Raw genomic sequence first — 57,671 nt, forward strand, 5'->3', positions numbered from 1 at the left:
TGTGTAATGAGTTTGGACCATTTGTGGCCAATACACATACCGAAACAACAGTTTCCGGTACTGCAATGACCAAAGCGTATCACGAGGCCAAAAATATTATAAAAAGCCATGTGAATTGTAATGATGATGACGTTCTTATTGTTTCAGGTAATGGGATGACTGGAGTGGTAAACAAATTTCAACGTATTCTGGGATTAAAAGTACCTGAAAATTTAAGAAAATATACTTCCGTTCCAGATGAAATTCGACCAGTGGTTTTTGTTACTCATATGGAACATCACTCGAATCAAACGTCTTGGTTAGAAACGATTGCCAAAGTAGAGGTTATTCCTCCAGATGAACAGGGACTATTCTGTTTGAAAAACTTAGAAATACTGTTAGATAAGTATAAGGAATGCACGTTAAAGATTGCTTCTGTAATTGGCGGTTCTAATGTAACAGGCATACAAACGCCTTATCATGATATTGCCGAGTTAATGCATAAACATGGTGGCGTGTGTTTCGTAGATTTTGCATGTTCAGCACCTTATGTTGATATTGATATGCATCCCGAAAATGAACTTCGAAATTTAGATGCAATTTTCTTTTCACCTCACAAGTTTTTGGGAGGACCAGGAACATCAGGTGTTTTAATTTTCAATAAGAAATTATATAAAAATATGATTCCCGATTGCCCAGGAGGAGGTACAGTGAGTTGGACTAATCCTTGGGGAGAGCATAAGTATATTGACAATATTGAAGATCGCGAAGATGGTGGTACACCAGGTTTTTTGCAAACCATAAAAACGGCTTTGGCGATCAAGTTAAAAGAACAAATGGGTGTTGAAAATATTCTAGAACGCGAGCATGAATTAGTTAGTAAAGTGTTTAGTGAGTTATCTCCCGAAGAAAACTTACACATTCTTGCAGCGCAACATGAAGATCGCTTAGGAGTGATTTCATTTTATATAGATGACCTACATTATAATTTAGGCGTAAAACTCTTAAATGATCGTTTTGGAATTCAAACCAGAGGCGGATGCAGCTGTGCAGGAACCTATGGCCATTTTTTACTTCATGTAGATCAACAAACTAGTAACGAGTTGACTAACGAAATCTCTATTGGTGATTTAGTCCGTAAGCCGGGTTGGATTCGCATGTCTATTCACCCTACGACTACCAATGAAGAAATGAATTTTGTTTGCGAGAGTATTAAATCTTTAGCTAGACATCATAAAGATTGGTCAGAAGATTATGAATATCAAGGGCAAACCAATGAATTTATTCACAAGTCTGTCGCTTCTGAAAAATCTACAGATAACAACGTAATTAATGCTTGGTTTAAACTGTAGCCTTTTGTTTTAGCTATACACTTGTACAATTTGCTGTTAAAAAACCAAATAACACCTATACATTACCACAACATTCCTGGTTTTTTGATGACATCATCTTTTATATTGACACCTTTATTTGCATTTATGATATTCAAAAGGCTTGTTTTTTAGGGATTTCTTAAAATACTATGTTTTTTTTTGAATTGTATATTTTTTGTATAGGCTTATTTTGTTGAATTGTCAATTACCTCTTGTAAGTTTACGTCATAACAATCAATTATATGACAACAAAACTATTTTCCTTAGTATTTTTACTGTTCTCAGCTTTGGCATTTGGCCAAAATGTAACAGTAAAAGGTACAGTTGTAGATCAAGCAACCGGACAACCAATACCAGGAGTTAATATTCTGGTCAAAGACACTTCCAAAGGCGCATCAACAGATTTCGATGGGAATTTTACAATTCCAGATGTATCTATTAATGCTACCTTAGTATTTACCTATTTAGGATATAAGAATCAGGAAGTTGTTGTAGTTAATGCTAATCCCTTAGTTATTTCTTTAGTTGAAGATGCAGAATCATTAAATGAAGTTGTAGTTATAGGTTATGGGACACAGAAAAAGAAAGAAACAACAGGAGCTGTGTCTGTTGTTAGTGCAGAAACCATTGAAAAACTCAAACCAACAAGAGTAGAACAGGCCTTACAAGGACAAGTAGCCGGAGTGAATGTTTCATCAAACTCTGGATCACCTGGTGCGGCATCAACAATTAGTATAAGGGGTATTTCCACTAATGGAGATTCTAGACCATTAATATTAGTTGATGGTAATGTTATAGAAGATTTAAGCACAATCAACCCGAGTGATATTGAAAGCGTTAATGTTCTTAAGGATGCTACTGCTGGTATATATGGTGTTAGAGCCGCTAATGGTGTGATTCTTATTACCACGAAGACAGGAAGAAAGGAAATGCCATTAACCGTTGAATATAGTGCTTATGGTGGTGTACAAGAAACCACGCGAAGAATACCCGTATTAAACGCTACGGAATATGCACTTTTGGTTAATGAAGCATTTGTAGCTGGTGGTCAGGATCCTCAATTTACAGATATTTCTAATCTAGGAATTGGAACAGATTGGCAAGATGAAGTTTTTGAGAGTGCTCCTATATTTAATAATTCTATCACGATTAAAGGCGGAAAAGAAAAGTCGACTTATGCATTCGGGTCTTCATTTTTGTCTCAAGATGGTATTGTTGGTGGCGATAAATCAAACTTTACACGTTTTACGAAAAGAGGAAATTATAGTGTGGACTTTCTTGAGAATTTTAAGTTTAATGCAGGCTTGATATATACGCATACTAATAAAAGAAATTTAAGTGAATCAGCCCTTGGGTCAATATTGTTCAATGCATTGAATATGGATCCTACAAGGGGTGTAAGGGATGCTTCAGGAGCTTTTTCAATAGCTGAAGGATTAGGGAATGAGGTTATTAACCCTATAGCGCAATTGGACGGAACATATGATAGAACTCAAATTAATAAGTTGAGTGGTAATGCAAGTTTATCCTATAACTTTTTAGAGCATTTTACAGTTCAAACTAATATTCAAGCAAATTATGCAGAGGTCAAAGGAAAAGTATTTAGACCTATTGCAAACTTTGGTAGTGGTAAAGTATTTAATATTGATAGAAGTGAAGTCGTAGAAACCTCAAATATATTTAGGGACTATACTTTTGATGCGTTTCTAACTTATGAACGCAATTTTGACGATACGCACGACCTTAAAGTTCTATTGGGAACTTCAATCTTTCAGACTACAGGAATATTTACAGGAAATAGAGGTTTTGATATTCCAGGAAACAGTATTGAAAACGCAAATATATCACAGGCACAAGAAGTGCAAAGTATAAACCAAGAACTCGGGTTCGATCCAAGATTTGATTCTAGGTTGTTATCATATTTTGCAAGAGTACAATATGGTTATAAAGGTAAATATCTATTTTCAGGTGTTATTCGTCGAGATGGTTCGACAAAATTTGGACCAGAAAATAGATTTGGTTATTTCCCATCTGGATCTGTTGGGTGGATTATTTCAGATGAAGACTTTTTAAGTGATAGCAGTGTTATCGATTTTCTAAAATTAAGAGCATCGTATGGTATACTGGGTAACGATAGAATTGCAGATTTTGGTTTTGTATCGCTGTTGGATGGAGAAGGAACTTATGTTTTTAATGATGGTATTATTTCTGGAGCGGCTTTAGGACCAGTTGCAAACCCAGAAATTAGATGGGAAAAGCAAAAAACATTTGATATTGGTATTGATTTAAGATTTTTAGATAATAAATTCGATGTGACTGCAGATTACTTCAAGCGTAACACTGAAGATTTATTAGTTACTCCTCAGGTATCAGGAATTTTAGGTGTGGGTGCTCCCGGAGCTGCACCTCCAGTAGTTAATGGAGGAGAAGTAGAGAACTCAGGATTTGAATTAGCCATTGGCTATACCAATAGAGTCTCTGATGATTTCAAATTTAGTGTGAGATATAATGTGACAACCATTAATAATGAAGTACTTTCTGTAAATACAGAGGGAGGATTTATCGTAGGAGGTGTATTTGGAGTTGGTCAAGATCCACCATCTCGAATGGAAGCAGGTTTTCCTATCGGATATTTTCGAGGGTTTAAAACAGACGGAATATACCAGACACAAGCAGAAGTTGATGCATCAACAACAATCAATGATCAAGTTCGTCCAGGTGATTTAAGATTTGTAGATATCAATAACGATGGTGTTATTGATGATAATGATAAAACTTATATTGGTGACCCAATACCAGATGCAACGATGGGACTTAACGTATCGATAGATTTCAAAAGTTTCGATTTTTCCGCTTATGCTTTTGCTTCAATAGGAAATGAGATTGTAAGAAACTATGAGCGTAATCAACCTTTGACAAATAGAAGTGTAACGTTTTTGGATCGTTGGACAGGACCTGGAACAAGTAATACCGATCCTCGTGTAACTACTGGCCCAACATCTAATGGATTGTTTTCAGACTATTTTGTTGAAGACGGATCTTTTGTTCGCTTACAAAATGTACAGTTAGGTTATACGTTTGATAAACTACTTGAAAATTCAAAATTAGACAACCTACGCGTTTATGTTTCTGCAAGTAATCTGTTTACATTAACAGAGTATAGAGGTTATGACCCAACAGCTTCAACAGGAGCACCAATTGGAGGAGGAATAGATCAAGGATTTTATCCTAGCCCAAGAACATATTTACTAGGAGTTAACTTAAAATTTTAAAACACTATGAAACAGATAAAAATAAAAAGCATAGTAGTCTTAGCATTAATATTGTTCTCTTCTTGTGGAGATGACTTTATCGATGTTGATCCCCAAAATGCTAGTTCTGATACATTTTTCAATACAGAAGATGATTATCAATCGGCATTAATTGCAGCATATGACCCTTTACATTCAACTTATTTAAATGTAATGCTAGGAGAAATTGCTTCAGATAATACATTGGCTGGTGGCGAAAGTGCAACCGATGTACCAGGTATTCAAGAAATAGATGATATGATCCACACACCAACCAACCAGCAACTAAGAGATATTTGGAGTTGGATGTATGGTGGTATTAATAGAACGAACTTCATTATGGAATTTCAAGATAAAATTGATTTTCCGAATAAAAATTCAGTCCTAGCTCAAACTAGATTTTTAAGAGCGTATTACTATTTTGAATTGGTAAAATGGTTTGGTGATGTTCCTTTTGCTGTAGATGTAAGAATAAACTTTGGAGATCAATTTGGAATAGAGAGAACACCAAAAACTGAAATATATGCACAGATGGAGGCCGATTTAATTTTTGCTGCTGATAATTTAACATATACAGCTTCAGAAACTGGCAGAGTCACAAAAGGTGCGGCGCAGGCATTACTTGGAAAAGTATATCTGTACCAAGATAAATTTGCTGAAGCAGCAACGGTATTAGGCGACTTAATTGCCAGTGGACCTTATGATTTGCTAGCAGATTATTCAACAATGTTTGAAAATGATAATGAAAATAATATAGAATCTGTTTTTGAAGTACAATACTCAGATGCAGAAGGAGCAGGGTTTGGTTGCTTACAATGTAGCGAAGGAAATGTTGCTGTTGGATTTAATGGTATTCGAAACTATAACGGACCAGTATTTGAATCGGGATTCAGTTTTAATGTCCCAGTTCAAGAGGTTGTAGATGCCTTTGAAGATGGTGACCTTCGTAAGGATGTGGCTATTCTTGATATTGATGCCTGGGCTGCTGATACAGGAGCCACCTTTGCAACTGGTTTTGAACACACAGGATATTTTAATAGAAAGTATATATCACGTCAAGGCGATTTAAATACAGGTGATGCTAACCTTACTAATCCAAATAACTATAGAGCTATTAGGTTTGCTGATGTCTTATTGATGGCTGCAGAAGCCTTAAATCGTGGTGGTATTAATGATATGCAAGCACAACAGCATCTAAATAGAGTTCGTAATAGAGCTGGATTGGCCGATGTTGGATTTACAGGAACTAATTTAACAGATGCTATTTATAACGAACGTCGTGTAGAATTAGTTGGCGAAGGACATCGTTTCTTTGACTTGGTTAGAACTGGAAGGGCTGCTATGGAAATTGATGGATTTCAGGCAGGAAAACATGAATTATTTCCAATTCCTTTAATCGAAATACAACTTGCAGGTGATACATGGGATCAAAATCCTGGATACTAAAAAAAAATGATATTATGAAAACAATAAAATACATACTCGGTCTTTTTGTAGCGGTAGGTTTGTTCACTGGCTGCCAAAATGATGACGACAATTTAGATGCTCTGAATGATATAACAGCACCATCTGAGGTGTCTGCAGTATTTAATATATCTCAGGATAATACAGGAACAGTTATTATTACGCCTAATGCAGTTGGCGCCGTAAATTATAATATTACGCTTGGCGACGGGACAGCAGAGGCTGTATCTGTGGCTCAAGGAGAAAACACAACACATATTTATGAAGAAGGTACTTATACAGTAACGATTGAGGCGGTTAGTATTAACGGATTAACTACAGAAGCAACGCAACAATTGGTCGTATCCTTTCGCGCACCAGAAAATTTGGTCATAACTGCTGAAGTTGACGCTTCCAACCCATTTCAAGTAAATGTGTCTGCTGTAGCAGATTATGCTGCATCTTTTGAAGTTTATTTCGATACATCCAATGTAGACGAAGAAGCAACACCACTAGCTTTAGATGGTACAGTGAGCTTTGAATATGATTTAGTTGGTGATTACACAATTAGAGTGGTTGCACTTAGTGGAGGGGTTGAATCATCTGAAGATACAGTAATGGTAACAATAACAACTCCAACGGAATTACCAATAGATTTTGAAATTTTTGATTCTACAGTATTCTTCGGATTTGGAGGGGCTTCTGGTGAAGTTATTGATAATCCGGATACCAATGGAAATGAGTCGGCCAAAGTTGCTCAAATAATTAAAGGGGCTCCAGAGGTGTGGGCAGGTAACGTAATTGAATTGTCAGCTCCTATCGATTTTAGTACTAAGAAAGTTATGAAGTTTGATGTTTGGTCACCAAGACCAGGTGGAACATTTACTTTGAAATTAGAAAACCTTACAGATCCAAATATTTTTATTGAGGTTGGAGTTCCGTTAGTTGGAAATAGTCAATGGGAAGAAGTTTCAATTGATCTTAGTGAATTTGCCAATTTAGAAACAGATTCATTTCAAAAAATAGTTTGGTTCTTTGATCTCGGAACTGCTGGTGATGGTAGCGCAGATTGGACATTTTACTTAGACAATATTAGACAAGATTTTGCAGGTGTTGTTGTATCACAAATTGTGGAAGATTTTGAAGGTGTAGTTCCAACATTTACAGTATTTGGAAATATTGCTGATACACAAGTTGTTACAAACCCAGACATGTCTGGAATCAATACGAGTGCTAATGTTGCACAATTAACAAAAACAGCAGGCTCTGAAGTATGGGCAGGAACATTTTTTGAATTAGATGCGCCATTAGATTTGGCATCTTTCGGACAAATGAATGTGAAAACATGGTCTCCTACAGCTGGAATTACAGTGAAGTTTAAACTAGAAAATGCAGATGCCAGCATAACTTACGAAGGCGATGTTGTTACTACTGTTGCCAATGAATGGGAAAACCTGCTATATGATTTTACAGCAGCGCCTATGGCAGATTATATAAGGTTAGTCATATTCTTTGATTTTGGTAATCCTGGTGATGATTCGTTGTACTATTATGACGATATAGAACTGGTAGGAACGCAACAAGATTTTTCTTTCCAAGATTTTGAGGGAACGGCACCAACATTTACAGTATTCGGAAATATCGCAGATACACAGGTTGTAGCTAATCCAGATATGTCTGGAATCAATACCACTGCTAATGTTGCTCAATTAACAAAGACGGCTGGCTCTGAAGTATGGGCAGGTACATTTTTTGAAACCGATCCTTTAGATTTAAATACATATAATCAAATTAGTGTGAAGACCTGGTCTCCAACAAGTGGAATTACAATTAAATTGAAACTTGAAAATGCAGATGCGAGTATCACACATGAGAAAGATATTACAAACACTGTTGCTAATGGTTGGGAAGAATTAGTATATGATTTTTCAGATGCTCCTGCAGCAGATTATGTTAGAGTAGTCATATTCTTTGATTTCGGAAACAATGGAGATGATTCGGTGTACTATTTTGATGAATACACACTTACCAATTAATTTGAAACATAACTTTATTATGAAACATTTAAAATATTTAATAATCTTTTCTTTTGTATTGGGATCGTTTTATACGTGCCAAGATGAAGACCAAGAAATAGGTAACTTAATAGCACCATCAAACATTCAAATAGAAGTTGATAAAGTAGGTGCTGATGTTAACAATCCAAATGGAGATGGTAGCGGAACTGTTAATTTCACGGCAACGGCAGATAATGCAATTACATTTCATTATGTCATTCAAAACCAAACAAAACTAGCGGTAGGAGGAAGTGTGTCTCATGATTTTACATTACTTGGAGAGAACTCATATACTGTAACTGTAATTGCTTATGGCACAGGAGGCTTGTCTACAAGTAAGAGTATTTTAGTTGACGTGTTGTCTCTTTATGAACCGCCTGAAGATTTATTAGAAATGCTATATGGATCTGGATCTAGAGTATGGCGTATAAAATCTGATGCTCCTGGTCATTTTGGATTAGGTCCTGCAGGTGGCGATCCCTTTAGTTTCTTTGCAGCTCCTCCAGAATCTAAAGCTGGAGTAGGGATGTATGATGACCGCTATATTTTCAATGAAGATGGAACATTTACGCATATAACAGATGGTACAAATGATGATCCTGTAGAAGATACAAGCGGAACAGTGTTTGGACGCGAAGTACTAATTGATGAGTTAGGAGGAACTGGTGGTGAAGCTGATGGTGCCGATATTATAAATTTAGAATATAGCGATTATGCTGAACAATGGTCTTTATCTGCTCCAGGAGGCGTTGAAACGATAAGTTTATCGGGATTAGCTTTTATGGGATATTACATTGGAGGTGATCATAAATATATCATCTTAGATAGATCAGCAAATCAAATGACCATAAAGTCTACCGACGGAAATGGAGAGTTTGATTGGGGATTTATACTAACAGCTGAATAGAATTTTATTACAAATATTGTTTGATAGATTGGTTTAAAAAGACTAATAATCTTTGTGTTATTGGTCTTTTTATTTTGGGGCTATAAGCATGAGGTAATTTATCTAATCTTTGATTTTTGGCTTATAATCCTCAGGAGATTTGTCTTTGTGTTTCCAGCGTTTATGTGTCCACAAATAATATTGAGGAGCTTCATAGATCTGTTGCTCAACAAGTTTTAAAAATTGGTCTGTAATCTCATAATCTTTATAATCTCTAGGATGCTCAGCCAAAGTCTTAAATGTAGTCTCATAATGACCTCGTTTTAGACGTTTCACTTTAAAAAACACAACAGACATATCTAAGCGTTTAGCCAACATTTCGGCGCCAGTATGAACAGGAACTCTAATATTCATAAACTCAGTCCAATGAAATGCTTTTTGAGGTTTCGGACTTTGATCAGAAACGAACCCGTTAATTGTGCAAATACCATCGTTTTTTAATCTAAGAAGTTCTGGTATAATCTCTTTGGTCGTAATTAAATGACTGTTGTACTTCGCTCTAATACGCTTTACTAATCTGTCAAAATATTTATTCTGTATACGCTTGTAAACAGCGTTTCCTCTTGATTTAACATAGGTTTGAAGAATAAAAATCCATTCCCAGCTGCCATAATGCGCGCACATAAGAACAATGCTTCTATCTTGATTTTCTAAACCTTGCATCAACTCCACATTGGAGAAGGTGAATCGCTTTTTCATCTCTGCTTCTGAAATCGTTAAAGATTTGATAGCTTCAACAATCATATCACATAAATGATGATAGAATTTTTTTGTGATAGTATTGATTTCTTTTGCATCCTTTTCAGGAAAAACGAGCCTTAAATTATCCTGTACTGTTTTTTTTCTATATCCAAAAATACGATAGATAAAAAGGTATAACATATCAGAGAATGCGTATAACAATCTAAATGGAAGAATAGATATTAACCATAAAAATGGATAAACTAAAATGTAGATAATAAATTGCATTAATATATGTTAGATTTGCAGTGGCAAATATATGTAATAAAAGTCTATGGGTGATTTAAGTTTGTTTACAATTATCATTATTGCAGCAAATGTAATAATATCGTATAAGGGGTTCGAAGATTTTAGCTTTTTTGAACGCTATAAATTCAACGTTGGTAGCATAAGACGTGGTGAACAGTTTAGAATGTTTAGCTCTGGCTTTTTACATGGAGATACCACGCATTTGTTGTTTAATATGATGACCTTATATTTTTTCGCAGATACTGTTATTGGTGGGTTGGGTCAACTTGGGTTTTTAGTTGTATATATTGGAAGTTTAGGCTTAGGGAGTCTCATTTCTCTTTATTTTCATAAAGATGAATATCATTATAGTGCTATTGGTGCCAGTGGAGCGGTTATGGGTGTGTTATATGCGGCGATTTTATTAGATCCACATAGAGGTATTGGTATGTTTTTTATACCGTTTTATATTCCAGGCTATATCTTTGGAATTATATACCTCTTGTTTTCAATATATGGTATGAAAAAGCGTATTGGTAATATTGGTCATGATGCCCATTTTGGAGGTGCAGTAGGTGGTTATATACTAACACTTATCTTGCGACCTACATTGTTAGAAACAGATTTGCAAATGGTTGGTTTGTTAGCCATTCCTATTGTCATATTATTCGTGCTGCATAAGACGGGAAAGATCTAAATCAAAAAGCCTTCAATCTTTAAGATTAAAGGCTTAAATATAATTTAGAAAGTTTACTAATTAAGTAACTCTGCTATTTTCGCTTCTAAGGCTGGGCCTCTTAAGTTTTTGGCTACGATGGTTCCATTTTCATCTAAAATAAATGTCGCAGGAATCGATCTAATATTATATGCTCTTGCTACAGGATCGTTAAAATAGTTAAGACTAGATACATGATTCCAAGTTAATTTATCTTGCTCGATAGCTTCCAACCAAGCCTCTTTAGGATCTTTCTGCCTTGAAGTCCCATCAAGAGATACTCCAATAATTTCTAATCCTTTGTCATGGTATTTATTATAAACCTTAACAACGTTTGGGTTTTCACGTCGGCAAGGACCACACCAAGCCGCCCAAAAATCAATAATAGTTACTTTTCCCATAGCATCTTTTAACGCTAATTTACTGCCATCTGGTCTTGTAGATGAGAAATCTGGCGCAGGTTTTCCTATTTCAGTAGCACTTAAAAGCGCTCTTTGTTTTAGTAACTGATCTAATCTTGTTTTAATGCTTTCACCCAGTTTTGTGTTTTTAATAGTATCATCGAGTCCATTAAAAAGCGAAGAAATATTATCTAAATCAGGTTGTTTGGTTTTAAATAAGTTGTCTATAACAACTAAAGAGTAGAGGCTATTTTTATTGTCTTTAGCGTAGGCTATTGGCAATGCTTTCATTTCTCTTGTTAGTGCTGTGTATTCTTGGGCAAGCTCACTTTTTATCGTATTATCACTAGTTGCTCTAATTTGTTCATTTAATTTTGAAGCCTTTGTATTTAACACTTCAATGTTTTCATTTAAAGACATCAAATCGGCATTTGCTTTAGTCCCTGTAATTTTTGACTTTGATAGATTCGTATTATCCACAGCAATGCTAATTGCTTTGTTTTCTACAATTAGAGGTAGGTTTCCTTTAATGCTATTAATGTTTAAATTCCACATTTGAGGTGTATCAACTTTACCTTCAAATAGAAAACGCTCATTCATTACAATAGCAGTATCGACATTAATCTTTCTTCCACGTGGGTCTGTGGTTTGGAGATGTGCTCTAATGCCATTATAAACGCCTGGTGCTTCACCTGTAATCAAATACGTATCTCTTAGTACTTCTTCGGTTGAGCCAGAGCCTTCTGTTTTACATGCAAAGAGTAAAAGGCTTAGGCATAACAGTGTAACTATTTTTTTCATTGCTTAAAAATTTTGGTATTACAAATATAATAAGTTCAGTAAAAGAAAATCAACCATAACTACTAATAAAAACTTAAAGAACAGGATAAAATTATTCTATAAAAGTAAAATTGCAATACTTTTGTAAAAAACTATAGAATGACTCATCAAGATACAATTGTTGCATTAGCTACGGCCTCAGGAAGCGGAGCCATTGCTGTAATACGGCTTTCGGGGAGCGATGCCATTGACATTGTAGATGCCTGTTTTAAGTCGGTTATAAGTCATAAAACCTTAAAAAGGCAAGCGACGCATACCATTCATTTGGGTCATATAATAGAAGATAAACGCGTATTTGATGAGGTGCTAGTTTCTGTATTTAAAAACCCCAATTCGTACACAGGTGAAGATATTGTTGAAATATCATGTCATGGAAGTTTATACATTCAGCAAGAAATAATACAATTGTTTTTACGGAAAGGTTGCCGAATGGCAAATGCTGGGGAGTTTACATTACGCGCATTTCTAAACGGAAAATTAGATTTGTCGCAAGCTGAAGCTGTAGCCGATTTGATTGCTAGTGATAATGAGGCATCACATCAAGTGGCTATGCAACAAATGCGTGGTGGTTTTTCTTCGGAAATAGCTAAGCTCCGAGAAGAGCTGCTTAATTTTGCTTCTCTGATAGAGCTAGAACTAGATTTTGCGGAAGAAGATGTAGAGTTTGCCGATCGTTCTCAATTTAAGGAACTTATCGACAGAATTACTTTTGTTTTAAAACGTCTCATCGATTCGTTCGCCGTTGGAAATGTTATAAAAAATGGAATTCCAGTTACGATAGTAGGTGAGCCTAACGTTGGAAAATCTACGCTTCTAAATGCACTTTTAAATGAAGAGCGTGCTATTGTTTCTGAAATCGCTGGTACGACACGAGATACCATTGAGGATGAAATTTCTATTGGAGGTATTGGGTTTAGATTTATTGATACAGCAGGTATTAGAGATACCAAAGATGTAGTTGAAAGTATTGGTATTAAGAAAACCTTTGAAAAAATCGATCAGGCACAAGTAGTCATTTATTTGTTTGATAGCTCGAAGTCTATTGCCAATTTAAAAACGATTCAGGTAGAAATTGAAAAGATAAAAAATAAGTATCCACAAAAACCGCTGTTGATTATTGCTAATAAAATAGACCAATTAGACCATAATGAACGTGCTAATCTTAAAAGCGAGATTGAGCAAATACGATTACTTTCTGCTAAAACAGGAGATGGTGTAGAGGGGTTAACAGATGCACTTTTAGAGTTAATCAACACAGGAGCACTTCGTAATAATGAAACTATTGTTACCAATTCTAGACATTATGATGCCTTACTAAAGGCTTTTGAAGAGGTTCAAAAAGTAAAACATGGTTTAGAAACAGGGCTCTCAGGAGATTTACTAGCCATAGATATTCGCCAAGCGCTATTTCACTTTGGAGAAATTACAGGCGAAATTACCAATGATGACTTATTGGGTAATATTTTTGCTAATTTCTGTATTGGGAAGTAACAGTCTCTAGCTAAAGTTAATGTTTTCATTGTCAATCTTACTAGATTCAGAAAATGAAGATAGTTATTTTACTACATATTTATGTTGAATTATTTCCGCAACGGGCTTATTTTCAATCTTACTTTCTAACCAAGAAATAATGTCTAAATATAAAAAAGCTCTGCGCTCAAAAGGATGGTCTTCATAAATTTTGAGTCGCTCCAATAAATTTTTAAAGGCATTTTTTAAATCGTGAGGGTAAATATCTTGTAGATTTCTAATGAACTTAATCATTTCTTTTTGCACTTCGTGTAGATCGTTCATTTTTATTAAGAACTTATACGTGCTTCTTAAAAGTGTTTCTAAATGATAATCTATACCAGCTTCATAATGAGCAACAAGGTTTAAAACTCTAGAGAAACAAAGAAGATCCTCACGCATAGAGAGCGATTTGTTAGAAATTATTTTATCTAAATATGTAATACAAGCCTTATTGTTACCAGCTCCAAAATGTAAACTAGCAAACTTGTAATAAAAAATCATTTTATGATGAGGGTCAATTCTACTATCAAAAAGCACTAGTGATTTTTCGATTTTTGGAATCAATTTTAGTCCTTCTTCAAAACTGCCATCAATAAAATGTTGATTGATGCTATGAAAATTAGTGTACAAAAAAATTAAAGTAGAAACGTTTCCGTCTTTATTAAACTTCGGACTGTCTACAATGGTTTTAAAATGCTCTAATTTTTTTACGAATTTGGGTTTATTATTAATGAAATAAAGAGATTCTAATAAGTAGTTATTTCCTTTTAAATAGAATACAGGGTTAAGGTTAATCATACTAGGATTCTGATGAAATAGGTCAACCCATTTTGCAGCATACCTATAGCAATTTAAGAAATCTTGACGTAAAAAATTATACCATAAATGGGCCTTGTAATACCACAGTTTCTCTCTAAACCCTAGCTTATCCCAATTAATTTCTGGAAGCCTATCAGTAAAATACTGTGTCACTATTTTATATTCGTCTTCATTTTTAACATAGCCAGTTTTTAAGATAATGCTGTAAAGTTGTAATGATAAATTAGAGAGTTTACTGGTAATTACATTTTGCGCACTCAAATCGCGTGCTTGAATTGCCAGCTCATCTGCACGAGAACTGATACTTCTTGTAATGTATTGAGACTCTATTATTTTTTCGAGTTCAACGATTTCAAATGCCATATTTTTTTCTTCATTAGCTATGGCCAAATCTTTGACTTTGTTAAGAATTCTTAAACTTTGTTTGTATAAACCCTTATGATATAAAATGGAAGCGAAATCCAGTTGCTCTCTTATTTGTGAGCGTATATTTTGGTGTGCTGGGTTTAATTTAAGACTAATTAAAATCTGCTTATATAAATGCGCTTTTACATTAGCAAGTTGCTGTTTTTTTACAATGCCTGTTTTTATAATGGCTGCCTCATTATATGTTTTTGTTTTGTCTAATAGGTTAAATAAATTCAAAAACTTGGAATCAGAATTCACGCCAAGCCTTCCTACATAAAGTTTAAACTGTCGTTTCTCAGACTTTGTTAGAGACTTTACAAGTGAAAATAAATAATCTTTTTGATCTTTAGTTGTCAAAATAATAACAAGTTATATAATTGATAATCAAAATATTAACGCCAAAGTTTGATTTTGAACATCGTATAAACGAAGAAAGTCTTAAGTATTTAAATAAACCCAAAACTTAAATTCGTAAGACAATACTAAACTATATTTTGATAAATGTCAAATAACAATATTCAAATCTTCGATACAACACTTCGCGATGGAGAGCAAGTTCCGGGTTGCAAACTCAATACAGATCAGAAAAGTGTAATTGCCGAACAGTTAGATAGGCTTGGTGTAGATGTTATTGAGGCGGGTTTTCCTGTTTCTAGTCCAGGTGATTTTAAATCCGTTGAAGCGATTTCAAAAATTGTAAAAAATGCAACGGTTTGTGGCTTAACACGATCAGTGCAAAATGATATTAAAGTGGCTGCTGAAGCATTGAAATATGCAGTTAAACCAAGAATTCATACAGGAATCGGAACTTCAGAATCACATATCGTTCATAAGTTTAAAACGACTCAAGAAGATATTTTAAGGCGTGCTTTTGACGCTGTAAAATATGCCAAATCGTTTGTAGAAGATGTAGAATTTTATGCTGAAGATGCTGGTAGAACGGATAATGAGTATTTGGCAAAAGTATGCGAAGTAGCTATCAAGGCAGGTGCAACTGTTTTAAATATTCCAGATACAACCGGTTATTGTTTGCCAAGTGAATATGGGGCAAAGATTAAGTATTTAAAAGAAAATGTAAAGGGCATAGAAAAGGCAATCTTATCATGTCATTGTCATAATGATTTAGGATTAGCAACCGCAAATTCAATAGAAGGCGTTATAAATGGAGCGCGCCAAATTGAATGTACAATTAACGGTATTGGTGAGCGAGCAGGAAATACTGCTCTGGAAGAAGTAGTGATGGTGCTAAAACAACATCCTTACCTAAATTTAGATACAAACATTAATACGTCAATGCTTTATGGAATGAGTCAATTGGTGAGTGATAGTATGGGAATTTATACACAACCTAATAAAGCAATTGTTGGTGCAAATGCTTTTGCACATAGTTCAGGAATTCATCAAGATGGAGTGATTAAAAATCGTGAAACCTACGAAATTATTGACCCAAAAGATGTTGGTGTTACCAATTCGGCTATTATTTTAACTGCAAGAAGTGGTCGTGCAGCCTTAGCTTATAGAGCTAAAAATGTTGGCTATGAATTAACAAAGTTACAATTGGATGAAGTCTATGCTAACTTTTTAAAATTTGCAGATCGAAACAAAGAAATAAATGATAATGATATCCATCAAATCATAGAAACAAGTAAAGTATATCAAGAAATTCTTTCAGCATAATGAGTAAAAAAACATTATTCGATAAAGTCTGGGATGCTCATGTGGTTAGTAGTATAAAAAATGGCCCGCAGATATTATATATCGATAAACACTTAATCCATGAAGTTACAAGTCCGCAAGCTTTTAACGAATTAGAAGATCGTGGAATTCCTATTTTTAGACCAGACCAAATTGTGGCAACTGCAGATCATAATACGCCCACTATAAATCAAGATCAGCCAATTGAAGATGCGTTGTCTAGAAATCAATTAGCACAGCTGTCTGAAAATTGTAAAAAAAACAACATCACTTTATATGAACTAGGACATCAATATAATGGAATTGTTCATGTAATGGCTCCAGAGTTAGGAGTTACGCAACCAGGTTATACTATGGTCTGTGGTGACAGTCATACTTCAACTCATGGTGCTTTTGGATCTATTGCATTTGGTATAGGAACAAGTCAAGTGGCGCAAGTTTTTGCGAGCCAGTGTTTATTGCTTACTAAGCCTAAAAGTTTAAGGGTTACCGTTAATGGAAAATTAAAGAAAGGCGTGCTGCCAAAAGATGTCATTCTTTATATCATTTCAAAATTAGGAACCAATTCTGGTACAGGATATTTCTGTGAATACGCAGGAAATGTCTTTGAAGAGATGAGTATGGAAGGACGCATGACTGTTTGTAATATGAGTATTGAAATGGGAGCACGAGGTGGAATGATTGCACCAGATGAAACAACTTTTAATTATGTGAAAGGTCGGAAATTTGCACCTAAGGGTGAAGATTTTACTAAAAAAGTAGCCTATTGGAAGACCTTACCAACAGATGATGGAGCACAGTTTGACAAAGAATATCATTTTGAAGCTGAAGATATAGAACCCATGGTGACTTACGGAACTAATCCAGGAATGGGAATTAAAATTTCAGAAAAGATTCCTAAAGATGAAAATCCTTCATTTAAAAAATCATTGGCATATATGAATTTTGAGGCTGGTGAGAGTCTAATTAATAAACCAATCAATTATGTCTTTATAGGAAGTTGTACCAATTCTAGAATAGAAGATTTTAGAGTGGCGGCAGATTTTATAAAAGGAAAGAAAAAAGCTGATAATGTAACGGCTTGGTTAGTGCCTGGAAGTAAACAAGTTGAAGCTCAGATTATAGAAGAGGGTTTAAAAACTGTTTTTGATGAAGCAGGATTTGAATTACGCCAACCTGGATGCTCAGCGTGCTTAGCCATGAATGATGATAAAATTCCACAAGGTGAATATTGTGTGTCTACATCAAACCGAAATTTTGAAGGACGACAAGGCCAAGGATCTAGAACGATTTTAGCAAGTCCTCTCGTCGCAGCTGCTACAGCAGTTGAAGGGAAAATAATTGATATTACGAAACACTTAAATTAATGGAGAAGTTTACAACATTAAAGTCAACAGCTATTCCATTGAATATTGAGAATGTTGATACAGATCAAATTATACCAGCTCGCTTTTTAAAAGCAACGGATAAAAATGGGTTTGGAGATAATGTATTTAGGGATTGGAGGTATCATAAAGATGGTTCTGAAAACTCAGAATTTATATTAAATAATTCAAAATATTCTGGAAGTATATTAGTTGCAGGAGATAATTTTGGTTGCGGATCGAGTAGAGAACATGCTGCTTGGGCTATTGTAGGTTACGGTTTTAGAGTCGTAGTATCTAGTTTCTTTGCAGATATCTTTAAAGGTAATGCATTAAACAATGGCTTATTGCCAGTTCAAGTTTCCGAGTCGTTTCTAATCAATTTGCTAAATAGAATTGAGTCGAACCCAAATACAGAACTCGAAATTAATCTTCAGAACCAAACGATTTCAATAGTGGATTTAGACATTTCTGAGAATTTCGAAATAGACGCCTACAAGAAAACGTGTATGATAAATGGATATGATGATATCGATTACTTAATTAATAATAAAGAACAAATCGAAGCTTTTGAAGCTCATAAAATATACTAACATAATATGAAATTAAATATAGCCGTTTTGCCAGGTGATGGTATAGGACCAGAAGTTACAAACCAAGCAGTAAAAGCATTGAAAGCAATTGCGTTCGAATTTAATCATGATTTTAAGTTTGTAACCGGAGATGTTGGAGCTATGGCCATTGACAAATACAACGATCCTTTGCCAGAAAAAACTTTGGATTTATGTAAATCGTCTGATGCTATTTTGTTTGGAGCTATTGGGCATCCAAAATATGACAATGATCCAACTGCCAAAGTGCGTCCAGAACAAGGTTTACTCAAATTAAGAAAAGAACTAGGTCTCTATGCTAATATAAGGCCTGTAAAAGCGTATGAAACATTATTAGGTAAATCACCTTTAAAAAAGCATATTATTCAAGGTACTGATATTAGTATTTATAGAGAGTTAACAGGAGGGATTTATTTTGGCGAAAAGGACTTAAGCGAGGATGGTAATAGGGCTTCCGATTTGTGTTCATATTCTAGAGAAGAAATTGAGCGTATTGCACATTTAGCGTTTCAAGCTGCTCAAAACAGGAAAAATAAAGTAACTTTAGTGGATAAAGCTAATGTCTTAGAAAGCTCAAGACTTTGGAGAAAAGTTGTTGCCGAAATTGCTGTACAATATCAAGACGTTAAGCTAGATTATTTGTTTGTAGATAACGCTGCTATGCAAATGATATTAAACCCAAAACAGTTTGATGTTATTTTAACTGAAAACATGTTTGGTGATATTTTAAGTGATGAAGCAAGTGTTATTGGAGGCTCAATTGGATTGTTAGCTTCTGCTTCAATTGGAGATAAATATGCCATGTTTGAGCCTATTCATGGATCATTTCCACAGGCAGAAGGCAAAGGTATTGCTAATCCAATTGCGTCAATCTTATCAGCAGCAATGTTATTGGAGCATTTTGATTTATTTGCTGAATCTGAATTGATAAAACAAGCTGTAGAAAAATCTCTGAAACTAGATGTTTCTACACCAGACATTAATATGAAATACAATAATATAACTACGGGTAAAGTAGGAGAGTTTATAGAAGATTTCATCAATAATCCTAATGACAGTAATATGAACTTTACAAATATTCACTTAGGTCAGTCGACTATTATATAAATTAAATGCCTACACAGCCAAAACTTACGAGATTCAATCAAAATGTATTATCCAAATATCAGATATACAACAGTATATTTATGACCTTACCGTTTGATACGATTACAAAAACAGGAGTCTTATTGCCTTTGTTTCATGAGACCTGTAAAAAAGGATTTGCCAATCAAGAAGATCCAACAACAATTGTTGATACATTCTTTAAAAAATACCAAGCAAGAAGATCTCCTAAAAGTCAAATTAATTTATTATTTCGATTTATTCAGTATATAGAGCGCCAAGTCGTTTTGTTCGATGCTATTGAAGATGCAGCGTTTCCTGTTGTAAATAATATGGATGGTATTGGAACACTTCGAAGTTTGAAGGAATCGGTAACAAAAAATAATAAACTCGATACGCTCAGAAAATATTTAGAAGAGTTTAAGGTTCGTATTGTTTTAACTGCCCATCCAACACAGTTTTATCCTGGTTCGGTACTAGGGATCATTACAGATTTAACTGAAGCCATTCGAGAAAATGATTTGCTTAGAATTAATAACCTATTAGCTCAGCTAGGAAAGACGCCTTTTTTTAAGCATAAAAAGCCTACTCCTTATGATGAAGCCGTGAGTTTGATATGGTATTTAGAGAATGTGTTTTATAAGTCTTTTGGGACAATATATGATTATATTCAGCAGAATATATTTGAAGGCGAACAAATTGAAAACGATATTATAAATATCGGTTTTTGGCCTGGAGGTGACAGAGATGGAAATCCATTTGTGACTCCAGAAATAACCTTAAATGTTGCAAAAAGATTAAGAGATACAGTTATTAAAAACTATTACAGAGATGCACGTCGATTAAGACGAAAACTAACTTTTGCAGGTGTAGAAGAACGAATAGTAGTTTTAGAAACAGAATTGTATAAAATTATTACGAACAAAAATTCCAACCTAACAGCTCAGACGTTTGCAGAAGAGCTAAAAGAGATAAAAAATAGTATTGTAAGCGAGCATCAATCACTTTATGTGTCAGAGGTTAATAGTTTGCTTAATAAAATCCATTTGTTTGGGTTCCATTTCGCAAATTTAGATATAAGACAAGACAGTCGTAAGCATAATCAATTCTTTAATGATATGGTTAATGCCTTGATTGAAAGCGGAAGTGATATTTTTCCAAAGAATTATCACGATTTATCAGAAAAAGAACAGGTAACGTTTTTGTCTAAAGTTAAGGGAGAGGTTGATTTATCATTAATCAAAGATGAAGACACCTTGAAAGCCTTACGAACAATGAAAGCTATAAAGACGATTCAGGAGACTAATGGCGAGAAAGCTGCTAATCGTTATATTATTAGTAACAACCAGACCACGCTTAATGTTATGCAATTATTTGCAATGTTAAAATTGGTGGCATTTCAAGATGAATTGACAGTAGATATTGGACCGCTTTTTGAAACCATAACGGATTTACAGAATGCGCCAGAAGTCATGGAAGCCTTATATACAAATCCAGAATATGCAAAGCATTTAAAATCTAGAGGAAATAAGCAAAACATAATGCTAGGTTTTAGTGATGGTACTAAAGATGGTGGTTATTTAATGGCAAATTGGGCTATTTATAAAGCTAAAGAAAATTTAACAACAGTGTCTAGAAATTATGGTGTAACTGTTATTTTCTTTGATGGTCGTGGAGGACCACCAGCACGTGGTGGTGGAAAAACGCATAATTTTTATGCATCTCTTGGGCCAACTATTGAAGATAAAGAAGTACAGCTAACCATACAAGGACAAACAATTAGTTCTAATTTTGGAACTCTAGAATCGTCTCAGTATAATCTTGAACAATTAATTAGTTCAGGAATTCATAATAGTATCAGTGAGACAGATTTAAGTATGACTCATGAGAATAGAGAAGTAATGGCAGATTTGTCTAATCGAAGTTATAAAGCCTATTCAGATTTTAAAGCGCATCCAAAGTTTATTTCATATTTAGAACATATGAGTACGCTTAAGTATTATGCCAAGACAAATATTGGAAGTCGTCCATCAAAACGTGGTAAGTCTGAAGGTTTAGTCTTTGAAGATTTAAGAGCTATTCCTTTTGTGGGTTCTTGGAGCCAATTAAAACAAAATGTGCCAGGCTTTTTTGGAGTAGGTACAGCTTTAAAACATTATGAGGATTCTGGAGAGTTTGAAAAAGTGCAAACGCTATTTAAAACTTCAGATTTCTTTAAAACACTTATTGAGAACAGTATGATGTCATTGTCAAAGTCTTTCTTTGATTTAACACGATATATGGCTGATGATCCAGAGTATGGAGAATTTTGGAAAATCATTTATAATGAATATGAAACGTCAAAGCGTCTTATCCTTAAACTTACTGGATATAAAGAATTAATGCAAGAAGAACCAGCAGGTAGAGCATCTATTGCAGTTAGAGAGTCTATCGTTTTACCTTTATTAACGATTCAACAGTATGCGCTAAAGAAGATTCAAGAACTTGAAAAATCTGGTGTAAAACCTGATAATGAGGAAATGAAAGTGTATACTAGCATGGTAACTCGCTCATTATTTGGTAATATCAACGCAAGTCGAAATTCGGCTTAGTTACCCCATTTATGGGAGAATAAATTAACTGTATAACCATATAAAAACCCTCTAAGGAATTCTTTAGAGGGTTTTTTAGTTAATTACCAATAAATTTAAAATTTACTTTTTTAGTGTTCATTCATTCTAAAATCTGAATACGCACTCATACCATGTTCATGTTTGTCCAAACCTTGAAGCTCCTCTTGTTCAGAAACTCTAATACCTATAGTTTTCTTCATGATAAAGAGGATTAAAAAAGCCGATACAAAACTGAAAGCAGCATAAGATACGACTCCAATAAGTTGACTTAAAAACTGAGTTCCACCTGCTAGATTTCCAAAGACACCTACAGCTAGTGTTCCATAAATACCACATACTAAGTGTACTGCAATAGCACCAACTGGGTCATCTAGTTTTAAACGGTCAATTAAAGATACTGCAAATACAATTATTACTCCAGCAATGGCGCCTATGATAATAGCATCTGTAGGACTCATTTGGTCTGCTCCAGCTGTAATAGCAACAAGCCCACCTAAAATACCATTAAGAAACATGGTTAAGTCTAGATTTTTAAACTTAGCAACAGAAGCGATTGCAGCGCCAACACCTCCAGCGGCTGCTGCCAAGCATGTTGTAACTAAAGTTAGTGATGTTAATTCAGGGTTGGCAGATAGAACAGACCCTCCATTAAAACCAAACCAACCTAACCATAATATAATAACACCAGCTGTTGCTATTGGAATGTTGTGTCCTGGAATGGCTTGTAGTTTTCCATCTTTAAATTTACCAATTCTAGAACCTAGTAAACATACAGCGACTAAAGCGGCCCATCCACCAACCGAGTGTACTAATGTAGAACCAGCAAAATCGTAAAATGGAGTTTCTAGTGTTTGTAAAAATCCACCTCCCCATTTCCAAGATCCTGCAATCGGATAAATGAATCCAACATAGATTATGGTGAAAATCATAAACGGACCAATTTTCATGCGTTCTGCAACCGCACCAGAAACTATGGTTGCCGCTGTTGCTGCAAACATACCCTGAAATAAGAAATCTGTCCAATAGGTGTAGCCTTCATTGTAAGCTAAGTCTAAAGAGCCTGCTTCTGTTAAAGGAGAATCTAAACCAATACCAGCCGAACCTAGAATTCCCCAATCTCCAGATTCGAATCCAGGATACATAAGATTAAAACCTACTAAGCAATAAAGTAGTAAACCTACAGTGATGATAAACATATTTTTAAATAATATGTTTATCGTATTTTTTTGTCGTGTTAACCCGATTTCCAAAAATGCAAAACCTAAATGCATAAAGAAGACGAGCGCTGTACAGATCATCATCCATACATTGTTTATTGTAAATAAATCCATGTGTTTACTTTAAAGTTTGTCCTCCTTTTTCTCCAGTTCGTATTCTGTAAACCTCTTCGATATGAGAGACAAATATTTTGCCATCTCCAACATCTCCCGTATATGCCGAATCGAGAATAGTCTTTACAGTGATGTCTTCGAAATCATCATTTACAACTATAGAAAGATATCGCCTTTGTATATCGCTTGTGCTGTAAGAAACACCTCTGTAAACATGACCTTCTTTTTCGTTTCCAAGCCCTGTGACATCCCAATAAGAGAAAAAATTTACGCCTACATCGTGGAGCGCTCTTTTTACTTTAGAAAACTTTGATTTCCTAATAATTGCTTCAACTTTTTTCATGATATTTAAAATTAGATTAACAACTTAAAGAGAGGTGAAAAATGTAAGTTTATAGAAATCATTTTGGGCAAATCTGTCATCTTCGTCAGCTAAATTTGCTCCAAGCGAAACCCTTAAACCTGATGATCCTTTTTTTAATTCTAAATAAGGTCCAAGCCATTTGTAGCCATCTGTTCTATCGAGTTCTCCACCACCATTTATATCTCCTCCGCTCAAATAGAGTTCTTCGAAATGAGCTCCTAGTGATAAAAATGATGCGACTTTGAAGCCAAAATTAGCCCAGTAGTGTATGTAATTATTTGTTGCATCTCCTACTTCTGTTTTATCAGTCAAGGCAGCATAATAGCCAAAGTAAATTTGACCTTCTAGTTTATTGGAATCATAATTAACTGTAAGATTCGGCACTATACCATCTCCAACAATACCTTTTTGGCTTGCTCCACTCGAAAGTAAGTTGCCCATCGTAAAACCTATTTGAGGATTAATATCAAAGTAACCTAAGGTTTTATTGTAGCCTAAGCCAAATTCAGTCCATTGTCCCCAAGCACTCCCTGTGCCAGCTCCCCATTGAATACCATAGGCAGTTATTGCACTGTTTTCATTAATGGTGTAGCCAAATGTCATCATGGGATTAAATCCAAAAAAAGCATCGTGGTTGAGATTCAATCCAAAGTCTATTTTATCATCAGTTGCTGCATCATCTTGAGCAATTAGGCTATAGGTAATTAAGAACATTGAAATGGTAAATAATTTTTTCATAATGATTATATTTTGTTGATTAAATTCAGTTCAAAACTATATAAATGACATCTATGCCCATAAAAAAATGGGGTGTTTTGTTTAATTTTTATGTTTTTGATATTTTATACCCCCAAAAAATAGGGGTGCAATAATTTTATCGCCTACTTTTTGAAATTTAAGAAATCGTGATTTTTGAAAAATGCATATATTTTTAACTTTTCATAAATAATATTTATCAGAAGTAAGTTTTCGAAAACGTTTTCGTAACAAAACTCTTTTTTTATTGAATATTTTTTAATTGCAGATTTCATATTAAAGCTCAATAATATTGTCAAATTTTCAATTTGAAAGCTCTTAATTATCGATATGAAAAAAGTGTTTCGGCTTTTTTTTAAATCGAATTTTACAATATATATTACAGATATATTAAGGTGTAGAAACCATCAAAATGTCATCAATTATGCTAAAGAAACAAGGGCTTTATTTACCGGAATTTGAACACGAAAATTGTGGTGCAGGATTTATTTGTAATCTTAAAGGAGAAAAGACCAACCAAATTATCCATGATGCTTTAGAAATTCTTGTGAAATTGGAGCATCGAGGAGGTGTTAGTGCAGATGGTAAAACTGGTGATGGAGCTGGTTTATTAATTGATATTCCTCATATCTATTTTAAACGTGTTTGTGGTTTTAAAGTTCCTGTAAAAGGAAAGTATGCTGTTGGTATGGTATTCCTACCAAAAAACAGAAATCAATATAAATTCTGTAAAGACACTTTCGAAGCAGAAATTATTGCTCAAGGGCTTTTTGTAATAGGATGGAGAGAGGTACCTGTAGATTCAACGCAATTAGGTGAAATTGCTTTGGCATCAGAACCTAATATAGAACAAATTTTTGTTGGAAAATCTAATGAAGTCTCAGAATCAGATTTTAATGCAAAATTGTATGCAGCACGAAAAATAACTGAACATACGATTCGACATTCTAAAATGTCGCAAAGTTCATATTTCTATGTTTCTAGCTTGTCAACGACAACCTTAATATATAAGGGTATCATTATGCCAGAGGATATTGGAGCCTATTATAAAGACTTACAAGAAGACGATTTGGTTACGCGTTTGGCTTTAGTACATCAGCGTTTTTCAACGAATACAATGCCTACTTGGGAGTTAGCGCAACCGTTCCGATTTATGTGTCAGAATGGAGAAATCAATACACTCCGCGGAAATGTAAGTCGCATGCGTGTTCGTGAAGAAATTATGAAAAGTGACGTTTTTGGTCCTCAGATAGATAAATTATTTCCAATCATTTTACCTGGGAAATCAGATTCAGCTTCCATGGATATGGTCGTAGAATTATTAACACATACAGGGCGCTCATTGCCAGAAGTAATGATGATGATGATACCCGAAGCTTGGGAAAAACATGCCACGATGTCGCCAGAGCGTAAGGCATTTTACGATTATAATGCATGTATTATGGAGCCTTGGGATGGGCCAGCTTCTATTCCTTTTACGGATGGAAACTATATTGGAGCATTACTTGATAGAAATGGCCTAAGGCCGTCACGATATACAGTTACTAAAAGTGGAAAACTAATCATGTCTTCAGAAATTGGTGTTGTAGATATTGCGCCTGAAAATGTAGAACGTCATGGACGTTTAGAACCAGGAAAGATGTTTTTAGTAGACATGAACCAAGGCAGAATCATTAATGATGAAGAAATAAAAAGCAAAATTGTTAAAGAAAGACCATATCAAGAATGGCTAGATAAAACAAGGTTACATCTAAAAGATATTCCTTATACAGGAACAAGCTGTCCTGTAGAAACCTTAGATATTAAAACAAGACAACGATTATTTAACTATACATTTGAAGATATACAGGAAGTTATTACACCAATGGCTCAAAAGGCCAAAGAAGCGTTGGGTTCTATGGGAATTGATACACCTTTGGCTGTCTTATCTAACAAACCACAACTCATTTCTAATTATTTCAAACAATTATTTGCTCAAGTAACTAATCCGCCTTTAGATGGTATTCGTGAAGAAATTGTAACAGATATTAGCCTGTCTTTAGGAAAGGATAGAAATATTTTTAGTATTACAGAACGACAATGTAGAAAACTGAAAATTCAAAACCCTGTAATTTCAAATGATGATTTAGAGAAAATTAGGAACATTACAGTTGAAAGTTTCAAAGCAGAAACTGTAGAAATATTATATACAAAAGAAAAAGGTCTTAACGGACTTGAAGATGCGTTAGATAATATTATCATTCAAATTGAAAAAGCGCTAGATCGAAAAACAAACATCATTATTTTATCTGACAGAGGAGTCAGTAAAAAGAAGGCGCCAATACCAGCACTTTTAGCCTGTTCTTATGTAAATCATCAGTTGAATCGCTTACGAAAGCGTTCGTATTTCGATATTATTATTGAATCTGCAGAACCGCGTGAACCACATCATTTTGCAACCTTATTTGGTTATGGAGCTAGTGCCGTAAATCCGTATATGGTAAATGAAATTATTAGGATACAAGTGAAAGAAGGGTTCATTGCTGCTATGGATGAACAAAAAGCCGTTGATAATTTTAACAAAGCAATAGGAAAAGGGATTCTGAAAGTGATGAACAAAATAGGAATCTCAACTTTACGTTCCTATAGAGGTTCTCAAATTTTTGAAATCGTTGGTTTTAATTCACAGTTTGTAGAGAAATATTTTCCATATACAGCATCTAGAATTGAAGGTATTGGTCTATATGAAATCGAAAAGGAAATCGATAAACGTTACCAACATGCCTATCCGAACAAGCACATTGATAAAAGTTTAGGTTTAAATATTGGAGGAGACTACAGATGGAGACGAAATGGAGAACGTCATTTATTTAATCCTACTACAGTGGCAAAATTGCAACAAGCTGTTAGATTGAGTGATCAAACGAGTTATGATATTTATGCAAAAAATATCAACGAACAATCTAAAAACTTAATGACCATCCGTGGCTTATTTGAATTTAATAATATCGACCCCATCCCAATTGAGGAGGTAGAGTCTTGGACAGAAATAGTAAAACGTTTCAAAACAGGAGCCATGTCTTATGGTTCAATTTCTAGAGAAGCACACGAAAATTTGGCAATTGCGATGAATAGAATTGGAGGGAAATCCAATTCTGGTGAAGGCGGAGAAGATCGTAGTCGCTTTCAGCCAGATATTAATGGTGACAGTAGAAACTCTGCTATAAAGCAAGTTGCATCTGGTCGCTTTGGTGTAACCTCTCATTATTTAACTAATGCCAAAGAAATTCAAATTAAAATGGCTCAAGGAGCAAAGCCTGGTGAAGGTGGTCAGCTGCCAGGAGAAAAGGTGCTTCCCTGGATAGCAGCAGCTCGAAATTCGACACCCTTTGTGGGTTTGATTTCGCCGCCACCACATCACGATATTTATTCAATAGAAGATTTAGCACAATTAATATACGATTTAAAAAATGCCAATCGGGATGCTAGAATAAATGTGAAATTGGTTTCTGAAGTTGGAGTTGGTACTATAGCAGCAGGAGTAGCGAAGGCAAAAGCAGATGTTGTTTTAATTGCTGGTTATGATGGAGGAACAGGAGCTTCACCTTTAACATCATTAAAACATGCTGGTTTGCCATGGGAATTAGGTATAGCTGAAGCCCAACAAACTTTAGTGCTTAATGGTTTAAGAAGTAGAATTGTCGTTGAATGCGATGGGCAACTAAAAACAGGTAGAGATGTCGCTATTGCCGCATTATTGGGTGCTGAAGAATTCGGATTTGCAACTGCACCTTTAGTGGCCTCAGGGTGCATAATGATGCGTAAATGTCATTTAAACACGTGTCCTGTTGGTATTGCAACACAAGATAAAGAGTTACGCAAAAACTTTAAGGGCACACCTGAACATGTGATTAATTTCTTCTACTATATCGCAGAAGAATTAAGAGGGATTATGGCAGAATTAGGGTTTAGAACCATGTCAGAAATGGTTGGCCAAACCCACAAGATTAATGCTAATAAAGCGATTAAGCATTACAAAGCAAAAGGTTTAGATTTATCATCAATATTACACAGACCAGCAGCATATAATCAGATGACTGTTAAGAATACTGAAAAGCAGGATCATAACCTTGATAATGTCTTAGATTTCAAAATTCTTAAAGATTCACATCGCGCTTTGTATCGAAAAGAGCAAATGAATTTGTCTTATGCAATAAAGAACACCAATCGTACAGTTGGTGCCATTGTGAGCAACGAAATTTCTAAAATATATGGTCATTTAGGCCTGCCCGAAGACACGTTAAACATCAATTTTAAAGGTTCTGCTGGGCAAAGTTTTGGTGCTTTTGGTGCGCATGGATTAAGTTTTATTCTTGAAGGAAATTCTAATGATTATCTAGGGAAAGGTTTATCTGGAGCAAAACTCATCATAAAGAAACCAGCAAAGGCAGATTTTGTAGCAGAAGACAATATCATCATTGGTAATGTGTGTTTGTTTGGTGCAGTTAATGGTCAGGCTTATATTAATGGAATTGCTGGAGAACGTTTTGCAGTTAGGAATTCTGGTGCAACTGCAGTTGTTGAAGGTGTTGGCGATCATTGCTGTGAATATATGACAGGCGGAAAAGTAGTGGTTCTTGGTAAAACTGGTCGAAACTTTGCAGCTGGTATGAGTGGAGGAGTGGCTTATGTTTACGATCCAGAAAACAAATTTGTAAACGGTTTGTGTAATACGGAAACTATCGAGTTTGAAGCTATCGAAAAAGAAGATACTAATGATTTAAAAACCTTAATTGAGAAGCATGTAAAATTCACAGGCAGTCAAAGAGGAAGACAATTATTAGCAGATTGGGAAACGAGTTTAGGTCATTTTGTAAGAGTTATGCCAACAGAATACAAGCGCGCATTAAAACGCTTGGAAACCGAAGAACAAATGGTTGAAGCATTAGTATAGTCAGCTAATAATTTGAAGATACTAGACAATACCAATTATACATTTTGATTGGATATATTATAAAAAACGTCAGTTCAAGTTTTTCCTGAATTGAATTCAGGACAACCACTCGGATTGACGAATTTTTCAAAATGCATGACAGGCAATATAAATTAAAATTAGAAAGTTGGAACAAGATGGGAAAAGTAACAGGTTTTAAAGAATTCGAAAGAAGAGACGAAAAGTACAAGCAAGTAGAGGATCGTATAAAACATTATAAAGAGTTTACAATACCTATAAGTGATAAGGATCTTACAAAACAAGGTTCACGTTGTATGGACTGCGGAATTCCGTTTTGCCATAGTGCTTGCCCGCTTGGGAATTTAATTCCAGATTTTAATCATATGGTGCATCAAGGTGAATGGAAAAAAGCTTCTTGGATTTTGCATTCAACAAACAATTTCCCTGAATTTACAGGACGCTTATGTCCTGCGCCATGTGAGCAATCTTGCGTTTTAGGTATTATTGAAGATCCAGTGTCCATAGAGAATATTGAAAAAAACATAGTAGAACGTGCTTTTAAAGAAGGTTGGATTAAACCACAACCTCCAAAAATAAGAACAGATAAGACGATTGCTATTGTTGGTTCTGGCCCTGCAGGTTTGGCAGCAGCACAGCAATTAAACAGGGCAGGTCATGCGGTTACAGTTTTTGAACGTGATGATGCTATTGGAGGTTTACTACGTTATGGTATTCCTAATTTTAAAATGGAAAAAGGCATTATAGATCGTCGTTTAGCCATACTTGAAAAAGAAGGTATTGTATTTAAAACTAATGTCAATGTTGGTGTTAACTATGATGTCAAGCAATTAAAAGGATTTGATGCTATCGTACTTTGTGGTGGAGCGACCCAAAGACGAAGTTTGCCAACTCCTGGCATTGATGCCGATGGCGTCGTTCAAGCCATGGATTTTCTAACCCAACAAACCAAAGTGGTGTTTGGTCAGGATATAAAAGATCAAATACTAGCAACGGATAAAAACGTAATTGTTATTGGAGGAGGAGATACAGGAAGTGATTGCATTGGGACATCTAATCGTCAAGGCGCAAAATCGGTTATTAACTTTGAAATTATGCCAAAACCACCAGGTCATCGTTCACCTACCACACCTTGGCCATATTGGCCATTGCAGTTAAAAACTTCTACTTCTCATGAAGAAGGCGTTGAGCGCAATTGGTTAATTAATACAAAGGAATTTATTACGGATGAAAATGGAAAATTAACCGCTCTAAAAACGGTAAATGTAGAATGGGAAACGATACCTGGTGAGCGTCCAAAACTTATTGAAATTGCAGGTACAGAAAAAACCTGGCCTTGTGATTTAGCCTTATTGGCACTAGGGTTTACTGGTCCTGAATCTACACTAGCGGATAAATTAGGCATTGATAAAGACGCACGTTCAAATTACAAAGCGTCTTATGGTAAATACCAAACGAATATCCCAAATATCTTTACAGCTGGTGATATGCGACGTGGGCAATCCTTAATTGTTTGGGCAATTTCTGAAGGTAGAGAAGCGGCTAGGCAAGTGGATAGTTATTTAATGGGTAAATCTGATTTAGCCACTAAAAATACTGATGGAGATTTGGTAAGTATATAACTATTTTGAATTAAAGGTTTCTATCGCTATAATAATTCTGAGGGCAAGTTTATTATTGGGTAGAATTTTAAAGCATCTGTTTCCAGATGCTTTTTTTGTTAAATAAATTATTAAAGATAGGTTTAAAGTAATGGTCGTTGTCTATAGTAGAATTAAAACAATATTAATTATGAGTTCTATAAGTGTTGTCATGATCTTGTGTTTTTGTTATGTTGATTATAAATGGTCCAATTCGTAAATAGGAGTGGAAGCTTTTGAGTTTGATATTAAAATAGCATAATCTAAAAAATCAATTGTGGGCATCCCTTTTACGGCTTCACTGTTGGACTTTTCATCGGTCATTATAATATCTATTAAATCAGGTTCATTATTAGAATATGGAGTGTTACTGCTATTTAAGCGAAATAAAGTTTTATCAGACAGTTTGGTGTTTTTTAAATTTTGGATGCCTCTAAAATATTCTTTTTCATAATCACCAATACCAAATCCTCCTTCTATCGTATATCCTGTGTAATTTCCATTATCATCATAAAGTTCGTTCCAAACGACCTCACTTTCTGTAAAATATCCTATTACTGAAATAACCTTGTCTTTTGGATATATCTCATTTTCTATTAGCTTGGTAAAAAATGGAGGGTTAGCGTTTTTACCTTCTCTCGATTTTTCGAGGTGCCAAAAACCTATTCTCATAAATGGCTTTTGGTTTTCAAAATTGTAGTGCTCTTTTAAAAAAAGATAGTTATCATAAATAGATGGTTCGCGTTGTTTTTTAGCCATTGAATTTTTAATACCATCTATGATATGCCTAAATACTTTTAGGTCTTTTATCTTAGTATTATAAGCACTTGTATTAACTTCATAGTCTTTAATTAACCTATCTAATACACCATGAGCATAACTGAGTTCGCCTCTGGCATAACTTGTAGTGTCTATTTTCACCATTTCACGAAGCTCACTTAATACTTCTGTTTTGAAAGATTCGTCTATGAGTTTTAGAATATGCTTAGAGCTATATTTATAATTGCTCACAACATCAGCGCCTAGAATTTTAATCCTATTAGGCTTTGGGAGCTTATCATTTAGACATTTAAGAGTCTTCCATTTTTCATATACTTCAATGGTACGCTCTTGCCTTACATGCATTCCGTTTTGAATAACGAGGTCTTTTAATAATAGTGTATCACCGGTTTTCATAAACTCATTATAATAATGAGCCACACTAAAATCTGTTTCGGGTAAATAATATTTTATAGTACCATCTTTGGTTAATGACTGCAATAACTTTAACTCCACGTCTTCCGTTTTAGCACTGCCGTGATAAGCGCCAAAACCAATAATATTAAAATCCTTTTGTGGAAAATTGAATGTTTCAGAATTAAGATCAAAGCGATTTTGTTTTAGGTAGACTTCTTTTGATTGTGAAATTCCGCTTAAATAAGAGCACAAGACAACTATAAATAGTAACTGTTTCATAGGTTTAAATTTTATCGTTTTTTCTATTAGATGTAATTCACCATGAAAGATCTTGTTTGGTGTCAAGATTTATTATGGCTCATTTTATTCGACTTTTTAACTGTTCGTTTTTTGATTGATGATGACTCAAAACTAATGGCTATTCTTTTTTTATGGACTACACCTAAGGGTAGTTTTAAATAATGAGCTGATATTCTTAATCAATTATTTTTTAAAATTGACTACCCAGAAGGGTAGTTTTTATTTAATCTATATATTTGCTCATATGAATAGTGAAAAAGACTTTTTTTCGTTTAAAAATACCGTTCAAAATTTAACAGAGAGTGATAATAAGCAACTGTCAGATTACCTCGGTGTTATTGATGCTTTTGCGCGTACAACTTATAAAAGTATCTATGTTATAGATTATGAAAAGCAGTCTTTTGAGTATGTCTCAGATAACCCTCTGTTTTTATGCGGAAAGACGCCAGAAGAAGTTAAAGCTTTAGGATATCAATTTTATTTTGAAAATGTGGTTGAAGAAGATTTACGATTACTTTTAAAGATTAATCAAGTAGGATTTGATCTTTATGATCAGGTACCTTTAGAAGAACGTAAACTTTATACGATTGCTTATGATTTTAGATTAAAAAATAAGGAAAACACCTCTATTCTTATTAATCAAAAACTAACACCTATTTTTATTACAGAAGAAGGAAAAGTTTGGAAAGCCCTTTGTATTGTTTCGTTGGCAGAGAATAACACATCTGGTAATATCAAGGTTTATAAATCTAATAGCAATCAAATAAAATCGTATTGTCTGATAGATAATTGCTGGAAAGATGAGCAAAAGCCAACACTCTCTCAGCGTGAAAAAGAAATTTTACAACTTTCGGCACAAGGATTTAAGGTGCAGGAAATCTCTGAAAAATTATTTATTTCACCAGATACGGTGAAATTTCATCGTCGAAAATTATTTGACAAAATACAAGTGTCTAGTATATCAGAAGCTATTTTTTATGCCACAACTAATAAGCTAATATAACCTGTTAAGTATTTTTGGTAAAACGCGTCAGTTTTAGCGATTTTATTTAATTCAGGTTCATAAGCGTCATTTGGTTCCGTCACTTAGTTTTCGATGCGCTTCTTTAAAAGATGGAGACTATTTCCTTAGCGTTTAAAACCGCTCTTTTATACCATTTATTTTTTCGAAAGAGGCTACCATGCCATGAATTATAGATGAGCTCAAACCTTGATGTTCCATTTCGTTTAATCCTTCAATTGTGCAGCCATTAGGTGTTGTTACCTTATCTATTTCTTGCTCTGGATGATTTTGTGTGTTAATTAATAATTGTGCTGCCCCTTCACAAGTATGCATTGCTAATTTTTGAGCTTCCGAAGCATCAAATCCCATTTGTATTGCGGCTTGAGTAGAAGCTCTAATAAAGCGCATCCAAAATGCAATGCCGCTAGCACAAACGACTGTAGCCGCTTGCATTTGTCTTTCAGGAATGACTAAGGTTGTACCAAGTGTATTAAATATTTTATGAGCTATATTGAGTTTTAATTGCGCTTTTTTATTACTACAAATACATGTCATCGACTTACCAACAGCAATTGCCGTATTTGGCATCGCCCGAATAATGGTAAACCCTTCTCCAATAATAGCCTCTATTTTATCAATTGAAAACCCAGTAATTGTAGAGATTATTGTATGACGAGATTTTAAAGCCGATGCGTTTTTACGTAACACAGCTGGCAGATGATTAGGCTGTACTGCAAAAATGATAACATCAGAATTTTCTATGGCTAATGTATTATCACTAGTAATACTAACTTTTTTATTAGCTTTTAAACCTTCTATGTCATTAATATGTCGCTTGGTAAGGTATAATGATGTTAATACATTGCCAGATAGTAATCCTTTGGCAATTGATAAGCCTAAGTTTCCTGCTCCAATTATTGCTATTTTCATAAGTAAATGAATTTGGTTGTAAAACTAAACCAAAAACTGAAATAAATCAGGTTTATCGTTGAGGTAATCTCCAAAGAAATTATGAAGTTTCATTTTGGTAATTAGAGGTTCTAAATCCTTAGGCGATTTTAATTGCAAACCTACTACAGCAACATCCTTTTCTCTGTTTACCTTTTTTGTATATTCAAAATGAGTGATGTCATCATCTGGTCCCAAAATAGTCGTCACAAATTCTCTTAATGCACCTGCACGTTGTGGAAATTTCACAATAAAATAATGCTTTAAATTAGCATAGAGTAGGGCGCGTTCCTTTATTTCGGCAGTACGCGTAATGTCGTTATTACTTCCGCTAATGACGCATACAACATTTTTACCTCTAATAGCTTTAGAAAATTGTTCTAAAGCAGAAAGACTCAAAGCGCCAGCTGGCTCTACAACAATAGCATCTTTATTATATAGATCTAAAATCGTCTGGCAAATTTTGCCTTCATCAACTGTAACGACATGGTCTAGTGTTTCTTTACAAATTGCAAAATTTAAGTCACCAACACGTTTTACAGCGGCACCATCTACAAAACTTTCAATAGATTTTAATGTTGTGTTTCTGTTGTTATTAATTGAAGTTAACATTGAAGGAGCACCTTTAGGTTCAACACCAATAATTTTGGTTTGAGGCGATAAAGTCTTAAATACACTAGATAGACCAGCCGATAAACCACCTCCACCAATAGGAACAAATACATAATGTATGGGATGCGTTTTAGCTTGATCTATGATTTCTAAACCAACTGTAGCCTGTCCCTCTATTACCTTTTCGTCATCAAAAGGGTGAATAAACGTTTTGTTAAGTCGCTCACATGCTGTCATTGCGGCATGATAGGCATCATCGAATGTGTCGCCTACTAAAACCACGTCTATATAGTCTTCACCAAACATTTTTACCTGTTCAATCTTTTGATTTGGTGTTGGTGAAGGCATAAAGATTGTTCCCTTTATTTTTAAGAGTTTACAAGAAATAGCAACCCCTTGCGCATGATTACCAGCACTTGCGCAAACAATCTCATTTTCAATTTGAGAGGCGTTTAATGAGGACATTTTATGATAGGCTCCTCTTATTTTATAAGAACGTACTTGTTGCAAATCTTCTCTTTTGAAGAAGATATTGGCATCAAACTGTTTTGAATACTGCACATTCTTAATCAAAGGTGTTACGGAAGCAATCCCTTTTAATTTTTCCGCAGCAGACTCAACAGCTTTTAGCGATGGTTTGTATGAGGTGGTTACGTTGTTCATATTAGAGTAATCCTAAAATCGAGTTAAGAATGTCAAGATCTGTTTAAGCTAAAACGGATTCTTCAGTAGGAGCACTTTTAATGACTTTCATTGCTGTCATTGCGGCTCTTAAGCGCTGTCCTACCGCTTCAATTGGATGATTTCTAATGGCATCATTCACTGCGATGAGTTCAATATTATCAATACCAGTTGTATCTGAATATGGTTTTCCGATGATCGATGTATCAACGGTTTTCATAAATTCTGTTAGCAACGGTTTGCAGGCATGATCGAATAAATAACACCCATATTCTGCCGTATCAGATATTACACGATTCATTTCGAATAGTTTCTTTCTTGCTATTGTGTTTGCAATTAACGGCAATTCGTGTAATGATTCGTAGTAAGCAGAATCTTCAATAATACCTGCACTTACCATAGTTTCGAAAGCAAGCTCCACTCCAGACTTTACAAAAGCTACTAATAATACGCCATGGTCAAAATACTCTTGTTCAGAAATATGATCTGTAGTTAAAGCTGTCTTTTCAAAAGCTGTTTCTCCTGTTTCAGCTCTCCATTTTAATAAATTGATATCATCATTTGCCCAATCTTCCATCATTGTTTTTGAAAACTGACCAGAAATGATGTCGTCCATATGTTTATTAAATAATGGACGCATAATGTCTTTAAGTTCTTCTGATAATTCAAAAGATTTGATTTTAGCTGGATTGGATAAACGGTCCATCATGTTAGTAATCCCTCCATGCTTTAAAGCCTCTGTAATTGTTTCCCAACCAAATTGGATCAATTTAGCGGCGTAACTGGGTTCAATACCTTCTTCTACCATTTTGTCAAAGGATAAAATGGCTCCTGTTTGTAATAAACCACATAAAATGGTTTGTTCTCCCATTAAATCAGATTTCACTTCTGCAATAAATGAAGATTCTAAAACGCCGGCTCTATGCCCACCAGTGGCTACTGCATAGGCTTTGGCTTGTGCCCAACCTTTTCCTTCTGGATCATTTTCTGGATGTACTGCTGTTAATGTAGGTACTCCAAAACCTCTTTTGTATTCTTCTCTAACCTCAGTTCCTGGGCACTTTGGTGCAACCATAATAACTGTTAAGTCTTCACGAATTTTTGTGCCCTCTTCAACAATATTAAATCCATGAGAATAGCTTAAGGTTGCGCCTTTTTTCATTAACGGCATTACAGCTTTTACGACATTGGTATGTTGTTTGTCTGGTGTTAGATTTAAAACGAGATCGGCATTTGGAATTAACTCATCATAGGTGCCAACATTAAAATCATTAGCCGTTGCATTTTTATATGATGCTCTTTGTTCATCGATAGCTTGTTGACGTAAAGCATAAGAAATGTCTAATCCAGAATCTCTCATGTTTAAACCTTGGTTGAGTCCTTGTGCTCCACAACCTACAATAACTATTGTCTTTCCTTTTAAAGCGTTTACACCATCTTCAAATTCTGAAGCATCCATAAAGCGGCATTTTCCTAATTGCTCTAATTGCTCTCTTAGTGGTAATGTGTTGAAATAATTTGACATGTTTTTCTCTATTTTTTAAACTCTTTTTAATTTTGAAATGCTTGTAGCATTGTTGATATTTTCATTTCATCTTTAGTTACTGCAATTCTACCTGAACGTGTAAATTGCATAATACCAAAAGCATTTAATTCTCTATACAATAATTCTATTTCTTGTCGCCTTCCAGATTTTTCTAGAACAAAGAACTCTTTGTTTACAGTGACAATTCTGGCATTACTTTCTTTAATGATGTTTTGAATTTGACGCTCTTCAAACAATAAATCTGATTTTATTTTGAAAATGCACGATTCTTGATAAATGGTGTCCTCTTCGGTATGATAGTATGCTTTTATAACTTCGACTTGCTTTTCAATTTGCCCTATAATTTTCTTAATCTGCGATTCCGTTACATTGACGAGAATTGTAAATTTTGAAACCCCTTCAATTTCTGAAGCAGAAGTGTTTAAACTCTCTACGTTGATATGTCGTCTTTGAAAAATAGCCGAAAGTCTATTTAATAGACCAATGTTATTTTCAGTGTATACCGAAACTGTATAATGTTGTTTTTCTGAATTCATTTTTATTTTCTTTTCGTTATTTCAAGTGATTTTTTTGAGGTACGAGATAAGATTGTTCTCGATACAATTTTCAAACCCGTTGCACTTCTTTGAAATTCACTCGAACTGACGTTTATTCTAATCTTATATCTGAAACCGAAGCACCAGAAGGTACCATTGGGAATACATTATCTTCTTTTTCTACACATACCTCTAAGAAATATGGTTCTTTACTAGCTATCATTTCTTCAACAGCTGAGGCTAATTCTTCTCGTTTGGTTACACGCTTTGCATTGAGATAATACCCTTTTGCAATAGCTACAAAATCTGGATTTGTCATTTCAGTAGACGCATAACGTCTATCAAAAAATAGTTGTTGCCATTGTCTTACCATTCCTAGGAAATCATTATTAAGTACAACGACTTTTACGGCTGTTTTTTGTTGGAAAATGGTGCCTAGTTCTTGAATGGTCATTTGGTAACCTCCATCTCCAGAAATAGAAATAACTTCTCGTTCTGGTGCAGCCATTTTAGCTCCAATAGCAGCTGGCAAACCAAACCCCATAGTTCCTAAACCTCCAGAAGTAATATTACTTTTAGTTTTGTTAAACTCAGCATAGCGACAGGCAATCATTTGGTGCTGACCAACATCACTTACAATGGCTGCTTCTCCTTTAGTTTGGATGTTAATTTCTTTCAATACTTCACCCATTGTTAGACCTTCTTTTGTTGGATGCAAATCGCTCTTAATAACTTTTTCATACTCAATATTATATAAGTCCTTAAATTTTTGATGCCACTCTGTATGCGAATTTGGTTTTATTAAAGAAAGTATTTCAGCAAGACTCGTTTTAGCATTACCAAGAACTGCTATATCTGCTTTTACATTTTTATCTATTTCTGCAGGATCAATTTCAAAATGAATGACTTTGGCTTGTTTTGCATACGTAGCAAGATTTCCAGTTACGCGATCATCGAAACGCATGCCTATTGCAATAAGTACATCACATTCGTTAGTTAAAACATTAGGTGCGTAATTTCCATGCATCCCAACCATTCCAATGTTTAAGGGATGAGACGTTGGAATTGCAGAAGCACCAAGAATAGTCCATGCAGAAGGGATTCCCGCTTTTTCAATTACGGCCTTAAATTCTTCTTCTGCTTCACCTAAAATGACACCTTGCCCCCAAACCACCATTGGTTTTTTTGCGTTGTTAATTAATTCTGCTGCTGCTGCTAATGATGACTTATCGGTTTCAGGAACAGGTTTATAACTTCTAATCCCAGTGCATTTTTCATACTTAAAATCGAAATCCTCAAATTGAGCGTCTTTAGTGATGTCAATTAAAACGGGTCCGGGTCTCCCGCTTTTGGCAATATAAAATGCCTTAGCCATAACTTCTGGAATTTCAGAAGCCTTAGTTATCTGATGATTCCATTTAGTAACTGGTGTTGAAATACCAACGATATCAGTTTCTTGAAATGCATCGCTACCCAATAAATGTGAAGGTACTTGTCCGGTAATACATACCATAGGTGTAGAATCTATTTGAGCGTCTGCAATACCTGTGATAAGATTCGTAGCACCTGGACCAGAAGTTGCCATAGCAACTCCAACTTCTCCAGAAATTCTTGCATAGCCTTGAGCTGAGTGCGTAGCACCTTGCTCATGACGAGTTAGTACATGATGGATCTTATCTTGATATTTATATAATTCGTCGTATACAGGCATAATAGCCCCTCCAGGATAACCATAAAGTACTTTTACACCCTCTTCAAGTAAGCATCTCACAATGGCTTCACTACCAGAAATTCGTTCTGTAGTTTGTACAGTATTATGTGTCTTTTGTATTGTTTGAGTTTCTTTCATCTTTAATGTCTTTTAAAATTCGTCAGTAACACAACCTTTCGAAGCAGATGATACTGTCTTTGCATATTTATAAAGAACTCCGCGTTCAAATTTTAAATCTGGTGCTTTCCAATTTTGTCTTCTTTTTTGTAATTCTATTTCTGAAACTTCAACTGAAATAGTGTTGGTTTCTGCATCTATAGATATAATGTCACCATCTTTAACAAAGGCAATTGTTCCACCTTCTTGAGCTTCTGGAGTAATATGTCCAACAACAAAACCATGTGTTCCACCAGAAAATCTCCCATCGGTAATTAAGGCAACATCCTTACCTAAACCTGCTCCCATTATGGCTGCGGTTGGCTTTAACATTTCTGGCATTCCTGGTCCTCCTTTTGGACCTTCATAACGAATAACAACAACATCCCCTTTTTCTACTTTTCCATCTCTAATGCCGTCATTTGCTGCGTATTCTCCTTCAAAAACTTTAGCTTTTCCTTTAAAACTTAGTCCTTCTTTACCAGTGATTTTCGCGACACTTCCTTCTGTAGCTAAATTGCCGTATAACATTCTTAAATGCCCTGAGATTTTAATTGGCTCCTCAATTGGTTTAATGACGTCTTGTCCTTCAGTTAAATCATCTACCTCTAATAAATTCTCAGCTATTGTCTTTCCTGTAACAGTTAAACAGTTGCCATGAATGAGTCCTTTTTTAAGTAAGTATTTCATAACTGCAGGAATTCCACCAACGTCATGTACATCTTCCATGAGATATTTTCCGCTTGGTTTTAAATCTGCCAAAAATGGTGTGTTATCACTTATATCTTGAAAATCTTTTAATGTAAAATCTATTTGAGCTGCTCTTGCAATGGCTAAAAAGTGTAATACCGCATTTGTAGAGCCACCCAATATGGTAACTAGTCTTACTGCATTTTCAATTGACTTTCTTGTGATAATATCTGAAGGCTTTATGTCTTTTTCTAATAGTACTCTTAACGCTTCTCCAGCTTTTACAGATTCTTGTTTTTTCGCATCACTTAATGCTGGATTAGACGAATTAAAGGGTAATGTCATTCCTAGTGCTTCAATTGCAGATGCCATTGTATTTGCAGTGTACATACCTCCACATGCTCCAGCTCCTGGACATGCCTTTTCTACAATATTCTGATATTCATTTTTAGTTATGGTACCGGCAACCTTGCTTCCCCAAGCTTCAAATGCAGAAACAACATCTAGCTTTTTACCTTCATGGCATCCAGAATCAATTGTACCTCCATAAACTAAAATTGAAGGACGATCTAAACGAATCATTGCCATTAAAGCACCAGGCATATTTTTATCACAACCTACAACGGTTACCAATCCGTCATAACTCATGGCTTGTACTACAGTTTCCATTGAATCTGCAATAATATCTCTTGATGGTAATGAATATCGCATTCCTGGTGTGCCCATTGAAATACCATCACTCACACCAATTGTGTTGAAAATTAGACCTATTACATCTTCATTTTTCGTCCCTTCTTTGACCAATTTGGCTAAGTCGTTAAGATGCATATTACAAGGGTTGCCTTCGTATCCTGTGCTTGCAATTCCCACAATAGGTTTGTAAAAATCTTCTTTGGTTAATCCGATAGCATGCAACATCGCTTGAGCAGCTGGCTGTGTTGGATCTTGCGTCACTGTTTTACTGTATTTATTCAATTGACTCATACGGCTTTTGATAGATTTCTTTTACGTTCTCCTAAAACTTCTTGTTGGTATATGATACTTTCGTTATTGTAATATGCGCTCATAATATTTTAAAGTTCTAAATTATATTATCGTGTTTTTTTTATGTTGTGAATATTTCTGATTGAACTAAACTCATGTTACTTTTATTTTGTTTAAATGCTTGTTTTTGAGGTATTTACATGTTATTCTGTATGACGTTCAGGCATCAAATTTTTAATTAAATTTGTTGGATTAGTTTAAAACATAATAGGCAAACATTCTAAGCATGTGGAATTTGGTCTTCTTGAAAATTTAAAGACTAAAGTTGAAAATGAAATGAATAACCTGCCAACAGAGGATGAGTTAGTCTATAAATTAAAAAAATGTATACTAAGTCAGAAACCTGAACGAATTTCAATTGATAAGGCTTCAGAAAAACTTCATATTTCTGAACGAGCTTTACAAAGAAAGCTAAGGAAGTTAGATATACCCTTTAAAAACGTTGAGTATAGTTTACAATTAAGATTGGCTAAAACCTACCTCAAGGAAAATCAAAAATCTAATGAAGAGATAAGTTACCTCTTAAGGTTCTCTGAGAGTAGTGTATTTATTAGATTTTTTAAATCTTTAACTAATGAAAAATATATAAACAACTTATTTTCGATGAAATAGTTCTAAAAGATGTATTCAATATATTCTAGTACATCATTAGTTATCGGGATAAAAATAAATAGCTATTCAAATTTTTGATGTGATTTTTGATAAGACCTTGGAGACATTGAGGTTTCCTTTTTAAAAGCACTATAAAAAGCTGAAGACGTGTTAAAACCAACATCAAAAGCTAGATTTTCAATTTTCTCATTTAAAAAATTGGGATTAATCAGTTTTGTTTTAACATCTGCTATTCTAAAACCATTAATCACATCTTTAAAGTTTTTTCCATATACAGCATTAATGGCTTTAGACACTAAGTATTCAGGGCTGTCTAATGTCTTTGAGAGTTGAGCAATAGAAATTCCTGATTGTAAATACATTTTATCCCTTTCAAGTGCAATCTTAATATTTTCAATAAGCTCATGAGTGACTTTCGCCGAATACTTTTTCTTTATAACGGATGGTGAATTTAATGCTACAAAAAATAGAACATATATAATAGTTGAGGCTATTATCAATCCAATAGTATAATTAGTTTGACCTCTTGAAAAATTTTGAATTGAAAAGGCTATTATCAATCCAAACATTCCATAATATAAATAGTGGTGCCATTTTGTGAGTTTGGACTTATATTTAGAGTTAAAAATGTACTTAACTCCAATGTATATAAGATATATCAAGAAGAAATAATTACCCCAAATGTATACGTCATTAGCTCTATAACTATCAGTTATTAGTATTAAAAAAAGAACTATTGGACCTAAAAAATGCACTAGATTATAAACCTTAAATTTTTTCGATTCCGAAAATAAATATTTGAAATGAAGGAGTAAAAGAGGCGCAGCAATAGTATATCCCAAGAGTACTATTGATATTTGGGTTAACGACATACCATTTACCAAGTAAATTAGCATAGATTTAGAAATTCTCATCGCCATTGAAAAAAATATTAGTCCAATAGTAATATCTAGAAACTTATTTTCCTTTCTAACAAAGAAGAAATAGATAGACATAAACAAACAACTTGATACAGCTATACCCGAAAACATAGTTAAAGCAACAACTAGATTCATAAGCACTAAATTATGAAATATAAAAGTATGAAATCTGCTATTTTTTCATCTGTTAAAGTATTCACAAATAAATCTCCAGTTTCACTGAAAAAGGAAAGTCAACCATTAAATGCATCCTAGTTATACTTCAGTTTTTAAAAAAGGTAATTCTTCTTTGCTGGATAAATTTAGAGTCTAAATAATTTTATAATGAATAAAACTAAACCAATAAATCTTTTTTTAAAATCACTTGACCAATTGTTAAAAACGTCATAAAACTATGTCCTGTTTTTAAAAAAACGGAAGCCTAAAAACTAATGTAAAGCTAAATTTGAGCAAACGAATAAACAATAATATAATGAAACTAAAATTGAATTTAATAATAATGATGTTTGGATTTACAGCATCATACGCGCAATTTCATACACTAAATATTCCACAGCCTAGTCCACATGTGAACGATATCTTTTCTTCTTTTGAAAAAGAACTTCTTAACGAATTGAGTAATGGAGGAGCTCCTGGTATTCAGGTATCAATTATGTATAACGGAGAAGTCTATAACAAAAGTTTTGGTTACAGTAATTTTAATAAGAAAATAAAAGCGAATAACAAGACCCTGTTTAAAAATGCATCAACAGGAAAAGTTTTTGTCGCTTATGCAGCCATAAAGTTATCGTTGCTTGGTAAACTGGATTTAGATAAGAACATATCTACCTATATCTCTGGATTAAATTCGGAAATAGGAAAACTAACGACTAGACAATTAATAACACATACGTCAGGGCTAAAAGATGAATCAGATAATTTTGGGCCATCTGGACTTTCACAGCAAATTAAAATGGCAAAAACCTTGGGAAGTGATAAGTTCTTTGGTGAGTCTGGGATGGTTTTTAGTTATTCAAATGCTAATTATGATTTAGCGGGAGCCGTAATCGAATCTTTAACAGGTTGGGATTTTAACACAGCTATGATGAAACTTGTTTTCGAGCCTCTTAACATGAAAGCTACTACTTATAGATTTGATGTTGCTAATCCTAAAAATGTGGCTTTTGGTCATAGTGGTTCAGGTCCAAACTATTCTACTAACACTACAATTCCAGATAATGCAAGAGGAAGAGCTTCAGGTATGGCATTGACAACAGCCGAAGAATTAAATAAGTTTTTAATGTGGTTACAAATAGATCATAAAGATCAATTTGATAACAAATTAAAGGATGCTGTTTTGGAAGTGTTTTCAAACAAAAAAATGACAGGCGCTTATTGGGAATATGGTTACGGGTTATTCCATTCTACCTACTGTAATACCAATGCAATATGGCACAGTGGTGGCATGCCTGGATATAAAGCCGCATTTTTAAGTGTACCAGAACAGAGTTTTTCTGTGACTGTTTTGGCTAATGGTTCTGGAATTAATCAATGGAACGTTATAAAAAAAGCAGTAGAAACTGTAATAAATGGCAACTGTTCACTAATTAGTAATAATGTCGAACTAACCGATATTTCAGAAGAGGAAGGCCAAGAACTCATTGGAACATATACTCAAGGGATTGGAGCTAGGATTAAAGTGTTCAAAAAGGAGGATACTTTTGTTATGAGCGTTGATGGAGGGCCTAGTTATGAGTTAAAGAAAAGAGGAGAAGATAACATTGTAACAATTCGTGAAAATAAACCTTCTACTAGTTATGGTGTTTTTAAAGATAAAAATGGTAAAGTGCTCTATCTTCAATATTGGGTGAGAGCCTACCCGAAGGTTAATATGTAAAATACGTTAATCAGACCGTTTATCCTAAAAAAAACAAATACCGAAATGAGATTCATTGACCATGTTGGATGATTCTTTTAAATCAGTTTTCATCATTATTTTAGTTCGTCTATTCTTGATTCTAACTTTTCATCAACATAATTCAAATAAATTATTTTTAAAATAATATTACTTGAATGTCTAATTTGACTGTTTTTTATTTTACTGTACCAAATTTGTACCCTAAACATAGAAAAGTTAATAAAGCCTATAAGGTTAATTTCTCCTTAGAAAAGTAACTATTATATACTTTAATTCCTTTGCTTTAACTGTTCAATGTTATTCTTGATTATTTAGTTTTAATACTTGAGTAATTTTTACTAGATTTATCCCAGACCTATAATTTCTTTTTTTTATGCATTAATGATGTGAATTTCCGATCGTCAAATTGATAGATCGATTTTTGATGCAGCACAGATATTTAATAATACAGTTAAAAAATGAATAATAGTTATAGGATACTATTCGATTTACTGGTTACTCATACTTACTTTAAAACAGGCTTTTGCGAAGGGCTAACTTATAAACCATCGAAATCTACAAGTGAATTGATGGATAGATTTAATCTTAAAGTTTTGAATATCGATAAAGGCTTTCAGTTTTATTCGAGAGGAAAAGTACCTTTTGATACCTTTCTCAATTATATAACTAAGGCCACAGAGCATTCTTATTTCGAATTTAATGCTCAGTCTACAGACCAAGTTTTTTATCAGTATACAAATTTACCTCTTGATGATATAAAAACACTCTTATTTGATTCTGAACAGAGTCATGCAGAAGGAGACTTTATAGTTTTGAACCAACAATTTCAGAAGCGCTCTGCTAATTTATTTACGTTAAGAATACAATTCTCTGACATTTTAATGCATTTAGCTAAAGATGCTATAGGTCATTATAGAATAGACTTTTCTTCACGAGCCACAAAATGGCAATATACTATCATAAATAATAGCCAGGAACACTATAACGAACTCTCAATTAAGAGCAACTCCGAAGTAGAATTTGATTCAGGAAAAGAAGTGGTGTTAAACAATGGACAAAAAGCAATTGCTTTTACATCTATAGGAGACAACATTGTACTTAGTCAAATTCCTAAACATACTTTTGATTTGGTTTGTACTGAAAGTGAAATGGGTGTAAAAATATCGAGAATTTTATTTAAAGGATTACCGATGCCAATTCCTAGCCAATTGCAGGTTATAAAAACGAATACCGAAATGTCGATGGTATCTCCAATATATATCTATTTATAACAGTCGATAGTTTTTTCTTTAAAAGGCCTTAAGGTAGTAGGTTCTCTAGCAGAATACTGCCTGTTGTTTTGAGTGTTTTGTTCAAAACCACTCTGCCAAATACACGTATATATACCTATTGTTTCGCATTATGCGATGCTATACCTTTGAGATGACTCCAAGTTGATCGTGACTTTAATTTTATAGTTACTGAGCTTAATATTTGTGTTTTGAGTAAGCTAAATAATAGCACATTAACCTGTATACATTCAAACTAAATAAGACATTATGGACTCAAAAAAGCAATCGGTTTCATCAAACGAAAAAAAACCTTACCTCTCGCAACCTATTCCTGGCAATGGAGAACTATTTCATGTAGAACATGACCCTATAGACCCATCTGCCACACAACCTTGGAACGGCTTTGTTCCAAAATGTACTTTAGATGATCAAGATCAATGCAAATATTTTCCAGCGCAAACATCAAATATAATCGTAGACGAAGTCTATGAAAAAATTAGAATTAAAAGTAATAAATGGATAGAAATGGCTTGTGAGGAGGCCAAAGCATCTATAGGAGAAGAAGGAGGGCCATTTGGAGCCGTAATTGTTCAGATAGATGATGATACTCAAGAGATTATTCGTTATTGGAAAAATCATAATCAAGTTACCGCTATAAACGATCCAACGGCACATGCCGAAGTGATGACGATTCGGAGCGTCTGTGCATCTCTAGGTGTTTTTGATTTGTCTAAAATAGAAAAAGGCCATTCTAAGTTACCTCAAAAAAGCGAAACATCTCATTGTGTCATATTTAGTTCTGCAGAACCATGTCCAATGTGTTTTTCAGCGATTAGCTGGGCAAGTTTGAAACACATGTATTTTTCGGCCACACGTTACGATGCCGCTGTGCAAGGTGTTAACTTTTCTGATGAAGAAATTTATAACGAACTATCAAAACCGTATTATCAAAGGAGTATGAAAGTATTTCAATGCAGTACACCAAATTCACTGGATGCCTTCAATACATGGAAGGTTGTTCCTCATACAGATTACTAACCGATAAACTAAAATACTATTTCAAATGGAAACGAATTCAAATTTTAACTGGAAGGATCACATCTCAATTGTTGATTCTAGTTTAAACGCAGAAGCTATTGCAAACGTCATTAAAGTGGATACAGAAATGTTGGTTCATATGGACGATTTACAAGATAGAGTCCAAGCCGATTTAACAAAATTTCAACCGGTAATTGTTGCTCAATTTACGCCTGGCGGCGGAAAATTTACTTTAGTTAGAGATGAATATGGAGAAGAGGCCAGATATACTGTTGAGCCTGTAGCCAGATTGTTTTATATGGCAAAATCTATTGCGCATGCGCCTCTTGGTATTTTTGGATGCTTTGGTCCTTATAGTACAGACCCCAAAAATCAAGGCTGGAGAGCACCAATGGAAGATTATAGAAATGTATTAGCAAAGGCCTTGTCAACGATAGATGATATTGATGTTGAAAAGGGCTATCAAATTGATGATAGATTAAAGCGGAAATTGGTAATGGATTTAAATAATGTCACTGGTCAATTTGACGATGCGCCACCTCATTTAGACGAAGATACAGTAGTGCCTCATGTCATTAAAGTGATGAAAGACTTGTTAAAATCCTCAATCGATTTTGTAGATAACACAGCATTCCAATTAAGTGACGACGAATCCCCTGCAGAAGTGTTTCAAAAATGGTGTAACATGACCAGCGACGATAAAGATAATCCAGATGATACACTCTATAAACTTATCGTACAATCCCAAGTGATTGCAGCATCAACGCAGCAATTAGGAATAAGCACATTAATGCAAACATGGAGAGATACATTTTCTGAAGAAGATTGGGCAAATTTATACGTTATCGTTCAAGGAGAATGGGTAACCCGAAAGTTAAACTCAATTGCACAATGTATTTTACCTGAAATGGCAGATGGAGAAGAAGCCTTGGATGAGCATCTTTTGATTGTAACTAATCTTACAGATGTGGATCCAGCATTACATTTTCTAGCTCGGATTTTAGAAGACAGATCAGCGGCGGCAATGATTCTCACAGATCATAGTCAACCAAGAGATGATCTATCTGGTCAAGTGGATTTATTAGGGCCAGTCATGCAAGATGTTGTTTGTCCGCATATGAGTGCAGCTAACAAGGCACCTGAAACTGGTGATTCATGTCCTCATTAAACTAATTAATACAAATTATATGGAAGTTTCTGAGTATAAAAATCACCTTACGTTTTATCTCGATGGTAAAAAAATGACCTTGTTTAATGTGTCTCCCAAAATGCGACTTATAGATTTTTTGCATTTGCCCGAGATTGGAAAAGGCGGAACCAAAATAGCTTGCGGACAAGGAGGTTGTGGTGCTTGTACTGTAATGTTAACGGGTTATGACAAGGTGCTGAGAAAAATAACCAACCGAGCTATTAATGCATGCCTACGCCCATTATCCTCTATAGATGGTACATTGATAACAACCACTCAAGGCATTGGTAATGTTAAAACAGCAGTAGACGAAATACAATGGACTATTGCTGCTAATAATGGTTCTCAATGTGGTTATTGTACGCCAGGTTTTGTTATGAATATGTTTACAAGAATGCAGGAAGATTCAAAGCCAAATGTAAGGGAAGTTGAGGAATTATTTGATGGGAATATCTGTCGATGTACAGGGTATCGTCCAATATTAGATGGCTTTAAAAAATTGGCGAGTAATTATAAACCACCAAAGCATATACCAGAAATAGAATTAGATCCTAATTATAAACCAAAGGCACAACCACATGCCACGAAAATCAATATTCCTAAGGGCTTTGCACAGTATATGGAAAACCCAGGCAGCCTTCATTTTAGCCAGAATGACTATAGTTATTTTAGACCAACAGTACTCCCAGAGTTATTTGGTTTATTAGATGAGTATGGTCCTGTAGGTCCTAACTTGCAGCTGATGAGCGGTAATACAGCAGTTGGAATTTATCCTACCAAAGCAAATTATAATGAAGCCTATCAAGATCCAAAATGTATTATTGATATTTCTAAAATCACCGAACTACAATCTGTTAAATCTACAGAGAATAGCTTAACTGTTGGCGGGCAAATTACGTTGTCTAGGTTTTTGGATGTGCTTGAAAATCAAATAGAAAAACTGGAAGAACCTTTAAGTAAGGGGCTTGTCGCTTTAAAGGAACATCTTCATAAAGTAGCCAATCTGCAAGTGCGAAATGAAGCAACTCTAGCTGGAAATATTTTTATTGGAACCAACAAAGGGTTTCTCTCAGATTTGGTTTTGGTTTTAGCAACTCTTGAGGCGACAATAACGGTGAAAACGAGTAAGGATACTTCAACAGTAACATATCCAATTCTGAAATTGCCAAAGGCTTCGGAGTTAGGTAAAGATGCTATTTATTATGCCATTACAATACCTTATACAAAGAAGAATGACTACATAAAAACCTTCAAAATTCGCAGGCGTGTGGAAGATTGTCATGCCATAGTAAATGCTGGATTTAAGGTAACATTGGATAATAATGAACAGGTCGTAGAAAGTCATTTTGTCGTAAATGGAATCAATGCTAGCTATGATGATACTTCCGAGGGACTCAAATTTAAACCTGTCATTTTATCTCATGTGTCTAAAATGTTATCTGGAATGCCATGGAATGAGGATACTTTAAGTAATGCATTGCATTTAATTAGAGATGAAATTGGAAATTATGAACCGCCAAAAAATGATTGTAATGAACCTTTAGAGATCAATCAAATACCGTTTTCTTATCGTCAAAATTTGGTGTCTTCATTATTCTATAAATTTTTTGTTTCAGTATGTAAACAACGACATATTAAAGTTTCAGAACATATAGATTCGTTGAATGATAATTTGCACGACGATATTTCATCAGGTATTCAGTTTTATAATTCATATGAAGATGAACTACCAGTATCAGCACCTTTTGTAAAGCTATCCGCTTTCATGCAGGCTACAGGAGAAGCCATCTATACGTCCAGCGTATTAACACCTCCAAATACTTTGGAAGCGGCGTTTGTCTACAGTACAATTTCAAAGGGAACTTTTCATTATTGTCTACCACGTAAAGAAAAAGTAAGTGTAGAGGAATTGGTACACTTCTTAAGTGATAAATTTTCAGGTTTTGCCGATTTAATTACTTATGCTGATATTCACGAGGATAATCGCTTAAATAATTGGGGAGGAGCGGGATTAGACGATCCTCTATTTGTACCTTCAGAAGATGATCAAATACCGACACTAATTCTTAAAAAAGGAGAAGATTCTGAGGTCTTTTTTCCTGAAGAGATTACTACGATAGGGGCACCTCTTGCCATTGTTTTAGCAAAGACCGAAGCCTTATCAAATACCATTGCCGAGTATATAAGACGACATTGCATAAAGTATGAAGAGCAACCAGGAATTTACATTGATGAAGCATTACAAAAACGACACTATTTTCCTCAATCTCCAAGTACAAATCCAGGTTTAAGTCATATTGAAGAAATGATTAGACCAGGTAGTGATACTGCTATTCTTGAAAACTTAGAAAGATTAGCTCATGGAGATGCTAATATTGAACACAGTTTTTCTCACGGAAATCATGCCACAGGATATCAAAACCATTTCTACATGGAAACCATGACTGGTCTAATTATTCCAGGTGAAAATAAAGATATGATATTGTATTCTACAACGCAAAATTTGGCCGACGACCAGAGTGTTGTAGCGAGTATTTTAGGTATCGATGCAGCTGATGTAAAAGTAACTGTACAACGACTTGGAGGCGGATTTGGAGGTAGGCAATCTAGAGCTCGATTTATTGCTGGACCAATTGCCATCGCTTCTCATAAGCACAATTGCCCAGTTCGTTTAAAAATGTCTAGAGAAACTAACTTCATTATGTGTGGAAATAGACATCCGTTTTATGGTCACTTTGCAACACAATTTGAGCCGTCTGGTAAAATAACAGGAATGGTAATGAATTATATTTCCAATGGAGGAAATACTTATGACCTTTCTTTTCCCGTAATGGACTTATCTGTATTAAGTGGCGATAATGCCTATAATATTAAACATTTAAAAGTTACTGGTAACGTCTGTCAAACTAATGAGATAAGCAACACAGCATTTAGAGCTTTTGGTTTGGTTCAAAGTATGAACATACTCGAAGAATGTATTGAACGAACGGCTTTTGAGTGTGGTATTAGCCCAGAAGAAATTAGAGAGCGCAATTTTTATAAAGATGGACAAGTTAAATGGACAAGTTTTCAAATTACAGATTGGACATTAAGTGTCTTAGAAATGTTTGGTTTTGATAAATCAACATTGCATAGTTTGGAAGTTTTAAAGGATGTAGTGTATAAGGATGAAACTGAATTAGAAATGGCTATAAATAGTCATAATATTGAAGGTTTAATAGGACCGTCAAATATTGATAAACTTATCACTTTAAAAGATTTTAGTACCACATCTTACGATTATACGCCATATTTAACAGGATTGAAATGGAACAATATCAATCAGATATGGACCGACTTAAAAACGTCCTCAGACTTTGAAAAACGAAAAGGCAGCATTGAAGAATTTAACGCCAATAATAAATGGAAAAAGAAAGGAATTTCTATGATTCCTTTAAAATATGGGATTTCTTTTAATGGTCCGAGAGGAGCTTTAAATCAAGGAGGAGCTTATGTATTAGTTTATTCTGGAGATGGTTCTGTTTTGGTACATCATGGTGGCGTTGAAATGGGGCAAGGTATTCAAACTAAAATGGCTCAAATTGCTGCAGAAGCATTGGGTATTCCAATTTCATATATTAAAATGGCAGAAACGAATACTAATATTGTTAATAATGCCTCTGCTACAGCAGCATCTACAGGATCTGATCTTAATGGAGGCGCAGTTCAAAAAGCGTGTTTAGCACTGAGAAACCGCCTAGAACAAATGTGTATTGATCTAGAAGATAATGTCCTATATTTTGCTGAAGCTGTAGAGGCCGATTCTCAGGATGCCTTAAAAGTTAAGACTATTGTACGTAACTGGAGAGACCATTGGTCTGAGGTATGGCCATTGATTATAGAATGGGCCTATTCAAGTCGAATAAACTTAAGTGAGTCTGCTAGATATAGAGCCCCTCATCATGATGTTGTAGATAACACAGATCCAATAGGCAGACCCTTCTTTTACTTTACATATTCTGCCGCTGTAAGTGAGGTTGAAGTAGACATTCTAACAGGAGAATTCGAAACAAAACGAACAGATATCTTATTTGATTTAGGAAAAAGTCTTAACCCTTTAATTGATGTAGGTCAGTTAGAAGGTGCGTTTGTTCAAGGATTGGGGTATTTAACGACCGAGGAAATGATTAAACAAGGACCAAAAGAGACACCAATTGAAGGTATTCCAAAAGAAGCCATAACTTCTGTGAATACCTGGGATTATAAACCTCCAGGGACAAAATCCATACCTACAGATTTTAGAATTTCGATATTTGATGATCGATTGACTCCACAAGAAAGATTAGATCCAAAACTCGCAGCAAGAGCTGTGAAATCTTCAAAGGGTATAGGAGAACCACCTTTAGTACTTGCCAACTCTGTGTTTTTTGCTATCAAACAAGCCATACTTGCATTTTATAAAGAAGTCGGCCATGAAGGATGGGTAGAAATGACAGCACCTGCAACAATACCTAAAATACAAGCAGCTTGCCATGTGGCATTAGATCAAATGACTCTTAAATAAACTTTAGTAAAAAAATAAAAATATGACAACTTCAAAACCAACACCAGTAATTTTTAATCATAGTGCCGCAATTGATGATTTTGTGTCCACAGCAGTGCTTAGTTCAATGCCAAATATAGATATTAAAGGTATTGTTGTAACCAATGCCGATTGTATTGCTACTCCAGCTATGGATACATCTAGTAAAGTACATCAATTTCTAGGTTTAGAGAAAAAGAATATTCCACTAACTTTAAGTATGGCTAGAGGATGGAACGCCTTTCCTTGGTCTTATAGGAAAGATTGCATTACAATGGGCACTATAGAATCCTTATATCCTTTTAAGAGTCATGTAACGCCGCCATATCAATCTGGAGAAGATATGATAGAAGTATTGTTATTGGAGGCCATGATAATGAGCGAACCTGTAATTGTATTAGCTACAGGTCCGATTACAGCAATTACCACAGTGTTAAAAAGACGCCCAGAACTTATTAAAGGAATTAAGAAAGTTATTTGGATGGGAGGTGCCATTTTTGTGAAAGGAAATTTGTATGATAAAACGGTTTCTGTGCCTCGGGAAATAGCAAATGATAAAGCCGAATGGAATGCCTTTTGGGATCCTTTTGCGGTTAACGAATTGTTTACTACGTTTAGCGGGATTCATATGTTTCCACTGGACATTACAGATAAGGCAAAGATTACAGATGCATTTAAAACTGAACTTGCCGCGCAGGCAAAGGATTTTAATCTTTCACAATTTGTTAGTGAAGCTTATGGTTTGGTAAAAGATGAGCCATTTTATGAAATGTGGAATACTTTAGCCACATGTTTCCTAGGAACTGCTGCAAATGACATCTTCGCAGATCCAGAAGAGATATCTTTAACAATAGAAGAATGGGGAAATGACACTCAGGGCTGGATACATCAAATGGAAAATAGAAATGCACAATCTGTTTATTTTAATTTGAAAAACTCAGATGCTTTTTATGATTATGTATTGCAACAGTTAAAAGCAAATGTAGAAGATAATGACTAGTCTTATGAAAAATATTGTAATAATGAGTTTTTGCCTGTGCATATTAGGCTGTAAAAAAACAAATGATAAGTTAGATTTTGAAACAACATCAGATTTCTATGAGAAACTGGTAGAAACAAATGACATCGCAGAGTTAAATCAATTTTTTACTAATATGCCTAAAGGTGGTGATATTCATCATCATTATACAGGATCCATATATGCAGAAACCTATTTAGATTGGGTAGGAGATAAGAATTGGCGAATAGATAGTTGTTCGTTAAAAATAATTAAGGATGTCTCCGAAACCCAAGGTTGTACGCTATTAACAGCAGATGAGGTTATAAAAAACACAGCACTATATAGGCAGTTGTTAGAACTTTGGTCAGATCTAGATTTTGCAAATCATGATCATTCTGAACCGCCACCAGATTTACAATTCTTTAATACGTTTGGTTATTTTGGAGCCGTTTCTGACGAATACATGAATATAGGATTGAATATTTTAAAGGAAAGAGCTATTAATGAAAATGTATCCTACATTGAAACCATGTTAAGTGCAGTGGGTGTGTCTAGCAGTGATTATTTTCCTCAAGATAACGACTTCAACACGTTATTAGAACTAGTAAAGACACAGGAAGATGTAGATGAAATTCTAAAAGAAATAGATAAGGTCTACTTAAACAATACAGCTTTCGAAAATGAGATAGATACATTTGTAGATAAAATAGTTAAGGATCATGAGGGTATTGATACTGATAATTTCACCATGAGATTCCAAAGCTATGGCGTTAGAGTTCTAGAACCATTACAGGTATATACAGATCTTCTTTCAGCATATATTGCCAATACTAAAACACCTTTACTAGTAGGTGTTAATATTGTAGCTCCTGAAAACAACTATGTTGCTCTAAAAAACTATACACTGCATATGCAAATGTATAATTACCTTAAAAGGCAATATCCAGATGTCAATAGAGCTTTACATGCAGGTGAACTTACAATCGGAATGGTAAGACCAAAGAATTTATTATTTCATATTAATCAGGCTTTAGATATAGCAGGTGCGCAAAGAATAGGACACGGTGTTGATCTACCCTATGAAAATGAATCATATAAATTATTATCTAAACTTAAAAATCAAGCTGCAATCGAAATTAATTTAACCAGTAACAAGTTCATCCTTGGTGTTGAAGGTAGAGAACATCCCTATTTAATTTATTCAAACTATGGTGTACCTTTAGTCATTTCAACCGACGATTCGGGCGTGTCTAGAAATAACTTGTCAAATGAATATATGTTATTGGCTACGAATTATAAACCGTCCTATGAAACGATTAAGGAATATGTCTACAATAGTATTGATTATTCATTTATGGATGAGAAGGATAAGGAGAAGTCTATAAAGGTATTGAATGAACAATTTGAAGAATTTGAACGGAAAATAACAACTGTTTTAAACAAATAAATTAGAGACGCTTCTTTACAAGATATTGATTTAAACCTTGATTAGAACTAATGAAATATGATAAGGATCAGCGAGCGAATTGATTTGACCCTCTTGTTTGTTGATATTTATGTTTAAATGTATGGGCAGTTGACGTCTTTTGTATAGGTACTATATTCCTTGTCTATATAACCATACAAAATCGTATATTGTACTCAATTCATCTATTTAGGTCCAAATGTCAATATACAAGAGCATCTTTTTTTTATTCTTAGGATTAACTACAATATCTGTTAATGCACAAGAAATACCACCTATTCAGGTTTATTTGCCAGAGGTTTATAATGCCGAAACTCAAAACTGGTCTATTAGCCAATCTGAAAATGATTATATCTATGTCGCTAATAACATTGGTTTATTAGAATTCAATGGTGCCAAATGGAAGTTATACAAGACGCCCAATCAAACAATATTACGTTCTGTAAAAGCTGTTGAAAACACAATATATACTGGTTGTTATATGGAATTTGGTTATTGGAAGCGCGATAGTCTTAACCAGTTGGGATATACCTCTTTGTCTAAAGACCTTAAGTCACCAATGATTGAAGATGAACAGATATGGAATATTATTGCTTTGGATGAATTTATAGTATTTCAGTCTTTAAATAGGCTTTATAGTTACAACACAAAATCGAAAGTGTTCAATGTTATTAATTCAGAAACAACTTTAACTAAGATGGTTGAAGTTAACAATACCATTTATTATCAAAAACTGAATCAAGGTGTTTTTAAAATTGAAAATGGTAAAGAAACATTGTTTTCAGATGATGATTTTTTGAAAACAAACCGAATTATAAACATATTCAGTATTGACGGGAACTTTATCATTCAAACAAATCAAAAAGGTTTTTTTGTTTTAGATGATGGTGTGCTTTCTAAATGGGATGTTCCGTCAAATGAAGTTGTTTCAAGTCTCACGACCTATAGCAGTATGAGATTAAAAGACGGAAGTTTTGCGATTGGAACAATTTCTAATGGTATTATTGTACTTAACAACGAAGGTAGGATAGTCTATAGTTATAATCAAAAAAATGGCTTGTCCAATAATACAGTTCTTTCCGTTTTTGAAGATAAAACCGACAATATTTGGCTTGGTTTAGATAACGGCATTAATTGTATTAACAGCTCATCTCCGTTTAGTGTATATAATGACGAAAAAGGACAATTGGGAGCTGTGCATGCAGCAAAAGTCTACCGAAATAAATTATACCTTGGAACAAATCAAGGATTATTTGTTAAACTACTTGATGTTCTTGAAGAGTTCGAACTTGTGGATGGAACAAAAGGACAAGTTTGGAGTTTAGAAGTATATGATGACACTCTTTTTTGTGGTCATGATTTAGGTACTTTTATTATTAACGACGATGGTATGAAGCAAATATTTGATGTCGCAGGTACTTGGGGCATAAAACAGATACCTCATAATGAAAACCTTTTATTAAAGGGAAGTTACAATGGTTTGAGCATTTTAGAAAAAGTTAACGACGATTGGCAACTTAGAAATAAAATTGATGGATTCGATATATCTTCTAAATTTTTTGAGCTACTAGATAGAAATCATATTCTTGTGAGTCACGAGTATAAAGGTGTCTATAAATTAGATGTTAATAGTGGCTATGAAGAAGTGTTGGAGGTGAAAAAAGATACCACTGTAAATAAGGGATTACACGCTAGTTTGCTTAGATTCAATTCTGATATTCTATATGCATACAAGGACGGTATTTATGCTTTTGATAGCAGTGAAGACCTGTTTAAAAAAGACACTGTTTTAAGTGAAGTTTATAACCCTAAAACGTATGTGTCTGGTAAATTGGTGAATACACCAGGTAAACTTTGGAGTTTTTCAAAAAGAAACATAAACTTTATATCGCCTGGGTTGCTTAGTGATACACCACAAATTACAAGGATACCGTTATCAAGCGAATTGAGAGAAAGTATAACTGGATATGAGAATATTATTCCTATAGATAATCAGAAATACCTTATCGGTTCTTCATTTGGGTACATTGTTGTGGATTTGAATAAAATGAGAAATAGATCTTATAATATCCAAATAAATTCAATATCTAATTATGCATTAGACTCCGAAAGCCGAACAATAGAAACCAAAACGA

38 protein-coding genes (2 of these 38 running past the window's edge) are annotated in these 57,671 nt (G+C 34.4%); 24 read left to right on the forward strand and 14 right to left on the reverse strand.

Translation table 11 applies throughout. The features are described 5' to 3' along the window. From Q0893_RS14105 to Q0893_RS14125, 5 genes are all read left to right on the forward strand, one after another. A protein-coding gene (locus tag Q0893_RS14105; RefSeq protein ID WP_299276774.1) for an aminotransferase class V-fold PLP-dependent enzyme crosses the window boundary here: on the forward strand, nt 1-1,331 show its 3' portion. It extends 178 nt beyond the left edge of the window; the window shows 1,331 of its 1,509 coding nt (coding positions 179-1,509); its start codon lies off the left edge, out of view; its stop codon occupies nt 1,329-1,331. Between the two features lie 263 nt (nt 1,332-1,594). Further along, nucleotides 1,595-4,624 (forward strand): TonB-dependent receptor, encoded by a 3,030-nt coding sequence (locus Q0893_RS14110; RefSeq protein WP_299276777.1) that lies wholly within the window; start codon nt 1,595-1,597, stop codon nt 4,622-4,624. Nucleotides 4,625-4,630: 6 nt separating this feature from the next. Then, entirely contained in the window at nt 4,631-6,088 is a 1,458-nt protein-coding gene (locus Q0893_RS14115; RefSeq protein WP_299276780.1) for a RagB/SusD family nutrient uptake outer membrane protein, read from the forward strand. A 14-nt stretch (nt 6,089-6,102) separates the two neighbouring features. Then, nucleotides 6,103-8,121 carry a hypothetical protein gene (locus Q0893_RS14120; RefSeq protein ID WP_299276783.1) on the forward strand — a complete coding sequence of 673 codons (2,019 nt, stop codon included), beginning with the start codon at nt 6,103-6,105 and terminating at the stop codon, nt 8,119-8,121. Between the two features lie 19 nt (nt 8,122-8,140). Then, nucleotides 8,141-9,049 carry a glucan endo-1,3-beta-D-glucosidase gene (locus tag Q0893_RS14125; protein ID WP_298902954.1) on the forward strand — a complete coding sequence of 303 codons (909 nt, stop codon included), beginning with the start codon at nt 8,141-8,143 and terminating at the stop codon, nt 9,047-9,049. 102 nt (nt 9,050-9,151) lie between these two features. On the opposite strand, the gene Q0893_RS14130 is transcribed toward Q0893_RS14125, so the two are convergent. After that, complete coding sequence (locus tag Q0893_RS14130) at nt 9,152-10,057, reverse strand: lysophospholipid acyltransferase family protein (RefSeq protein ID WP_299276787.1); 906 nt, start codon at nt 10,055-10,057, stop codon at nt 9,152-9,154. A gap of 46 nt (nt 10,058-10,103) precedes the next feature. Between Q0893_RS14130 and Q0893_RS14135 the strand changes: the two genes are divergently transcribed. After that, nucleotides 10,104-10,754 (forward strand): rhomboid family intramembrane serine protease, encoded by a 651-nt coding sequence (locus Q0893_RS14135; protein ID WP_298902951.1) that lies wholly within the window; start codon nt 10,104-10,106, stop codon nt 10,752-10,754. Nucleotides 10,755-10,810: 56 nt separating this feature from the next. On the opposite strand, the gene Q0893_RS14140 is transcribed toward Q0893_RS14135, so the two are convergent. Continuing rightward, on the reverse strand, nt 10,811-11,974 hold the full coding sequence (locus Q0893_RS14140) for a TlpA disulfide reductase family protein (protein WP_299276791.1): 1,164 nt from the start codon (nt 11,972-11,974) through the stop codon (nt 10,811-10,813). Between the two features lie 138 nt (nt 11,975-12,112). Here Q0893_RS14140 and mnmE point away from each other — a divergent pair, with 138 nt between their 5' ends. Next, nucleotides 12,113-13,504, forward strand: a complete 1,392-nt coding sequence (gene mnmE / locus Q0893_RS14145) for a tRNA uridine-5-carboxymethylaminomethyl(34) synthesis GTPase MnmE (protein WP_299276794.1) — start codon at nt 12,113-12,115, stop codon at nt 13,502-13,504. Between the two features lie 63 nt (nt 13,505-13,567). Here mnmE and Q0893_RS14150 read toward each other — a convergent pair whose 3' ends face one another. After that, a complete protein-coding gene (locus Q0893_RS14150) occupies nt 13,568-15,109 on the reverse strand; it encodes a hypothetical protein (protein WP_299276797.1) in 1,542 nt (513 codons plus the stop codon). Nucleotides 15,110-15,253: 144 nt separating this feature from the next. On the opposite strand from Q0893_RS14150, the gene Q0893_RS14155 reads away from it, so the two are divergent. The 5 genes from Q0893_RS14155 to Q0893_RS14175 are packed head-to-tail and all read left to right on the forward strand — an operon-like array spanning nt 15,254 to nt 22,117. Beyond that, complete coding sequence (locus Q0893_RS14155) at nt 15,254-16,429, forward strand: 2-isopropylmalate synthase (RefSeq protein WP_298902925.1); 1,176 nt, start codon at nt 15,254-15,256, stop codon at nt 16,427-16,429. Continuing rightward, complete coding sequence (leuC, locus tag Q0893_RS14160) at nt 16,429-17,814, forward strand: 3-isopropylmalate dehydratase large subunit (RefSeq protein ID WP_299276801.1); 1,386 nt, start codon at nt 16,429-16,431, stop codon at nt 17,812-17,814. Before Q0893_RS14155 ends, leuC begins: the two co-directional genes overlap by 1 nt. Beyond that, entirely contained in the window at nt 17,814-18,404 is a 591-nt protein-coding gene (leuD, locus tag Q0893_RS14165) for a 3-isopropylmalate dehydratase small subunit (protein ID WP_299276804.1), read from the forward strand. The genes leuC and leuD overlap by 1 nt, the downstream gene beginning before the upstream one ends. 6 nt (nt 18,405-18,410) lie before the next feature. Next, on the forward strand, nt 18,411-19,529 hold the full coding sequence (gene leuB / locus Q0893_RS14170) for a 3-isopropylmalate dehydrogenase (protein WP_298902919.1): 1,119 nt from the start codon (nt 18,411-18,413) through the stop codon (nt 19,527-19,529). Nucleotides 19,530-19,534: 5 nt separating this feature from the next. Further along, a complete protein-coding gene (locus Q0893_RS14175; RefSeq protein WP_299276807.1) occupies nt 19,535-22,117 on the forward strand; it encodes a phosphoenolpyruvate carboxylase in 2,583 nt (860 codons plus the stop codon). 110 nt (nt 22,118-22,227) lie between these two features. On the opposite strand, the gene Q0893_RS14180 is transcribed toward Q0893_RS14175, so the two are convergent. Genes Q0893_RS14180 through Q0893_RS14190 form a run of 3 tightly spaced genes read right to left on the reverse strand, consistent with a single transcriptional unit; the run spans nt 22,228 to nt 24,571 of the window. Then, the gene (locus Q0893_RS14180; RefSeq protein WP_298902917.1) at nt 22,228-23,469 is read right to left on the reverse strand and encodes an ammonium transporter; all 1,242 of its coding nucleotides are present in this window, start codon (nt 23,467-23,469) and stop codon (nt 22,228-22,230) included. Nucleotides 23,470-23,473: 4 nt separating this feature from the next. Next, nucleotides 23,474-23,812: a P-II family nitrogen regulator gene (locus Q0893_RS14185; RefSeq protein ID WP_298902916.1), complete on the reverse strand. Its 339-nt coding sequence runs from the start codon at nt 23,810-23,812 to the stop codon at nt 23,474-23,476. Between the two features lie 24 nt (nt 23,813-23,836). After that, a complete protein-coding gene (locus tag Q0893_RS14190; protein ID WP_298902914.1) occupies nt 23,837-24,571 on the reverse strand; it encodes a DUF6733 family protein in 735 nt (244 codons plus the stop codon). A 442-nt stretch (nt 24,572-25,013) separates the two neighbouring features. Here Q0893_RS14190 and gltB point away from each other — a divergent pair, with 442 nt between their 5' ends. Both gltB and Q0893_RS14200 read left to right on the forward strand, forming a co-directional pair. Beyond that, nucleotides 25,014-29,522, forward strand: a complete 4,509-nt coding sequence (gltB, locus tag Q0893_RS14195) for a glutamate synthase large subunit (protein ID WP_299276812.1) — start codon at nt 25,014-25,016, stop codon at nt 29,520-29,522. Between the two features lie 176 nt (nt 29,523-29,698). Beyond that, nucleotides 29,699-31,162 (forward strand): glutamate synthase subunit beta, encoded by a 1,464-nt coding sequence (locus Q0893_RS14200; RefSeq protein WP_299276815.1) that lies wholly within the window; start codon nt 29,699-29,701, stop codon nt 31,160-31,162. A gap of 216 nt (nt 31,163-31,378) precedes the next feature. Here the strand turns inward: Q0893_RS14200 and Q0893_RS14205 are convergent, their stop codons facing one another. After that, entirely contained in the window at nt 31,379-32,635 is a 1,257-nt protein-coding gene (locus Q0893_RS14205; protein WP_299276818.1) for a hypothetical protein, read from the reverse strand. Nucleotides 32,636-32,900: 265 nt separating this feature from the next. Between Q0893_RS14205 and Q0893_RS14210 the strand changes: the two genes are divergently transcribed. Continuing rightward, nucleotides 32,901-33,659: a response regulator transcription factor gene (locus tag Q0893_RS14210; RefSeq protein WP_299276821.1), complete on the forward strand. Its 759-nt coding sequence runs from the start codon at nt 32,901-32,903 to the stop codon at nt 33,657-33,659. A 132-nt stretch (nt 33,660-33,791) separates the two neighbouring features. Here the strand turns inward: Q0893_RS14210 and proC are convergent, their stop codons facing one another. The 6 genes from proC to ilvD form a co-directional block, all read right to left on the reverse strand. Then, entirely contained in the window at nt 33,792-34,589 is a 798-nt protein-coding gene (proC, locus tag Q0893_RS14215) for a pyrroline-5-carboxylate reductase (RefSeq protein ID WP_298902908.1), read from the reverse strand. A gap of 24 nt (nt 34,590-34,613) precedes the next feature. Continuing rightward, nucleotides 34,614-35,882: a threonine ammonia-lyase IlvA gene (gene ilvA, locus Q0893_RS14220; protein WP_299276828.1), complete on the reverse strand. Its 1,269-nt coding sequence runs from the start codon at nt 35,880-35,882 to the stop codon at nt 34,614-34,616. A 43-nt stretch (nt 35,883-35,925) separates the two neighbouring features. Beyond that, the gene (gene ilvC / locus Q0893_RS14225) at nt 35,926-37,425 is read right to left on the reverse strand and encodes a ketol-acid reductoisomerase (protein WP_299276831.1); all 1,500 of its coding nucleotides are present in this window, start codon (nt 37,423-37,425) and stop codon (nt 35,926-35,928) included. Nucleotides 37,426-37,451: 26 nt separating this feature from the next. Continuing rightward, nucleotides 37,452-37,982, reverse strand: coding sequence for an acetolactate synthase small subunit (ilvN, locus tag Q0893_RS14230; RefSeq protein ID WP_298902905.1), 531 nt, complete (start codon nt 37,980-37,982; stop codon nt 37,452-37,454). Nucleotides 37,983-38,094: 112 nt separating this feature from the next. Beyond that, nucleotides 38,095-39,831 (reverse strand): biosynthetic-type acetolactate synthase large subunit, encoded by a 1,737-nt coding sequence (ilvB, locus tag Q0893_RS14235; protein WP_299276835.1) that lies wholly within the window; start codon nt 39,829-39,831, stop codon nt 38,095-38,097. Nucleotides 39,832-39,843: 12 nt separating this feature from the next. Then, nucleotides 39,844-41,523 (reverse strand): dihydroxy-acid dehydratase, encoded by a 1,680-nt coding sequence (gene ilvD, locus Q0893_RS14240; protein ID WP_299276839.1) that lies wholly within the window; start codon nt 41,521-41,523, stop codon nt 39,844-39,846. A 288-nt stretch (nt 41,524-41,811) separates the two neighbouring features. Between ilvD and Q0893_RS14245 the strand changes: the two genes are divergently transcribed. Next, nucleotides 41,812-42,195, forward strand: coding sequence for an AraC family transcriptional regulator (locus Q0893_RS14245; RefSeq protein ID WP_299276842.1), 384 nt, complete (start codon nt 41,812-41,814; stop codon nt 42,193-42,195). Between the two features lie 62 nt (nt 42,196-42,257). On the opposite strand, the gene Q0893_RS14250 is transcribed toward Q0893_RS14245, so the two are convergent. Further along, nucleotides 42,258-43,250 (reverse strand): AraC family transcriptional regulator, encoded by a 993-nt coding sequence (locus tag Q0893_RS14250; protein WP_298902898.1) that lies wholly within the window; start codon nt 43,248-43,250, stop codon nt 42,258-42,260. A gap of 337 nt (nt 43,251-43,587) precedes the next feature. On the opposite strand from Q0893_RS14250, the gene Q0893_RS14255 reads away from it, so the two are divergent. From Q0893_RS14255 to Q0893_RS14290, 8 genes are all read left to right on the forward strand, one after another. After that, nucleotides 43,588-44,991, forward strand: a complete 1,404-nt coding sequence (locus Q0893_RS14255; RefSeq protein WP_299276847.1) for a serine hydrolase — start codon at nt 43,588-43,590, stop codon at nt 44,989-44,991. Nucleotides 44,992-45,470: 479 nt separating this feature from the next. Then, nucleotides 45,471-46,283: a hypothetical protein gene (locus tag Q0893_RS14260; RefSeq protein WP_299276850.1), complete on the forward strand. Its 813-nt coding sequence runs from the start codon at nt 45,471-45,473 to the stop codon at nt 46,281-46,283. A gap of 267 nt (nt 46,284-46,550) precedes the next feature. Next, the gene (locus Q0893_RS14265; protein WP_298902895.1) at nt 46,551-47,321 is read left to right on the forward strand and encodes a nucleoside deaminase; all 771 of its coding nucleotides are present in this window, start codon (nt 46,551-46,553) and stop codon (nt 47,319-47,321) included. 25 nt (nt 47,322-47,346) lie between these two features. Continuing rightward, nucleotides 47,347-48,489: a hypothetical protein gene (locus Q0893_RS14270; RefSeq protein ID WP_299276854.1), complete on the forward strand. Its 1,143-nt coding sequence runs from the start codon at nt 47,347-47,349 to the stop codon at nt 48,487-48,489. 19 nt (nt 48,490-48,508) lie between these two features. Next, nucleotides 48,509-53,053 carry a molybdopterin cofactor-binding domain-containing protein gene (locus tag Q0893_RS14275; protein WP_299276857.1) on the forward strand — a complete coding sequence of 1,515 codons (4,545 nt, stop codon included), beginning with the start codon at nt 48,509-48,511 and terminating at the stop codon, nt 53,051-53,053. 22 nt (nt 53,054-53,075) lie between these two features. After that, nucleotides 53,076-54,071: a nucleoside hydrolase gene (locus Q0893_RS14280; protein ID WP_298902892.1), complete on the forward strand. Its 996-nt coding sequence runs from the start codon at nt 53,076-53,078 to the stop codon at nt 54,069-54,071. A gap of 4 nt (nt 54,072-54,075) precedes the next feature. Continuing rightward, a complete protein-coding gene (locus Q0893_RS14285; protein WP_298902891.1) occupies nt 54,076-55,518 on the forward strand; it encodes an adenosine deaminase in 1,443 nt (480 codons plus the stop codon). Between the two features lie 217 nt (nt 55,519-55,735). Next, nucleotides 55,736-57,671, forward strand: partial view of a LuxR C-terminal-related transcriptional regulator gene (locus tag Q0893_RS14290; RefSeq protein ID WP_299276862.1) — the 5' portion only. It continues 866 nt past the right edge of the window; 1,936 of the gene's 2,802 nt are visible here — the first part of the coding sequence; the start codon lies at nt 55,736-55,738; its stop codon lies off the right edge, out of view.

This window comes from uncultured Psychroserpens sp. (assembly GCF_947494225.1).
In the GTDB taxonomy this organism is placed as follows: domain Bacteria; phylum Bacteroidota; class Bacteroidia; order Flavobacteriales; family Flavobacteriaceae; genus Psychroserpens.

Coding starts and splice junctions, on each gene's coding strand:
- Q0893_RS14280 (WP_298902892.1), top strand. CDS start 53,076: ATGACAACTTCAAAACCAACACCAGTAATTTTTAATCATAGTGCCGCA.
- Q0893_RS14275 (WP_299276857.1), top strand. CDS start 48,509: ATGGAAGTTTCTGAGTATAAAAATCACCTTACGTTTTATCTCGATGGT.
- Q0893_RS14210 (WP_299276821.1), top strand. CDS start 32,901: ATGAATAGTGAAAAAGACTTTTTTTCGTTTAAAAATACCGTTCAAAAT.
- Q0893_RS14180 (WP_298902917.1), bottom strand. CDS start 23,469: ATGGATTTATTTACAATAAACAATGTATGGATGATGATCTGTACAGCG.
- Q0893_RS14270 (WP_299276854.1), top strand. CDS start 47,347: ATGGAAACGAATTCAAATTTTAACTGGAAGGATCACATCTCAATTGTT.
- Q0893_RS14250 (WP_298902898.1), bottom strand. CDS start 43,250: ATGAATCTAGTTGTTGCTTTAACTATGTTTTCGGGTATAGCTGTATCA.
- ilvC (WP_299276831.1), bottom strand. CDS start 37,425: ATGTCAAATTATTTCAACACATTACCACTAAGAGAGCAATTAGAGCAA.
- Q0893_RS14115 (WP_299276780.1), top strand. CDS start 4,631: ATGAAACAGATAAAAATAAAAAGCATAGTAGTCTTAGCATTAATATTG.
- gltB (WP_299276812.1), top strand. CDS start 25,014: ATGCTAAAGAAACAAGGGCTTTATTTACCGGAATTTGAACACGAAAAT.
- Q0893_RS14185 (WP_298902916.1), bottom strand. CDS start 23,812: ATGAAAAAAGTTGAAGCAATTATTAGGAAATCAAAGTTTTCTAAAGTA.
- Q0893_RS14255 (WP_299276847.1), top strand. CDS start 43,588: ATGAAACTAAAATTGAATTTAATAATAATGATGTTTGGATTTACAGCA.
- Q0893_RS14190 (WP_298902914.1), bottom strand. CDS start 24,571: ATGAAAAAATTATTTACCATTTCAATGTTCTTAATTACCTATAGCCTA.
- Q0893_RS14140 (WP_299276791.1), bottom strand. CDS start 11,974: ATGAAAAAAATAGTTACACTGTTATGCCTAAGCCTTTTACTCTTTGCA.
- Q0893_RS14205 (WP_299276818.1), bottom strand. CDS start 32,635: ATGAAACAGTTACTATTTATAGTTGTCTTGTGCTCTTATTTAAGCGGA.
- Q0893_RS14110 (WP_299276777.1), top strand. CDS start 1,595: ATGACAACAAAACTATTTTCCTTAGTATTTTTACTGTTCTCAGCTTTG.
- ilvD (WP_299276839.1), bottom strand. CDS start 41,523: ATGAGTCAATTGAATAAATACAGTAAAACAGTGACGCAAGATCCAACA.
- Q0893_RS14200 (WP_299276815.1), top strand. CDS start 29,699: ATGGGAAAAGTAACAGGTTTTAAAGAATTCGAAAGAAGAGACGAAAAG.
- Q0893_RS14135 (WP_298902951.1), top strand. CDS start 10,104: ATGGGTGATTTAAGTTTGTTTACAATTATCATTATTGCAGCAAATGTA.
- Q0893_RS14260 (WP_299276850.1), top strand. CDS start 45,471: ATGAATAATAGTTATAGGATACTATTCGATTTACTGGTTACTCATACT.
- Q0893_RS14285 (WP_298902891.1), top strand. CDS start 54,076: ATGAAAAATATTGTAATAATGAGTTTTTGCCTGTGCATATTAGGCTGT.
- leuD (WP_299276804.1), top strand. CDS start 17,814: ATGGAGAAGTTTACAACATTAAAGTCAACAGCTATTCCATTGAATATT.
- Q0893_RS14130 (WP_299276787.1), bottom strand. CDS start 10,057: ATGCAATTTATTATCTACATTTTAGTTTATCCATTTTTATGGTTAATA.
- Q0893_RS14175 (WP_299276807.1), top strand. CDS start 19,535: ATGCCTACACAGCCAAAACTTACGAGATTCAATCAAAATGTATTATCC.
- ilvA (WP_299276828.1), bottom strand. CDS start 35,882: ATGAACAACGTAACCACCTCATACAAACCATCGCTAAAAGCTGTTGAG.
- proC (WP_298902908.1), bottom strand. CDS start 34,589: ATGAAAATAGCAATAATTGGAGCAGGAAACTTAGGCTTATCAATTGCC.
- mnmE (WP_299276794.1), top strand. CDS start 12,113: ATGACTCATCAAGATACAATTGTTGCATTAGCTACGGCCTCAGGAAGC.
- Q0893_RS14120 (WP_299276783.1), top strand. CDS start 6,103: ATGAAAACAATAAAATACATACTCGGTCTTTTTGTAGCGGTAGGTTTG.
- leuC (WP_299276801.1), top strand. CDS start 16,429: ATGAGTAAAAAAACATTATTCGATAAAGTCTGGGATGCTCATGTGGTT.
- ilvB (WP_299276835.1), bottom strand. CDS start 39,831: ATGAAAGAAACTCAAACAATACAAAAGACACATAATACTGTACAAACT.
- Q0893_RS14265 (WP_298902895.1), top strand. CDS start 46,551: ATGGACTCAAAAAAGCAATCGGTTTCATCAAACGAAAAAAAACCTTAC.
- Q0893_RS14155 (WP_298902925.1), top strand. CDS start 15,254: ATGTCAAATAACAATATTCAAATCTTCGATACAACACTTCGCGATGGA.
- leuB (WP_298902919.1), top strand. CDS start 18,411: ATGAAATTAAATATAGCCGTTTTGCCAGGTGATGGTATAGGACCAGAA.
- Q0893_RS14125 (WP_298902954.1), top strand. CDS start 8,141: ATGAAACATTTAAAATATTTAATAATCTTTTCTTTTGTATTGGGATCG.
- ilvN (WP_298902905.1), bottom strand. CDS start 37,982: ATGAATTCAGAAAAACAACATTATACAGTTTCGGTATACACTGAAAAT.